Origin of the sequence: Paraburkholderia sp. GAS333 (assembly GCF_050435665.1) — a bacterium.
GTDB classification, from domain to species: Bacteria; Pseudomonadota; Gammaproteobacteria; order Burkholderiales; family Burkholderiaceae; genus Paraburkholderia; species Paraburkholderia fungorum_A.
The window spans coordinates 1092986-1148757 of sequence record NZ_JBNDKS010000003.1 but is presented as its reverse complement, the minus strand read 5'-3'; the positions used below and the strand labels follow the sequence as shown (position 1 = coordinate 1148757).

General features: G+C 62.6%; 58 protein-coding genes (2 of these 58 running past the window's edge). 37 read left to right on the top strand and 21 right to left on the bottom strand.

All coding sequences use genetic code 11. The annotated features are described in order from the left end of the window. The 4 genes from hpnE to ABH945_RS20930 all read left to right on the top strand — a co-directional run. On the top strand, nt 1–791 hold the 3' portion of the coding sequence (gene hpnE / locus ABH945_RS20945; RefSeq protein ID WP_074770898.1) for a hydroxysqualene dehydroxylase HpnE. Its footprint begins 478 nt before the window's first position; only the last 791 of its 1269 coding nucleotides appear in the window; its start codon lies off the left edge, out of view; it ends in the stop codon at nt 789–791. After that, nucleotides 788–2833 carry a squalene--hopene cyclase gene (shc, locus tag ABH945_RS20940; protein WP_429251782.1) on the top strand — a complete coding sequence of 682 codons (2046 nt, stop codon included), beginning with the start codon at nt 788–790 and terminating at the stop codon, nt 2831–2833. Before hpnE ends, shc begins: the two co-directional genes overlap by 4 nt. Before the next feature lie 3 nt (nt 2834–2836). Then, the gene (locus ABH945_RS20935) at nt 2837–3568 is read left to right on the top strand and encodes a phosphorylase (RefSeq protein WP_429251781.1); all 732 of its coding nucleotides are present in this window, start codon (nt 2837–2839) and stop codon (nt 3566–3568) included. Nucleotides 3569–3983: 415 nt separating this feature from the next. Then, the gene (locus ABH945_RS20930; RefSeq protein ID WP_201644688.1) at nt 3984–4469 is read left to right on the top strand and encodes an acyl-CoA thioesterase; all 486 of its coding nucleotides are present in this window, start codon (nt 3984–3986) and stop codon (nt 4467–4469) included. Between the two features lie 201 nt (nt 4470–4670). Here the strand turns inward: ABH945_RS20930 and ABH945_RS20925 are convergent, their stop codons facing one another. Next, complete coding sequence (locus ABH945_RS20925; protein ID WP_429251780.1) at nt 4671–5648, bottom strand: MlaA family lipoprotein; 978 nt, start codon at nt 5646–5648, stop codon at nt 4671–4673. A gap of 2 nt (nt 5649–5650) precedes the next feature. Further along, the gene (locus ABH945_RS20920) at nt 5651–8266 is read right to left on the bottom strand and encodes an MMPL family transporter (RefSeq protein ID WP_429251779.1); all 2616 of its coding nucleotides are present in this window, start codon (nt 8264–8266) and stop codon (nt 5651–5653) included. Between the two features lie 210 nt (nt 8267–8476). Here ABH945_RS20920 and ABH945_RS20915 point away from each other — a divergent pair, with 210 nt between their 5' ends. Continuing rightward, complete coding sequence (locus ABH945_RS20915; RefSeq protein ID WP_074770873.1) at nt 8477–9082, top strand: MlaC/ttg2D family ABC transporter substrate-binding protein; 606 nt, start codon at nt 8477–8479, stop codon at nt 9080–9082. A gap of 125 nt (nt 9083–9207) precedes the next feature. Here the strand turns inward: ABH945_RS20915 and ispH are convergent, their stop codons facing one another. After that, nucleotides 9208–10152, bottom strand: a complete 945-nt coding sequence (gene ispH / locus ABH945_RS20910; RefSeq protein WP_074770872.1) for a 4-hydroxy-3-methylbut-2-enyl diphosphate reductase — start codon at nt 10150–10152, stop codon at nt 9208–9210. Between the two features lie 332 nt (nt 10153–10484). On the opposite strand from ispH, the gene hpnC reads away from it, so the two are divergent. Both hpnC and ABH945_RS20900 read left to right on the top strand, forming a co-directional pair. Then, nucleotides 10485–11351, top strand: coding sequence for a squalene synthase HpnC (gene hpnC, locus ABH945_RS20905; RefSeq protein ID WP_429251778.1), 867 nt, complete (start codon nt 10485–10487; stop codon nt 11349–11351). Further along, nucleotides 11351–12523, top strand: coding sequence for a glycosyltransferase (locus ABH945_RS20900; RefSeq protein WP_429251777.1), 1173 nt, complete (start codon nt 11351–11353; stop codon nt 12521–12523). The genes hpnC and ABH945_RS20900 overlap by 1 nt, the downstream gene beginning before the upstream one ends. A gap of 66 nt (nt 12524–12589) precedes the next feature. On the opposite strand, the gene ABH945_RS20895 is transcribed toward ABH945_RS20900, so the two are convergent. Then, nucleotides 12590–13153 carry a hypothetical protein gene (locus tag ABH945_RS20895; RefSeq protein WP_074770869.1) on the bottom strand — a complete coding sequence of 188 codons (564 nt, stop codon included), beginning with the start codon at nt 13151–13153 and terminating at the stop codon, nt 12590–12592. Nucleotides 13154–13288: 135 nt separating this feature from the next. Continuing rightward, nucleotides 13289–14299, bottom strand: a complete 1011-nt coding sequence (gene hpnA, locus ABH945_RS20890; protein WP_429251776.1) for a hopanoid-associated sugar epimerase — start codon at nt 14297–14299, stop codon at nt 13289–13291. Between the two features lie 176 nt (nt 14300–14475). On the opposite strand from hpnA, the gene ABH945_RS20885 reads away from it, so the two are divergent. Continuing rightward, nucleotides 14476–14769 carry an acylphosphatase gene (locus ABH945_RS20885; RefSeq protein ID WP_074770867.1) on the top strand — a complete coding sequence of 98 codons (294 nt, stop codon included), beginning with the start codon at nt 14476–14478 and terminating at the stop codon, nt 14767–14769. Between the two features lie 108 nt (nt 14770–14877). Here ABH945_RS20885 and egtD read toward each other — a convergent pair whose 3' ends face one another. Next, nucleotides 14878–15858: an L-histidine N(alpha)-methyltransferase gene (egtD, locus tag ABH945_RS20880; protein ID WP_429251775.1), complete on the bottom strand. Its 981-nt coding sequence runs from the start codon at nt 15856–15858 to the stop codon at nt 14878–14880. Between the two features lie 604 nt (nt 15859–16462). On the opposite strand from egtD, the gene rarD reads away from it, so the two are divergent. Then, on the top strand, nt 16463–17359 hold the full coding sequence (gene rarD, locus ABH945_RS20875) for an EamA family transporter RarD (protein ID WP_429251774.1): 897 nt from the start codon (nt 16463–16465) through the stop codon (nt 17357–17359). 30 nt (nt 17360–17389) lie between these two features. Here rarD and ABH945_RS20870 read toward each other — a convergent pair whose 3' ends face one another. Beyond that, on the bottom strand, nt 17390–17929 hold the full coding sequence (locus ABH945_RS20870) for a DUF962 domain-containing protein (RefSeq protein ID WP_429251773.1): 540 nt from the start codon (nt 17927–17929) through the stop codon (nt 17390–17392). A 91-nt stretch (nt 17930–18020) separates the two neighbouring features. Between ABH945_RS20870 and ABH945_RS20865 the strand changes: the two genes are divergently transcribed. Continuing rightward, complete coding sequence (locus ABH945_RS20865) at nt 18021–18746, top strand: Crp/Fnr family transcriptional regulator (RefSeq protein WP_429251772.1); 726 nt, start codon at nt 18021–18023, stop codon at nt 18744–18746. A gap of 13 nt (nt 18747–18759) precedes the next feature. Here ABH945_RS20865 and ABH945_RS20860 read toward each other — a convergent pair whose 3' ends face one another. The 5 genes from ABH945_RS20860 to ABH945_RS20840 form a co-directional block, all read right to left on the bottom strand. Continuing rightward, nucleotides 18760–19110 (bottom strand): hypothetical protein, encoded by a 351-nt coding sequence (locus ABH945_RS20860; protein ID WP_429251771.1) that lies wholly within the window; start codon nt 19108–19110, stop codon nt 18760–18762. 212 nt (nt 19111–19322) lie between these two features. After that, complete coding sequence (locus tag ABH945_RS20855) at nt 19323–19700, bottom strand: hypothetical protein (RefSeq protein WP_429251770.1); 378 nt, start codon at nt 19698–19700, stop codon at nt 19323–19325. Between the two features lie 251 nt (nt 19701–19951). After that, on the bottom strand, nt 19952–20212 hold the full coding sequence (locus ABH945_RS20850) for a hypothetical protein (protein ID WP_074770860.1): 261 nt from the start codon (nt 20210–20212) through the stop codon (nt 19952–19954). After that, on the bottom strand, nt 20205–20954 hold the full coding sequence (locus ABH945_RS20845; RefSeq protein ID WP_074770859.1) for a DNA/RNA non-specific endonuclease: 750 nt from the start codon (nt 20952–20954) through the stop codon (nt 20205–20207). Before ABH945_RS20845 ends, ABH945_RS20850 begins: the two co-directional genes overlap by 8 nt. Nucleotides 20955–21325: 371 nt before the next feature. Then, the gene (locus ABH945_RS20840; RefSeq protein ID WP_074770858.1) at nt 21326–21685 is read right to left on the bottom strand and encodes a DUF3564 domain-containing protein; all 360 of its coding nucleotides are present in this window, start codon (nt 21683–21685) and stop codon (nt 21326–21328) included. A 222-nt stretch (nt 21686–21907) separates the two neighbouring features. Here ABH945_RS20840 and ABH945_RS20835 point away from each other — a divergent pair, with 222 nt between their 5' ends. Then, nucleotides 21908–22531 (top strand): DUF4410 domain-containing protein, encoded by a 624-nt coding sequence (locus ABH945_RS20835; protein ID WP_253189786.1) that lies wholly within the window; start codon nt 21908–21910, stop codon nt 22529–22531. A gap of 67 nt (nt 22532–22598) precedes the next feature. On the opposite strand, the gene ABH945_RS20830 is transcribed toward ABH945_RS20835, so the two are convergent. Beyond that, the gene (locus ABH945_RS20830; protein ID WP_429251769.1) at nt 22599–22886 is read right to left on the bottom strand and encodes a hypothetical protein; all 288 of its coding nucleotides are present in this window, start codon (nt 22884–22886) and stop codon (nt 22599–22601) included. 357 nt (nt 22887–23243) lie between these two features. Here ABH945_RS20830 and ABH945_RS20825 point away from each other — a divergent pair, with 357 nt between their 5' ends. Next, on the top strand, nt 23244–24212 hold the full coding sequence (locus ABH945_RS20825; RefSeq protein WP_074770855.1) for an IclR family transcriptional regulator: 969 nt from the start codon (nt 23244–23246) through the stop codon (nt 24210–24212). A 100-nt stretch (nt 24213–24312) separates the two neighbouring features. Here the strand turns inward: ABH945_RS20825 and ABH945_RS20820 are convergent, their stop codons facing one another. Continuing rightward, nucleotides 24313–25386, bottom strand: coding sequence for a porin (locus ABH945_RS20820; protein ID WP_429251768.1), 1074 nt, complete (start codon nt 25384–25386; stop codon nt 24313–24315). A 440-nt stretch (nt 25387–25826) separates the two neighbouring features. Here ABH945_RS20820 and ABH945_RS20815 point away from each other — a divergent pair, with 440 nt between their 5' ends. Genes ABH945_RS20815 through ABH945_RS20750 form a run of 14 tightly spaced genes read left to right on the top strand, consistent with a single transcriptional unit; the run spans nt 25827 to nt 39239 of the window. Beyond that, entirely contained in the window at nt 25827–26141 is a 315-nt protein-coding gene (locus ABH945_RS20815) for a non-heme iron oxygenase ferredoxin subunit (RefSeq protein WP_074770853.1), read from the top strand. 1 nt (nt 26142) lies between these two features. Next, the gene (locus ABH945_RS20810) at nt 26143–26454 is read left to right on the top strand and encodes a recombinase-like helix-turn-helix domain-containing protein (protein WP_429251767.1); all 312 of its coding nucleotides are present in this window, start codon (nt 26143–26145) and stop codon (nt 26452–26454) included. 59 nt (nt 26455–26513) lie between these two features. After that, complete coding sequence (locus ABH945_RS20805) at nt 26514–27611, top strand: aromatic ring-hydroxylating oxygenase subunit alpha (protein WP_074770851.1); 1098 nt, start codon at nt 26514–26516, stop codon at nt 27609–27611. Then, nucleotides 27604–28371 (top strand): SDR family oxidoreductase, encoded by a 768-nt coding sequence (locus ABH945_RS20800; RefSeq protein WP_429251766.1) that lies wholly within the window; start codon nt 27604–27606, stop codon nt 28369–28371. Before ABH945_RS20805 ends, ABH945_RS20800 begins: the two co-directional genes overlap by 8 nt. A gap of 26 nt (nt 28372–28397) precedes the next feature. Beyond that, nucleotides 28398–28925, top strand: coding sequence for a cupin domain-containing protein (locus ABH945_RS20795; protein ID WP_074770849.1), 528 nt, complete (start codon nt 28398–28400; stop codon nt 28923–28925). A gap of 52 nt (nt 28926–28977) precedes the next feature. After that, nucleotides 28978–29868 (top strand): alpha/beta fold hydrolase, encoded by an 891-nt coding sequence (locus ABH945_RS20790; protein WP_429251765.1) that lies wholly within the window; start codon nt 28978–28980, stop codon nt 29866–29868. Beyond that, the gene (locus ABH945_RS20785; RefSeq protein WP_074770847.1) at nt 29869–30753 is read left to right on the top strand and encodes an IclR family transcriptional regulator; all 885 of its coding nucleotides are present in this window, start codon (nt 29869–29871) and stop codon (nt 30751–30753) included. Continuing rightward, nucleotides 30753–31559 (top strand): SDR family oxidoreductase, encoded by an 807-nt coding sequence (locus tag ABH945_RS20780; RefSeq protein WP_429251764.1) that lies wholly within the window; start codon nt 30753–30755, stop codon nt 31557–31559. Before ABH945_RS20785 ends, ABH945_RS20780 begins: the two co-directional genes overlap by 1 nt. Further along, nucleotides 31552–33210, top strand: coding sequence for a thiamine pyrophosphate-binding protein (locus tag ABH945_RS20775; RefSeq protein WP_074771248.1), 1659 nt, complete (start codon nt 31552–31554; stop codon nt 33208–33210). Before ABH945_RS20780 ends, ABH945_RS20775 begins: the two co-directional genes overlap by 8 nt. Next, on the top strand, nt 33203–34033 hold the full coding sequence (locus ABH945_RS20770) for an aspartate dehydrogenase (protein ID WP_074770845.1): 831 nt from the start codon (nt 33203–33205) through the stop codon (nt 34031–34033). Before ABH945_RS20775 ends, ABH945_RS20770 begins: the two co-directional genes overlap by 8 nt. Nucleotides 34034–34077: 44 nt before the next feature. Further along, the gene (locus ABH945_RS20765) at nt 34078–35568 is read left to right on the top strand and encodes an aldehyde dehydrogenase (protein ID WP_074770844.1); all 1491 of its coding nucleotides are present in this window, start codon (nt 34078–34080) and stop codon (nt 35566–35568) included. 18 nt (nt 35569–35586) lie between these two features. Then, nucleotides 35587–36552, top strand: a complete 966-nt coding sequence (locus ABH945_RS20760; RefSeq protein WP_429251763.1) for a VOC family protein — start codon at nt 35587–35589, stop codon at nt 36550–36552. Beyond that, nucleotides 36545–37810, top strand: a complete 1266-nt coding sequence (locus ABH945_RS20755; RefSeq protein WP_429251762.1) for an NAD(P)/FAD-dependent oxidoreductase — start codon at nt 36545–36547, stop codon at nt 37808–37810. The genes ABH945_RS20760 and ABH945_RS20755 overlap by 8 nt, the downstream gene beginning before the upstream one ends. Nucleotides 37811–37835: 25 nt before the next feature. Further along, nucleotides 37836–39239 (top strand): MFS transporter, encoded by a 1404-nt coding sequence (locus tag ABH945_RS20750; protein ID WP_074770841.1) that lies wholly within the window; start codon nt 37836–37838, stop codon nt 39237–39239. Nucleotides 39240–39364: 125 nt separating this feature from the next. Here the strand turns inward: ABH945_RS20750 and ABH945_RS20745 are convergent, their stop codons facing one another. From ABH945_RS20745 to gcvA, 4 genes are all read right to left on the bottom strand, one after another. Continuing rightward, nucleotides 39365–39826: an N-acetyltransferase family protein gene (locus tag ABH945_RS20745; protein WP_429251761.1), complete on the bottom strand. Its 462-nt coding sequence runs from the start codon at nt 39824–39826 to the stop codon at nt 39365–39367. Nucleotides 39827–39853: 27 nt separating this feature from the next. Next, on the bottom strand, nt 39854–40957 hold the full coding sequence (locus ABH945_RS20740; protein WP_429251760.1) for an NAD(P)/FAD-dependent oxidoreductase: 1104 nt from the start codon (nt 40955–40957) through the stop codon (nt 39854–39856). Between the two features lie 155 nt (nt 40958–41112). Continuing rightward, nucleotides 41113–41316: a DUF3562 domain-containing protein gene (locus ABH945_RS20735; protein ID WP_429251759.1), complete on the bottom strand. Its 204-nt coding sequence runs from the start codon at nt 41314–41316 to the stop codon at nt 41113–41115. A 295-nt stretch (nt 41317–41611) separates the two neighbouring features. After that, nucleotides 41612–42532 carry a transcriptional regulator GcvA gene (gene gcvA, locus ABH945_RS20730; RefSeq protein ID WP_429251758.1) on the bottom strand — a complete coding sequence of 307 codons (921 nt, stop codon included), beginning with the start codon at nt 42530–42532 and terminating at the stop codon, nt 41612–41614. Nucleotides 42533–42635: 103 nt separating this feature from the next. On the opposite strand from gcvA, the gene ABH945_RS20725 reads away from it, so the two are divergent. Then, nucleotides 42636–43478, top strand: a complete 843-nt coding sequence (locus tag ABH945_RS20725) for a DMT family transporter (RefSeq protein WP_074770836.1) — start codon at nt 42636–42638, stop codon at nt 43476–43478. Nucleotides 43479–43506: 28 nt separating this feature from the next. Here ABH945_RS20725 and ABH945_RS20720 read toward each other — a convergent pair whose 3' ends face one another. Next, a complete protein-coding gene (locus ABH945_RS20720) occupies nt 43507–44400 on the bottom strand; it encodes a LysR family transcriptional regulator (RefSeq protein ID WP_429251757.1) in 894 nt (297 codons plus the stop codon). A 182-nt stretch (nt 44401–44582) separates the two neighbouring features. Here ABH945_RS20720 and ABH945_RS20715 point away from each other — a divergent pair, with 182 nt between their 5' ends. The 9 genes from ABH945_RS20715 (at nt 44583) to ABH945_RS20675 (ending at nt 53208) form a co-directional block, all read left to right on the top strand. Further along, nucleotides 44583–45200 (top strand): lipocalin family protein, encoded by a 618-nt coding sequence (locus ABH945_RS20715; protein WP_074770834.1) that lies wholly within the window; start codon nt 44583–44585, stop codon nt 45198–45200. A gap of 99 nt (nt 45201–45299) precedes the next feature. Beyond that, on the top strand, nt 45300–46076 hold the full coding sequence (locus ABH945_RS20710; RefSeq protein WP_429251756.1) for a DUF1295 domain-containing protein: 777 nt from the start codon (nt 45300–45302) through the stop codon (nt 46074–46076). A gap of 54 nt (nt 46077–46130) precedes the next feature. Beyond that, nucleotides 46131–47234: an SAM-dependent methyltransferase gene (locus ABH945_RS20705; protein ID WP_429251755.1), complete on the top strand. Its 1104-nt coding sequence runs from the start codon at nt 46131–46133 to the stop codon at nt 47232–47234. 351 nt (nt 47235–47585) lie between these two features. Then, complete coding sequence (locus ABH945_RS20700) at nt 47586–48185, top strand: cytochrome b (protein ID WP_429251754.1); 600 nt, start codon at nt 47586–47588, stop codon at nt 48183–48185. 61 nt (nt 48186–48246) lie between these two features. Continuing rightward, entirely contained in the window at nt 48247–49698 is a 1452-nt protein-coding gene (locus ABH945_RS20695; protein WP_429251753.1) for a glycosyltransferase family 2 protein, read from the top strand. A gap of 306 nt (nt 49699–50004) precedes the next feature. Beyond that, nucleotides 50005–51243 carry a Rieske 2Fe-2S domain-containing protein gene (locus ABH945_RS20690; protein ID WP_429251752.1) on the top strand — a complete coding sequence of 413 codons (1239 nt, stop codon included), beginning with the start codon at nt 50005–50007 and terminating at the stop codon, nt 51241–51243. A gap of 189 nt (nt 51244–51432) precedes the next feature. Continuing rightward, the gene (locus ABH945_RS20685) at nt 51433–52503 is read left to right on the top strand and encodes an alpha/beta hydrolase (protein WP_429251751.1); all 1071 of its coding nucleotides are present in this window, start codon (nt 51433–51435) and stop codon (nt 52501–52503) included. Next, the gene (locus ABH945_RS20680) at nt 52503–52712 is read left to right on the top strand and encodes a hypothetical protein (RefSeq protein WP_253189785.1); all 210 of its coding nucleotides are present in this window, start codon (nt 52503–52505) and stop codon (nt 52710–52712) included. Before ABH945_RS20685 ends, ABH945_RS20680 begins: the two co-directional genes overlap by 1 nt. Before the next feature lie 79 nt (nt 52713–52791). Beyond that, a complete protein-coding gene (locus ABH945_RS20675; RefSeq protein ID WP_429251932.1) occupies nt 52792–53208 on the top strand; it encodes a rubredoxin in 417 nt (138 codons plus the stop codon). Nucleotides 53209–53239: 31 nt separating this feature from the next. Here the strand turns inward: ABH945_RS20675 and ABH945_RS20670 are convergent, their stop codons facing one another. Then, entirely contained in the window at nt 53240–54094 is an 855-nt protein-coding gene (locus tag ABH945_RS20670) for an oxidoreductase (protein WP_429251750.1), read from the bottom strand. Between the two features lie 215 nt (nt 54095–54309). Then, nucleotides 54310–55245: a LysR family transcriptional regulator gene (locus tag ABH945_RS20665; protein WP_429251749.1), complete on the bottom strand. Its 936-nt coding sequence runs from the start codon at nt 55243–55245 to the stop codon at nt 54310–54312. 107 nt (nt 55246–55352) lie between these two features. Here ABH945_RS20665 and lysA point away from each other — a divergent pair, with 107 nt between their 5' ends. After that, nucleotides 55353–55772: the 5' end (the start) of a diaminopimelate decarboxylase gene (lysA, locus tag ABH945_RS20660; RefSeq protein WP_429251748.1), read on the top strand. Its footprint extends 822 nt past the window's final position; 420 of the gene's 1242 nt are visible here — the first part of the coding sequence; its start codon is at nt 55353–55355; the stop codon falls past the right edge of the window.

Here is a 55772-nt window from a genome sequence, read left to right as displayed (position 1 = left end):
TGTTTCATGCGCTGCTGAATATCGAGCCGCGTGACGCGTCGGCGGAACTGACTGGCGCGATGGTCCGCGAAACCCTGCTGGCCGGCGGTCTCGCGTGCCGGCCGCTGGTGGCGCGCAACGGCCTCGGCAGTGCTTTCGTCGATCCGGCGCTGCGGCTTTTGCAGCACGGCGGCGCGGTCATCAGGCTGGGTTCGCGTCTGCGGGAGGTCGTGTTTGCAGCCGGTGGCGGCCGCGTGCAGGCGCTGAATTTCGTCGACGAAAGCATCGCGCTGGATACGAATCACGCGGTGATTCTCGCGCTGCCGTCCGAAAGCGCGGCGACTCTGGTGCCGGGCCTGCGCGCGCCGACCCGCTTTGCGTCGACGGTCAACGTGCATTTTGCGGTCGAGACGCCGTTCGGTTTGCCGCCGGTCACCGGTCTGCTGAACTCGATGAGCGAATGGCTGTTTGCGTTCGACGAGCGTCTTTCGGTGACGCTCAACGGCGCCGAGCGTCTGCTCGACACGCCGCACGAGGCGCTCGCCGCCACCGCCTGGGCCGAAGTGGCTCAAGCGGCCAATCTGCCCGTCACGCCGATGCCGGCCTGGCAGGTCGTGATGGAAAAACGCGCGACGTTTGCCGCGCTGCCCGACCAGGAAACGCTGCGTCCGGGCACGCGCACTCGCTGGAACAATTTGATGCTCGCGGGCGACTGGACGGCCACCGGCCTGCCCGCGACGATTGAAGGCGCGATCCGCTCCGGCCAGAAGGCCGCGGATACGTTGCTGAATGAACCGATGGAACGCCGATGAACGACTTATCTCAAGCCCAGCCGCTGGACACCGTCCTGCCTGAATTCGCCGACGCCGATTCCGACGCCGTGCACGACGCAGCACCTGCGGAAGCGCAAGCGAGCGCGACGTCCGCCGTGTCGCTTGACGCCGCGATCACGCGCGCCACCGACGCGATTCTCGCCGCGCAGAAGCCCGACGGCCACTGGGTCTACGAACTCGAAGCCGACGCGACCATTCCCGCCGAATACGCGCTGCTGGTCCACTACCTCGGCGAAACGCCGAACGTGGAACTGGAGCAGAAGATCGCGAAGTATCTGCGCCGCATTCAGTTGCCCAACGGCGGCTGGCCGCTGTTCACCGACGGCGCGCTCGACATCAGCGCCAGCGTGAAGGCTTACTTCGCGCTGAAGATGATCGGCGATCCGGTCGATGCCGAGCACATGGTCCGCGCGCGCGAGGCGATTCTCGCTCACGGCGGCGCGGAAAACGTCAACGTGTTCACGCGGATTCTGCTCGCGCTGTTCGGCGTCGTGTCGTGGCGCGCAGTGCCGATGATGCCCGTCGAAATCATGCTGTTGCCCGAGTGGTTCCCGTTCCATCTGTCGAAGGTGTCGTACTGGGCGCGTACCGTGATCGTGCCGCTGCTGGTGCTCAACGCGAAGCGGCCGCTCGCGCGCAATCCGCGCGGCGTGCGTATCGACGAAGTGTTCCGCGGCGCGCCCGTCAACGTTGGCCTGAACGAGCGGGCGCCGCATCAGCACGAGGGTTGGTTCCGGCTGTTCCGTGGGGTGGACGTGTTGCTGCGCGCGGTCGACGGCCTGTTCCCGAAAGCCACGCGCGAGCGCGCGGTGCGTGCGGCGGTGGCGTTCGTCGATGAACGGCTGAACGGCGAAGACGGCCTCGGCGCGATTTTCCCGGCGATGGCCAACTCGGTGATGATGTACGACGTGCTCGGCTATCCGGCCGATCATCCGAATCGCGCGATTGCCCGTCAGTCGATCGACAAGCTGCTCGTGATCCACGACGACGAAGCGTACTGCCAGCCGTGTCTGTCGCCGGTCTGGGACACGTCGCTCGCGGCGCACGCGTTGCTCGAAACCGGCGAGGCGCATGCCGAACAGGCTGCCGAGCGCGGGCTGGCGTGGCTGCGTCCGTTGCAGATTCTCGACGTGCGGGGCGACTGGATTTCGCGTCGTCCGAATGTGCGTCCTGGCGGCTGGGCCTTCCAGTACAACAACGCGCACTACCCCGACGTCGACGATACGGCGGTGGTCGCGATGGCTATGCATCGCTCGGCCGCGCTCACGCAATCCAACGTGGACGACGAAGCCATTGCGCGCGCGCGCGAATGGGTGGTCGGCATGCAGAGCAGCGACGGCGGCTGGGGCGCGTTCGAGCCGGAAAACACCCAGTACTACCTGAACAACATTCCGTTCTCCGACCACGGCGCCCTCCTCGATCCGCCGACTGCGGACGTGTCGGGCCGCTGTCTGTCGATGCTCGCGCAGATCGGCGAATTCCCGCAGAACAGCGAACCGGCGCAGCGCGCGTTCGCCTACATGCTGCAAGAGCAGGAATCGGACGGAAGCTGGTATGGCCGCTGGGGTCTGAACTACATCTACGGGACGTGGACCGCGCTGTGCTCGCTGAACGCAGCGGGTATGTCGCACGACGATCCGCGCATGAAGCGCGCCGTGCAGTGGCTTCTGTCGATCCAGAACCCGGACGGCGGCTGGGGCGAAGGCGGCGAAAGCTACAAGCTCGACTATCGCGGCTACGAACGTGCACCGAGCACGGCCTCGCAAACCGCGTGGGCGCTGATGGCGCTGATGGCCGCAGGCGAAGTCAATCACGAAGCCGTGGCCCGTGGCGTCGAGTATCTGCAGCGCGAGCAGCAGGAGCATGGTCTGTGGGACGAGACGCGCTTTACGGCGACGGGTTTCCCGCGCGTGTTTTATCTGCGCTATCACGGTTATCGCAAGTTCTTCCCGTTGTGGGCGCTGGCGCGGTTCCGTCATCTGAAGCGCAATGGGCTCACGCGCGTCGCGGTCGGGATGTAACGCATGCCTCTTTCGATAACGCCGTTAGCCGGAAACGGCCGCAGCAGCTTGCCGGTGATCGTGGTGGCGGGCATGGCGTTCGAAGCGAAGATCGCGCGGGGCAACGGCGTCGAGGTCGTGTTCGCGGCGCGCTCCGATCTGTTGCAACGCGCGCTGGATGCGGCGGTCGCGCGCGGGTGTTCCGGCATCGTGAGTTTCGGCACGGCGGGCGGTTTGGCGCCGGATCTGGAGCCAGGATCGCTGATCGTCGCAGATGCCGTCGAAGGACCGTCCGGGCGCATCGATACCGACCGGTCCTGGTCGGACAGGCTCGCCGCTGCGATGGCTTCGGGGCCGCTGGCTGCGAGACTGCAGCGTGGCGCGATGGCGGCGGTCGCCGCCCCCCTGATCACCGCCGCGGACAAACACGCGCTGCATCGCTCGACCGGCGCGCTGGCTGTCGACATGGAATCGCACATTGCCGGCTCAACCGCCGCCGCGCACGGCGTGCCGTTCGCGGTGTGCCGCGCGATCGTCGATCCGTCGTGGCGCACGTTGCCGTCCGCCGCGACGGCCGGTTTGCGCGACGATGGCAGCACGGCGCTCGGCCCGATTCTGCGGGAACTGATACGTCAGCCGTCGCAACTGGGGGCACTGATCCAGCTTGCCGGCGACGCCCGCGCCGCGCGACTCTCGCTGGTTCAGGCGCGACAGGCGATGACAAAAGCAGGCGCGCTGGATCTGGCGATTGCCTGAGAAACGAAAACGGCCGGTAAAGGCCGTTTTTTTTCGTCTGTTAATTCGGCGATAGATGGGCGATTGCCAAAAAATCAGGAATGTCGCTGTTCGATGGATCAATCTGAATATCTGATTTCAGTCAGAAGAACGGCTTCTATTCCGGTGACGCATATCGCACCAAGCCATCCTAATAGCCCTTCAAACGCCAACCGACCCGCCCCAGCGCGGGTTTCTTACGCCCAAAAGCGCTTATGGACGGCAGATATCCGGCCCGACATAAGTCGCGATCCGCCGCCAAGACCTTCCTGCACTTTTTAATTCAGCAAGCATTGAAATACTAGGGAAAACCCTTATGTTTGGTACAATGTCAGTGTTAACCCTAGGTTCGTAGGCCAGAAGGCCCGAACCAGGCGCCTCGAACGCGGAGTACCAAATGAATTTCCATACCAGAAAGTGGGTCAAGCCCGAAGATCTGAACCCGAACGGCACGCTGTTCGGCGGCAGCCTGCTGCGTTGGATCGACGAAGAAGCGGCGATCTATGCGATCACCCAACTGGACAACCAGCGCGTCGTTACCAAGTTCATGTCCGAGATCAATTTTGTCAGCTCGGCGCGTCAGGGCGACATCATCGAACTCGGCATGACCGCCACTCAATTCGGCCGGACGTCGATCACGCTGCGCTGCGAAGTGCGCAACAAGATCACACGCAAAAGCATCCTGACCGTCGAGAAGATGGTGTTCGTGAATCTCGACGAGAAAGGCGAGCCGGCGCCGCACGGCCGCACGCAGATTCGTTATGCAGAGGAAGCGTTTGCTCAGTATCGCGAGAACTCGCGACCGGTACCGCAAGGGACCGCTGCGGTGGAAGAAGAGAGAGTGGCTGCAGCTTCGCGCAGCGAGGTAGACAGCCTGCATTGAGGCTAATGAGCGGCGCCGGTTTCTGCGCCCGCTCCTGCTTTTGCCGCTTCGGCGCATCAAGTGCCGAAGCGGTATTCCATCTGATTCCCTTCTACGAGTTCCAGCTCGTTTCGTGAGACGCCTTGCTTCGGCGTCCCCGTCTTCAGTTCAGGCGCGATGCGCGCCCTGCCTTCTTCGAATTGCTTCGAACTTCCTTGAGCCTTATTGCGTGGCCGGTGCGGCCTCGGGTTGAGGCGCGGGCGCTGTTGTCTCTGACGCCGCTGCGGGAGCCGTGGCCGGCGTCGCACCCGCGGCGCCGCTCGCCGGTGCGTCGCCCGGATCGGAATAGTTCGGCAGATCAGACGGAGCGGTCGTCGCCGCGCCCGATGCCGCGTTCGGCGCTTGCGCCGCATCGCCCGGGTCCGCGTAATTCGGCAGAGCGCCCGCAGCCGGGGCGCCTGCGGCAGGCGCCGCGTCGCTCGCGCCGCTTTGATCGTCGTAGTTCGGCAGCGGCGCATTGTTGTCGCTCGTACCACGCAGACGCGCCCGGCGCTGCTGCGTATAGGCGTCGCGCACGAACGAGTATTTGTCGAGCGCGGCTTGCTGCAGCAGATCGGTCGCGCCCAGCAGATCGGAGCGCACGCTCACGAACTGCAACACATACAACGGATTACGCACCGCCGGTTCCATGTAGTTCAGCGGATTGAACTTCACGTCGACGATCAGCCCCATGCTGTCGCGCACCGTGCTCGGCCCAAACAGCGGCAGCACGAGATACGGACCCGACGGGATGCCCCAATGCCCCAGCGTCAACCCAAAATCCTGATGATGCTTCGGCAGACCGGCTGGCGTCGCGAAGTCGAGCAGGCCGCCGAGGCCGAACACCGAGTTCATCGCGAAGCGCATGATGTCTTCGGTCGCGTCGGTGATCTTCAGCTGCAGCAGCGCGTTGGCCGCGTTGGTCAGATCGCCGAGGTTCGAGAAGAAGTTGCTGACGGCGGTGCGCAGCGGCTGCGGCGTCACCTTCTGATAACCCTTGGCGACCGGCACCGCGACGTACGTGTCCAGGCCATCGTTGAATTTGAATACGGCGCGATTTACCGGTTCGAACGGGTCGCCCGGTTTGCGGTCGGGACCGGTTGCACAACCTGAAATGAGGCCGGCGGCGGCCAGCGTCAGCGCGGCGTTACGGAGTTGCATGCTTATATTCCTTTATTCTTCGCGCGACGTTGGCGCGGCTTGCCCATCAACACCGGTTGGAACACCACCGCACCGATCAGCGTGCAGAACAGCGACAGCGCCAGCAGTCGGCCCATGCTCGACGTGCCCGGATGATGCGACAGCCAGAGGCTGCCGAACGCCGTCGCCGTGGTTGCCGCGCTGAACAGCACGGCGTGCGTCAGACTCGACTGCAACAGGCCAGTCTGGCCGTGGCGCCACGCCATCACGAAGTAGATCTTGAAGGCTACGCCGACGCCGAGCATCAGCGGCAGCGCAATGATATTGGCGAAATTCAGCGGCATGCCGAACGCCGCGCACAGTTCCAGCGTGACGAGCGCCGACACCAGCAACGGCACCAGCGTTCGCAGCACGTCGCCGACTCGCCGCAGCGCGATCCACAGCAGGATCGCGATGGAGATCAGCGCGTAAGCGGCGGCTTGCAGGAATGCCTTGATGATCAGGTCGGCCGAATGCAGGATCGAAATCGGGCCGCCGATCGCGTTCGGCTCCGCCTTCTGTACCGCGTGGACGAAGCGCGCGAGCATCGCGTCGTCGTTCGGATCGGTGCCGGGTTTGACCTTCGGCGCGATATCCACGAGGGCGCGGCCGTCTTTCGACAACCACGTCGACGAGATTTCCTTTGGCAAGTTGTCGCGGGTGATCTCGGTGGGTTGCAACAGGTTTTCCAGTTGCTTCAGCGCAATGCGCAGCGTGTCGGACATCGCGACTTCTGCGCGGTCGCGCGTGGCGGCGTCGGCGGTGGCGAGCTTTTGCAGCGTGGCCGACAGATGCTTCGCTTCGGCTGCGCCCGGGCCCGGGTGATCGTCAGCAGCCAGCGACAGCTGGTTCGACGCGCGCTTGAGCGCGTCGACGCGCACGGCGTCGGTGGCTTGCGGTGACGGTTGTTGCTGCAGCGCGGGCAACAACTGCTGCGCGGCGCTCGCGATCAACATCATCTTCTGCTGCTGATCAGCCGGAATGAACGTGTTGAGCGTCGTGACGCGCCCGACTTCCGGCAGCGCGCGCAGGCGCGTGGCAATCGCGTCGGCGTCAGTTAGCGAAGGTGCGAGCACATGCACGTTGTTGACCGCGGCTTCCGGCGAATCCTTCAGCGACAGCAGCGTCGCCATCGACTCCGTGTGCGGGTCCTTCAGATGCAGCGGATTGAAGTCGAAGCGCAGATGCGTGAGGATCGGCGTCGCGCCGATCACGACGATCAGCGTGCCGATCAGCACCGGCTTGCGGTGATGGTCGAGGAAGTCGTCGAGGGGAGCGAGTTGCTTGAAACCCGGCGAAGCGGCTTCGCCCGGCGGATTGAAGATTTTCAGCAGCGCCGGCAGCAAGGTCATGTTCGTGAAGTAAGCGACGAACATGCCGACGCCCGCGATCTGCCCCAACTCCGATACGCCGCGATAAGCGGTCGGCAGGAACGAGAAGAAGCTGAGCGCGACCGCGACCGCCGCGAGCGTCAGCGGCACGCCGATGCTGTGCGCGGTGTGCATCAGCGCGGCGGACAGGCGGTCGTCGCGATTGCGTTCCTCGCGATATTTGACGCCGAACTGCACGCCGAAATCGACTCCGAGCCCGATGAACAACACCATGAACGCGACCGAAATCATGTTCAGCGCGCCGACCATCATCAGGCCGAGCGCAGCGGTAATGACCAGCCCGACGAACAGCGTGATGAACACGGCGGCGATCATGCGTCCCGAGCGCAGCGCGAGCCACAGAATGACCAGCACGACAATGAAGGTACCGATGCCGTTGAGCACCGCGCCGTCTTTCACCGACGCGAACTCTTCGTCCGCGAGCGGCTGTTCGCCGGTCAGACGAATCGTGGCGCCGTAGCGCGCGTCGAGGTGCAGCGAGGCGGCGATATCGCGAATCGCTTTGGACGCGGTTGCGCCCGGCTCCAGCGCATCGTAGTTGACGACCGGCTGAACGGTGACGAACGCGCGCGCCGGGTCGGTGGCCGTGGTCTTGTCGACCAGCGCTCGCCAGGAGAACGCCGCCGGCTGGTTGGCCAGCACGCGGTCGAGCGTATTCGCGCTTTGCGACAGCAGGTGGCTCATGTCGGCGAGCTTCACCTGACCGAGCTGAAGCGGCAGCAGCAGGCTCGTGGTCAGCGTGCCGGCCAGGCCTGTCAGGCTCGGATCATGCGCGAGCGCATTGACCAGCGGACGCGACTGGACCAGTTGCGAGGTGGTGGACATCACCTCGTCGTTGGACGGAAACAGCAGGCCGTTGTGTTCGAAGAACGGGCCGCCGGCGGGCTGCGAGACCGTGACGAATTCTTTGGGATCGGCCTTGAGCGCGGCGGTCAGCGCGTTGGCGGCGGCGTCGGCGAATTCCGGGGCGCGCGCTTCGACCACCACCAGCACGGTGTCGCCGCGATCCGGGAAAGCCTGGCTCATCGCGTTTTCGAGGCCCGTCCAGTGCTTGTCGGTTTCGATGAGACGGCTGATGTCCGTGTTGATCTTGAAGTTATGCGCCACATAGATGCAGCTCAGGACGGCGAGCACGATCGAGGCGCCGACGACCCGCAGCGGGTGGCGCACCGAATAGGCGACGAGACGGACAATAGATGACTTCAGCATGTAGGCGGACGTGGCCTTATCACGAGTGTTTTAGACGAAAGTGCACAAGTATACAGAGCCGGAGCGCTGCAACCCGACTTCGGTAGCAAGTGCAGCGCCTGCCGGGACGAACCAGGGCGGGAACGCATTCTCGGTATACTGGTCTATCCAGCTTTCGCAATGGGCTTTATTGGCTCACTGGCGCTTACTTCTTTCGATCCTGGCGAACGTATGAAACGTTATCTGTCTGCTTTTCTGGCTGCTGCCGTGGTGTCCACAGCGGCTTACGCGCAAACCGCGCCCGACGCGGTTGTAAAAAGTGCCGTCGAAGGCACCGTTGCTGCAATGAAGGCCGATCCTCAGGCGCGCGGCGGCGACATGGCCAAGATCACCCAACTGGTCCAGACGCGCTTCGTTCCCGCCACCGACTTTCAGCGCACCACGCGCATCGCGGTCGGCAAGGCATGGTCGACCGCTACGCCTGAGCAGCAAAAACAGCTTTATGAGCAGTTTACGCTGCTCCTCGTTCGAACCTATGCTGCTTCGCTGTCGCAATTGCGCGATCAGGACGTGAAGTTCAAGTTCCTGCCGGTGAACGTACCGGCCGGCGCCAGCGACATCGTCGTGCAATCGCATGTGATCAGCAACGGTGGCGACGATGCGATCGACTACCGTCTTACCAAAGGTCCGTCGGGCTGGAAAATTTACGACATCAACATGATGGGCGCGTGGCTGATCCAGGTGTATCAGACGCAATTCGCCGATCAGATGTCGAAGGGCGGGATCGACGGGTTGATCAAGTTCCTGACCGCGCACAACGCGCGCGGCGCGGGTTAAAGCCAGGAGCGAGACGAAAGCGGTCTCGCGGCTTTTGCAGCAACGGCCAAAGAAAAAAGCGTGGTGTGCTCCAGCACACCACGCTTTTTTTCACGCGCCCGACTTCAGACGCGCGAGACCCCTTCTTAAACTTCGCGTGCCGCAAGCGGCTGCAGCAGCTTCGACGGCAATTTGAACTCCACCTTCTCTTCGCGGCCGTCCATGGTCGAGACGTCGACGGGACCCAGCGCGCTCAGCGCCGCGATCACGTTCTTCACCATCTCTTCGGGTGCCGACGCGCCCGCTGTGACGCCGACCGTCTGCACATTTGCAAACCATTCCGGCTTCACTTCCGAACCATCGGCGACGAGGTAGCTCGCCACGCCGCTTTCGCTGCCGATCTCGCGCAGCCGGTTCGAATTCGAGCTATTCGTTGCGCCCACCACCAGCAGCACTTCGACCTGCTTGCTCAGCTCGCGCACCGCCGCCTGACGATTTTGCGTCGCGTAGCAGATGTCGCGCGTATCGGGACCGACGATATTGGTGAACCGGCGCAGCAATGCGTCGATGATGCCGCGCGTGTCGTCCACCGACAGCGTGGTCTGCGTGACATACGCAAGCGGCGTGTCGAGCGGCAGGTCGAGATGCGCGACTTCGGCTTCGCTTTGCACCAGCAGCACCTTGCCCGGAATCTGGCCGATCGTGCCTTCCACTTCGGGGTGACCGGCGTGGCCGATCAGGATCAGCGTGCGGCCTGCGCCGACGTATTGACGCCCCTGCACATGCACTTTGGTGACGAGCGGACAGGTTGCATCGAGCACGTCGAGACCGCGCGCTTCCGCGTCGCGTTCGACTGTTTGCGCGACACCGTGCGCGCTGAAAATGGCTACCGCACCTTGGGGCACTTCATCGAGTTCTTCGACGAAGCGCGCGCCTTTCTGGCGCAGGTTATCCACCACGTGGCGATTGTGAACAATCTCGTGACGGACATACACGGGGGCGCCGTGTTGCTGTAACGCGCGATCGACGATTTCGATTGCACGAACAACACCCGCACAAAAGCCGCGGGGTTGAGCAAGGATGACTCGCATAAGTTGGCGAACTCCGACTGACGCGGGTTTCGAAGAAGTCGGTAAAACTGACTTTATCGCCGCGACCATCTGATTAGTTGACGTCTTGAGGCCCGGCGGGGCCGGTACAGCAAAACCAAAACGCGCATTCTAACGCTATCAGGCGAGCTTTGCTTTTTGGGCGCGTGGCCGGTGTTGGACGTTTGCCGCAATGGGGGCCAATGTCTGCGCGTAATGCCGATGGCGCATGCGGTAATGATTGCACGCTGCACCGGTTTAACGGAACCCTTAAACTACGCAGTCCGCGGCGCATATTCGCGCCTGCATTACAGAAAGGTTTCGAGGCTCGCTGGATGGACGTCGATCAGTACGAAAATTTTCCGGTCGCGAGCGTGTTGCTGCCCAAGGCGCTGCGCGCGCCTATCGGCATTATCTATCAGGTGGTTCGCACGGCGGCCGACATCGCCGATGAAGGCGACTGGAGCGCGGCTCAGCGTCATGCCCGCCTCGCCGATTTCCAGGCAGGCCTGGACGCGGTGGCCGAACGGCGCGCGGCGCCGGTGCATCCGCTGCTGTTCGGCAAACTGGCCGGGGTGGTCGCGCAATACAAGTTGCCGCTCGCGCCGTTTTACGATTTGCTGCGCGCGTGTGCGCAGGATATCGACACCAGCCGTTACGCCGACCGCGCGGCGCTGCTCGATTACTGCCGTCATTCGGCGAATCCGATCGGGCATCTGATGCTGCACCTGGTGGGCGCGGCCACGCCCGAAAATCTCGCCGACGCCGATGCGATCTGCACGGCGTCGCAGTTGATCAGCTTCTGGCTGGAGGTCGCGGCCGACTGGAAAAAGGGCCGCGTGTACTTGCCGCAAGCAGACCTGCAGCGTTTCGGCGTGACCGAAGCGTATATCGCCGAAGGCGTGTCCGACGAAAAGTGGCGCGCGCTGATGGAATACGAGGTGGCGTTTGTCCGCGAGACGCTGGTGCGCGGCGCGCCGCTCGCGTTGCGTATTCCGGGGCGGCTGGGTATCGAGCTATGCGGCGCGGTGCATGGCGGCTTGCGCTTTCTCGAACGGATCGAGCGAGCGGACTACAACGTGTTTCACGAGCATCCGGTGCTCAGCACATTTGACTGGTGCGTGGTCGCGGCGCGCACGCTGGTGATGTGGCTTTCGCGCCGCGTCGGCGTCGAGGCGCGTTCAATCGAGGGTAATGCTTAATGGCGGTGGTTCTGTTTGTTCTTTCGTGTGTTTCCCTGTTGATCTGGGGCGTGCTGCTGTTCGCGCGTGGCGGTTTCTGGCGCTCGCGTCCCGCCGCGCCGCTGACGGTCGCGCCGCGCGTCACGTGGCCGGCGGTGGTCGCCGTGGTGCCGGCGCGCAATGAAGTCGACGTGATCGCCGAAGCGGTCACCACGCTGCTCCAGCAGGACTATCGCGGCGATTTCCACGTGATCGTGGTGGACGACCACAGCACCGACGGCACCGCCGACGCCGCCCGCGCAGCCGCGTTGCAACTGCAATGTCCCGACCGTCTGACGGTGCTGAGCGCCAAGCCGTTGCCGCCGGGCTGGTCCGGCAAGGTGTGGGCGCAGTCGCAGGGTATCGAGGCCGTGCGCACGCACGGTTTGCCCGCCGACTATCTTTTGCTGACCGACGCCGACATCGGCCATCCCGCCGACGCGCTGGTGCAACTCGTCGCGCGTGCGGACGCGGAAAAGCGCGATCTCGTGTCGCTGATGGTTCGTCTGCGCTGCGATTCGTTCTGGGAAAAAGCGCTGATTCCGGCGTTCGTGTTCTTCTTCGCGAAGCTGTATCCGTTCGCGTGGGTCAACAATCCGCGCAATCGCACGGCTGCAGCTGCGGGCGGTTGCATGCTGGTGCGCCGTAGCGCGCTGGAAGAAGCGGGTGGTATCGAGTCGATCCGCGCCGAGTTGATCGACGATTGCAGTCTCGCCGCGCGGATCAAGCATCGCGGCACCGGACGTCATCCGATCCGGCTGGATGTGGCGGCGCGCAGCGTGTCGCTGCGTCCGTACGATAGCTGGCGTGAGATCTGGAACATGATCGCGCGCACGGCCTTCACGCAACTGCACTACTCGCCGTTGCTGCTGGCCGGCACGCTGGCCGGCATGACGATCATTTACCTGATGCCGCCGGTGGCCGCGCTGGTGTTGGGTCCGCTGGGCTGGCCCGCATGGCTGGCCTGGGCGGCCATGTGCTGCGCGTATGCGCCGATGCTCAGCTACTACCGCCGTTCGCCGCTGTGGGCACCGTTTCTGCCGCTGATCGCGCTGTTTTATGTCGGCGCGACGTTTGCGTCGGCGGTGCGTTATTGGCGCGGTAAAGGCGGTCAGTGGAAGGCGCGGGTTCAGGCGCCAGTGCAGGAGCGCTGAACTTGCGCGGCCGCAACTGATGGCAGCGATGCAATAAAAAACGGCGCCTCGGCGCCGTTTTTTGCATCACGCGTTGGTGAGCATCATGTACATCTGGATCACGATGTCGGGTGAGAACGTGAACGGCACCCAGCCGTGACCGGTGTGACGCATGATTAGCAGACGGTCGCCGTTCGACTGTTTCTGCACCGCCATGACCGGATTTTTCGTCGATACGAAACGCCAGCCGGGCGGAATGCCGGGCGGCGGTTCCGGCGTCATCGATGCGCGCGCGTTCGACAATTCCTCGATCAGCTTGCCGATCTGTTCCGGACGCAGCGCGACCGTCTGGTCGCCGATCGTCATCGTGATCTCGTTCTGCCCCGGACGATCGATTTCGAGCGTGGGCTGGAATTGCGCGGCCGGTTTTTCATCAGACTTCTGTTCCGCCGCTGCCGATGCCACGTCGCGATCAACCGCAACCGCTTCTGCCGACGATTCGGCCGCAGACGCTTGCGCCGCCACCTGCTGCTGCGCGATGGCGGGTTCTGCTGAAGTCTCGGAGATGTTTTCGGCCTGCTGGGCCACGACAGCGTGAATGAGCTGGTCGAGGCTCACTTCCAGCGCGCCGAGCTGTTCGTGAAGATTCATGCGAGTTTCTCTGATAAGACCCACGATTTTACCTGCTGCGCGTAGGCTTTGACCCCTCGCGACCACGGGACTTGTAACAAAATGCTTACGGTCGCGCCAGAGGTTGTGTCCGGCGACGTTCTGTGTTCATGCGCGTCACGCCTTGAGATAACCCGCCTGCCTGAACCAGTCGAGCGCGTCGCTCAAACCCTCGCGATAAGGCCGCGCGCGATAACCCAATTCGCGCTCCGCCTTCGCCGACGTGAAATACATCTTGTTCTTCGACATTTTCAGACCGTCGACGGTAACGAACGGTTCGCGTTTCGTGATCTTCGCGATGGCTTCCGCGCCCATCGCCAGTGGATACAGCGGCCAGCGCGGCAGGCTGAGCGTTGGCGCCTTGCGGCCGGTCAGCGCGGCGATATCCGCGAGCATTTGCTGAAGCGGCAGATTTTCGCCGCCGAGAATGTAGCGCTCGCCGATCTTGCCGCGTTCGAGCGCGAGAAAATGGCCGGCCGCGACGTCGTCCACGTGCACGAGGTTCAGGCCCGTATCGACGAACGCGGGGATCTTGCCGGTCGCTGCCTCGACGATGATCCGCCCGGTCGGCGTCGGCTTCACGTCGCGCGGACCAATCGGTGTGGACGGATTGACGATCACCGCCGGCAGTCCATCTTCGGCGATCATCCGCTCGACCGCGCGCTCGGCCAGCACCTTGCTGCGCTTGTACACGCCGATCGCCTGATCGGCCTTGAGCGGCGAGGTTTCGTCGGCGGACTGACCGGAACTCGTCACCTTGAGCGTCGCGACGCTGCTCGTGTAGACGATGCGCTCCACGCCTTCCTTCAGCGCTGCGCGCATGGTCGCCTCGGTGCCTTCCAGGTTCGAGCGCTCGATCTCGCCCGGGTCCGGCGCCCACAGCCGGTAGTCGGCGGCGACGTGCAGCAGGTAGCGCACGCCGCGCAGCGCCTTGCGCATCGACGCCTCGTCGCGCATGTCGCCGACGACGATTTCCGCGTTCAGCGACTCGACGTTCTGCCGCGGACTGGTGGCGCGCACCAGCACGCGTACGTTGAAACCCTTCTGCTGCGCGATGCGCGCCACCGACGAGCCCACGAAGCCGGAAGCCCCGGTGACGAGTACGAGATCGCGATTCTGTTCGGTCATTCTGTATCCATTTTCCTGCGTGACAGTCGACGGATTGTACGTGGCGGGCTTGTCCTATGTCGCGTGAACGCTACTGGCGACGCGTGCCGAACCCGCAGCGGACTCGCGCGCGGCCGAGCAGGCTCGCCGCGACTTGACTAGAATGCCCGCTTGAAAGACTGTGAGGAGAGGACGGCATGGCCCCGGATCTGGATCAGCGGATCGAAACGTATTACGTGCGAGTGCGCGGCCACGTGCAGGGCGTCGGCTTTCGCCACGCCACCGTGCGGCAGGCGCACGCGCTCGGCATCAAGGGATGGGTGGCGAATCTCGACGACGGTTCGGTTGAAGCGATGTTGCAAGGCTCGGCCAATCAGGTCGACCGGATGCTGTCTTGGCTGCGTCACGGGCCGCCGGCGGCGCGCGTGACCGAAGTGGCCGGTGAGGAACGCGCGACCGAAAAGCGTTACGAGCGTTTCGAGCAGCACTGAGCGACGCGAATCCCCGTTAATGAAAAAGGCGGCGCGCCATCATCACGATGGCGCGCCGCCTTTTTGTCTTTTTACCCGCGTCTGCGAGCGAAAGTGAAGCCGTAGCGCTTACTTCGCGAGCAGCAGACTCTCCGCGAATCCCCACTCCTTTTCGATCCACTGATGGCTGCACGCGAAGCCCGCATCGTCGGCGATCGCGCCCATTTCTTCGGCGCGATATTTGTGGCTGCTCTCAGTCCAGATCGTTTCGCCTTCCTTCAGCGACACCGTCAGTTGCGCCGCGCGCACGTGCGCGGTGATGTCGCGTTTCGCACGCAGATGCATCTCGATACTGCGCGCGTCCGGGTTGAAGCGCGCGACATGCTCGAACGCATCGAGCGGAAAATCGCCGTCGAGTTCGCGATTGATCCGCGCCAGCAGATTCAGATTGAACGATGCGGTGACGCCGACCGAGTCGTCGTACGCGGCAACCAGCACCGGCGTCGGCTTGATCAGATCGGTGCCGAGCAGCAGGGCGTCGCCGGGCGCGAGCATGTTGCGGATATCACGCAGAAAACGCGTCGCCGCGAGCCGGCCGAAATTGCCGATCGTGCTGCCGAGGAACAGCACCAGCAACCGTTCGTCCGGCGCGCGCTTCTTGCTGACTTCGGCGAGACCGGCGAGGTAATCGCGTTCGTACCCGACAATCGAAATCCGTTCGATATCGCCGAGCTCGCGTCTGCATAGCTGCAGCGCACTGCGCGAAATTTCAATCGGGCAGTAAGAAGTGGGGCGCTTTTTACACAGCGCTTCCAGAATGCGCCGCGTTTTACGGCCGCTGCCGCTGCCGAGTTCCGCCACCACCACGTCGTGCGGAAGATGCTCGACGATGTCCACCGCGTGCTTCGCGAGCAGCCGTTCTTCGGCCCGCGTCACGCCGTATTCCGGCAATACGGTGATCACTTCGAACAGCGCCGAACCGACTTCGTCGTACAGATATTTCGACGGCAGTTCTTTTTGCGGCGTGTGACTGAGGCCCGCACGCACGTCGGCGGCGAAGGCGGAGTGGAAATCGGGTGAAACGTCGAGCGAGAGGGCTGGCTGGGTCATGCTGGCTCCAGTAGTCACATTCGATGAGCGGGATTGCCGGCCGGGCGGCGACATGCGTGGCCTGAACTATTTGACGCATGTCGTGGGAAGAAGGGCGGCGAGTCGGTTGGACTGCCCGGTGCCGGCCCGGCTAGTTGATGCTTTCTCTGCTATTACCGCCAATGCGGCAACCAGCGTTGCGAGACTGAGTAGCAAGATTCGCGCTTGAGCGGCTTCGTCGAAGCTTCCAAATGAATTGCGCGAGATTTGCCGCTGAAAATACGGGGTTTTGTCTCCGCACATGAAGTTACGTTCTAGTGCATCGACGCGCGATGCGCACGAAATAATTACGGCCTGGCGATCGCTGCGCTCTTCAGCCTTCGACGGATAACCCGTCTAGAATGCCGGCTTGCGTCGCTTGTTCCCGACGGCATGCTTACTTCAGCGCGAGACCTTGGTGGAACGACAGCGTACTTCAGTGGGACATCAGTGAGACTTCACGGCCAATGACAACAACGAATGCGTCGCCAGCCCATGCTGCGCTGCGAAAAAACACCGGCACACTCGTGTTCGCGTTTTCCTTCAGATCGCCGCCTGTCGACACCATCGCGACCAGGATTGCGCAATGAACCAGTATGACCCAAAGCGCGGAATCGCGTTGTCTGCGAGCGCGTCGGCGATGTTCGCGTTGCTGTCCGCTTACGCCACCTTGCTCGCGCCGCTGAGCGGCCTCGATATTTTCGCGTGGCGCGTGATCTGGACCGTGCCTGGCGCGCTGTTACTCGTCGCATTGCGCAAGCGCCTGCCTATTCTCCGGCAACTTCTTTACCGCATGGTGACCGAGCCGATGCTCGGCATGGCAATGATCGCGAGCGCGGTGTTACTCGGGCTTCAATTGTGGGTATTCCTGTGGGCGCCGCTGCATGGCCGGATGCTCGAGGTGTCGCTCGGCTACTTTCTGCTCCCGCTGACGATGGTGCTGGTCGGCCGCTTTTACTATCGCGAGCGGCTCGACGGATTGCAGTGGCTCGCCGTGTTCTGCGCGGCGCTTGGCGTCGCCCATGAATTGTGGGCGACGGGCGCATTTTCGTGGCCGACCTTGCTGGTGGCGCTCGGTTATCCGCCGTATTTCGTGCTTCGTCGCAAGATCAATCAGGATTCGCTCGCGATGTTCACCGTGGAAATGGCGCTGCTGTTACCGCCGGCGATCTTCTTCGCGATCAGCGGCGGCTCGCTGACGAAGATCGCCGGGCGTGTCGACATGTGGTGTCTGCTGCTGCCGGGTCTTGGTGCGTTGAGCACGCTCGCGCTCGCTTCGTATCTGAAGGCGAGCCGCTTATTGCCGGTCGCACTGTTCGGCATTCTCGGTTATGTCGAGCCAGCGTTGCTCGTGCTGGTGTCGATCACGTTGCTCGGTGAAGCGCTGAGCGCGTCGCAGTTGGTGACTTACATTCCGATCTGGATCGCGGTCGCATTGACGGCGCTGCATAGCGTGCGGCTCGTTCGGCTTGCGCCGAACTGATGGCTGACTCACTGCACCGCGCGACGTCAATCAGCGCTGCGCCGTTGCGTGATCCTGACTGATGCGCGTCGGGCCCACATCCGCCTCGATCGCTTCGCGCAGCGCGGGACGCCAGCCGAAACCGAACAACGCTTCCGCGAGCACGAACAGCGGTCCGATCAACAGGCCGATTACATCGTCGACAAAAGCGGGCTTGCGATGTTCGTAAGCGACGTGCCCGATGAACTGGAACACCCAGCCGACCACAAAAAGGCCGACGCCCGTCGCGAGCCACACCACCGTGGATTGCGCCGCGGTCCACTGGCCGAACGCGACACACAGTGCCGACACGCACACCATCATCAGCCCGAGCGGCAAGTCGAGCACCAGGTAGTAGACGGTTGCCGCCACGAACAGCACCCACGCCGGGGACAACGTGAACGGCAGCGAGCCGGCCGCGAAGGCAGGGCGGCTCAACAGAACCGCCAACGCAAGCACGATCATTGGAATGCCGACGAAATGCGTGGCGATGTTGCGGCGGTCGCGATGGTAGGCCGCGTATTGCGTCAATTGCTGCGTCAGCGTTCTCATGGATGCCGCTCCTCGGTCAAAGTCAGCATAATCGCGGGCAGCGGAATTTCAAACCATCGGGTAGCCGACAATCGTGCACGGATGCCGTCCTATGACTGCGAGTTTTTCATCGAATGAGCTTGCCGGGCTGCTTGAGCGCAGCGCTTGGTTTCGCTCGGCGCCGGCCGCGCTGCGGGCCGAGTTGATTGAAATGGGGCGTGTCGAACACCTCGCCGCGGGCCAGCGTCTTTTCACGCGCGGCGATTCCGACGACGGCCTCTATTGCGTGCTCGACGGGCTGATGCGAATCGGTGCTGCCAGTTCGGCGGGGAAGGAAGCGCTGCTCGCTGTCATCGAACCGGTCAACTGGTTCGGCGAGATTGCGTTGTTCGACAATCGGCCGCGAACCCACAATGCGTATGCCGAACGCGATTCCGAACTGTTTCACGTGCCGCGCGCGGCGCTCGCCGCGCTGCTCGAACGCACGCCTGCGTACTGGCATGTATTCGGTTTGCTGTTGACGCAAAAACTGCGTCTAGCTTTCGATGCGATCGAGGAAGCCGCGCTATTACCTGCTGCACAACGAGTGGCGCGTCGATTGTTATTGATGGCGGGCGGTTACGGCGAACCCGGCGCATTGCGTCGCGTGCTCAAGGTCCCGCAGGAAGATCTAGCGATGATGCTGGCATTGTCGCGGCAGACGATCAATCAGGTACTCAAGCAATTCGAAATGCAGGGTGCGTTGAAACTCGGCTATGCCGAAATCGAAATTACGGACCCGCACAAGCTCGGCGAATTGGCGGATCTGGAACCCGGCTTGCCGACATCACGCGATTAATGCGCTTTTTCGACTACGCCATGTCGTTGCAGCGGCCGATCAATGCGACAGGCAGTGTTGAGATTAGCGTGTGCAGAGTGAAGTCCAGGTCTTCAATCGCGATGTCGAGTTGCACGCGAACTTCTTCCCGGACGTGGTGCGTGCCGACGACATAGACGCCGAGCGGCGAATGAAGCAATGCGCGTAACGACGACGCGCCAGCAGGATCGTTCGATGGATGAGGCAACGTGACTTGCAGCAGCGCGCGGGTCGACGGAAAGGGAATGACGTTGTTGCGTTGAACCCGTGAATTGCCGGGCGCTTGAGATTGCGTTTGCGTTTGCACTGCTTCGGCAAGGTTATCGATTGATTGCGTGAGAGCCATGTTATGAGGCGTTCGTCGACGCCATGGTTAATCAGGACAATGAGAGGTTAGACGTTCCTGAGTAAACGTAGTGCAAAAATTAACGCGCATTTCTGCCATACGAAAACAATAAAAAAAGGCGAGTCATTCAAGACTCGCCCTCCCTGAACGGCACGACCTGGCTTCGATTAATACCCCATAGATGGCTGGTGCGTGCCGAATCCGATCACGTGTTATTGCGTCTTCGTCGTGTCGGTTTGTGCGCCGTCGGCTTTAGCCGGGGCATTGCTGGCCTCTTTCGCGCTCTCCGTTTTCGTCTTCACGGCGCTCGTTTTGACAGCGGCTTTCTTGACGCTTTTGTGGGTCGCCGAATGAGTGGTGGACGTCTTCTTGATGTGCGCTTTCGTTGCGGCTTTCGCCGGCGCCTTGGTCGCGGCAGCGCCCTGGTCTGCGGAACCGGTTTGCGCGGCGGTGCTCGCCTTCAGATTCGCCTGACCGGCGGGTCGCATCTGCATCGGCTGCGCGGATTGCGTGGCGGACGGTGCGGCCGTTTGAGCAAAGGCGGCCGACACGAACAGAGCGGAAGCGAGAGCGGCGAAAAGCGTCTTCATGGTGTAACTCCCTTTGGGAATCGGTTGATTCTTTTGTCGCGACTGAATTGTTTCAGCGCTGCCGGTTTAACGCGGACGAGACGACAGGAGTTGACGACGCGATGGTGACAAAACGTAACCGCCGATACATATCGGGGTGCTGAATCAGCGAGGAGAGATTGCGGGTGAGGCGAGGGCGTATGACGGCGAGAGAATCTCTCGCCGTCATACGAAAGCTACTGCGTTTAAGGCTTGATCGAACCGCTCAAGCGTTACTGAAACGGATTCGCGATGACGCCTGGTTTTGCGTCCGGTTCGTCTTTCACTTTTGCCGGCAACGACGGTTGCGCCTGCAAGCTCGCGACGATCGCATCGACCGCTTCCTTCAATGCAAGCGCCGCCTTCAGTCCGCGCTGATCCTGCGTCAACTCCAGCGTGCCGTTCAGTACGACGCGCGTGGTGCCGTTGGTCAGCGTGAGCGCATCGCCCTGAATGTTCAGCACGTCGTCATCGTTCGAATAGGGTTTAAACACCTTTCAGTCCTCCCGGTCGCTGGTCTTTGAGGTTTTCCGGAATGCCCGGAAAGCGGATGCCCGATGCTGCTTCGAGTTCGTGAATCGTCCTGATGTCGTAACGGTTAGTCGATACATTGTCCACCACGACGGCAAACGCCAACTGCCGCGACGGCACGTAGACGACTTTGAACAGTTGCGTCGGCACGAACACGCGGGTCGGCCCGATGGTCTGCAACTGCTGGCCGTTGAAGATCGGTCCGGTGACGACATAAGTATCGTCGTACGACATCGCGATCTTGCGCACCGACGATTCGATCCGTGCCCACAGCCGCTGATTGTTCTCGCGGTTTTGCGGAACGATATTGGCCAGCGAGAACGATTGTGCCATCGCCTCCTGATTCCAGCGATTACCCGCCGGGCTCATATGCCCGCGATCGAAGCCACTGCGTTTGTAGTCCGCGAGCGTTGCGCCTTCACCGTCGGGCAAACGCGTGTCTTCGAAGAACTTGTTGGTGCGCACCATCTCTTTCGCGGCTTCGATATGGTCGCGCGTCAGATGTTCGGCGGACCAAAGCGGACCGTGCGTAATGCCCGAATGTAGAACCGCGAAATCGCTATAGCAAAGCATGCGCGTTTTCGGCGCCATCTTCTGATTGGTCAGAGTGGGCCATTGCGCATTCGGAGTGAACTGGGTGCAGGAGGGCGCCGCGCTGGCGTGAGCCGCAACGGCAAAAAGCAGACAGGCAAACCACTTCTTCATGTGTCGGTCAGTCGAGGGGTAGGGCGCAAGAGTATAGCGTCGTGAACCCTGTTAGGGCGACCGGAACACGTACAACAGAAGCAAGCGGAGAAATGCAGATGGCGCGTCGCGATCAAATCGGATTAGATGAACGAGCCGTGTCGCGCGGACAAAAAAATGGGCCGCTTTGCAGCGACCCTAATGCGTGGAATTCAAACTCTACGATCACAAACTTAAGGTTGTCTTAAATCCGTCGATCAGAGAATAGTTATGTGAGTCGGCGCACGCTTGTGCGGCGTCACGCGAATACGCGTGCACATCCGCATGAGCGCATTAACAACGCGCATGGAATTTTCGACCGATAAAAACGCTAAAGAAATAGCGCAAGGAACCTAATTACCGAACACGCTATTTTCAGCACGAACCGTTTGACGGTCGACGGCTTGCAGCCGCCAGAAACCGCTGGCCGGTGCGCGCGTGGGCAATGCAGTCCACGCGGCGGCGCCTTGCGCGGCGCTCACGCGCTGCTTGCGGTCGACGTGCAAACCGCGCAGCGTACATAGCGGCGCATCTGTGCTGGGCGCGCAAAGCGTGGTCACGCCATTGTCGTCGTGCAACTCGCCCCACGGGGGCAGATCGATCCCTTGATGCGCTTCTCTCGACCACCGGTGTTCGTCGGTGTCGAGCCATAAGACCGCATAGTCGTGGCTGACGGTGGGATCGGAACCGTTGATCAGAATAGTCAGTCGCATGTCAGTTCCGTACAGATTGCGAATTGATGCTTTATCAGTCTATGCCGTGATGCGTGTTATTCAAGGCAAACGTCTGATGATCCGGTACGAAAAAACGGACTCGCGATGCGTTTTAGTGGCACACGCGGCGTTACGATAATCGTCCTCGTGACGACGTTTTGCGGAGGAGCGATGCGGCTCCGATTTTTGCAAATCACTTTGCTGACGGGATCGTTTTGCGCGATGACGTCCGCCGTTTTTGCTGCGGACAGCACGCCCTTTTCTGCGCCCGCGCCGATCGTCTACATCACCGATTTCGATCTCGACGTGGCGAACGTTTCGCCGGATAGCGGACCCGGCCAGCGGGTGCGTCGTCTGCGTGGCTTGCTGCCGGATGGACCCGGGCCGCTCGCACAGGACAGGAATCCGCAAGACCACGCAAAGCACATCGTGAACGAGATGGCCGACGCGCTGACCGACGACCTGAAAAGCGGCGGCGTAGACGCGCGCCGTATCGCGCGCGATCAACCGTTGCCCACCGAAGGATGGCAAGTGCGCGGCGTGTTTCTGAATGTCGATGACGGCAATCGTCTGCGTCGCGCAATCGTCGGTCTCGGCGCGGGGCAGAACGACATTCAGGTGGCGGTGTCGTGCGACCGGCTCGGCGCGGCGGATTTGCCGCCGCTTTATCAGGCGGTCGAAGAGGCGGACAGCAGGAACATGCCTGGCGCGGTCGTCAGACTGAACCCGTATGTGATCGCGGCGAAGTTCGTCATGGCGAGCGGCGACGAAAAAAAGACCATCAAAAAGACCGCGCAGCAGATTTCAGATGCGGTAATCGCGAGGCTGCATGCTGACGCAAAGTAGAGCGTTGCAATACTGCGCGTGACGCATCGCAGCAGTGTCGGCATGTTTGAATCGCGAGCGGATAAAACTACGGCAATCGACGCTTCACGCGCCAGCTGCTGTGCGTGGAATCGACGGCCAGTAGCAGCCAATGCCTTGCATCGACGGGATGACGTTTTCGGGTCGCATAACCGTCGACGGTCAACTCAAGCTCGTCAAACGCGCGCCGGTGGCAGGTGGCGTGTGCGCCGGAGCCGTCCGCGAATTCGACGATCGCAGCGGCCGCGCCGGCCGGTTCGGGCAAATGCGCGATGCTTACCGCGCAGCCCGGGTAAAGATGCGAGTCGGCAACCTGGATCTGAACGGATTCGGACATGAGCGAGCCCTCCGGACGCTGGGGCGAAGCGGGCGTGCAAGGCCGTTTCGCGCGATAAACCGGATCAAAGCATAGCACCGCATGAAACGGTGGCAGTGCAGCAAAATCAGCCCGGCATTTGCATTAACCAACCCGTACGTGTGCGTCATTTTTCGACATGTATTGGCCCAACATCGGCACGAGCCGCGCAGCCGTCGACACTTTCCGCTTCATGCCGACGATGGGCGGTACCAGCAGCGCGCTTTTTTTGCGCCCCCTCGAGCATTGCTTACGCCGTACGCCCCAATAAATATTCGCTGCATGCTTCGCGCTATCATGCTGATCTGACCACGACGAACAGCGGAAACGGCAGCCAAGATGGCCAAAGAAGAACAGACCGGAGCGGGACGCAAACAGGCGAAATCACGAGGCGCGGCGCAGGACGACACCGCGTTGTCCCTGGCGCCTGCTGCCGACATTCCCGACACCCCCGATCCCGCCGATGACGAGAGCAGCGGCGGCTCGACCTATCTAGTACCAGGCCTCGAGCGCGGCTTGCGGATTCTCGCTGAGTTCAGCGCGCGCGAGCCGGTACTCGGCGCACCCGAGTTGTCCAAGCGGATCGGCATTCCGCGCACGACCACCTTCCGTTTGCTGCAAACCCTCGAAGCGCTCGGCTTTCTGGAGCGCGTGAACGGCGACCGTCATTTCCGGCTGAGCGTCGCGGTGTTGCGGCTCGGCTTCGAATATCTGAGTTCGCTCGAATTGACCGACGTCGGCACGCCGATCCTCGAACAATTGCGCGATGCAACCGGCCTCAGTTCGCATCTGCTGATCCGCGATCAGCGCGACGTGGTGTTTGTTGCCAAGGCGCAAACCCACGAGCCCATGTTCAGTTCGGTGAAGGTGCATGTCGGCACGCGCCTGCCCGCTCACGCCACCGTGCATGGCCAGGTGCTGATGGGCGATCTGAGTTTCGATGAATTGCGTCAGTTGTATCCCGAGCCGCAACTCGAACGATTCACCGAGCGCACGCCCGCTACCGTCGATGAACTGTCTGAACGGGTGCGCGAAAGTGCGCTGCTCGGCTACGCGTTGAGCGAGGCGTCGTTCGAACGGGGCATTTCGGTGGTGAGCGCGCCCGTGCGTGATCAGAGCGGCAAGATCGTCGCGGCGTTGACGGTGACGATTCCGCGTTCGGATATCGGCGAGGCGGAGGAGCGCGAACCGCTCATCGTGCAGGTATGCCAGGCGGCGCTCGATTTGTCCGAGCGTCTGAGCTATCGCCCGAGGCCGGACGATCCGACGGTGGTTCAGGCTCGCAGCAAACCGGTGTCGGCGAACTGATTGGGTTTGCGGTTTGTGCGCTTGCAGGTCCGGCTGAGAAATTCCGGCACGGACCTGCGTCAATCACATCACATCACGATTGCGTCACATCACAACGTGTTCAGAACGAGTGATGAATCCCGGCCAGCAGAATCGTCTGGTTGCGTCCGCTCGACACCCCTGCGGTAAAGAAAGCAGCGTCCGTGTTCGATCCTGCGCGCATGTACAGCGCGTTCGCATACAACTGCGTCGACTTCGACAGCGAATACACGTCGCCGATCATGAGCTGCGTCCAGCGGTGCCCCGCGAGCGTCGTCGTTGCAGCGCCGCCGGCCACGGTGTTGAACGGCGTGAACTGATAGTTCGCGCCCGCATCGTAGCTTTGATACGTGTCCGAATGCCCCGCCGATTCCAGCTTCACGCGAGTGTACAGACCATGCACCAGCAGCTTGCCGAACTGGTATGACGCGCCCGCGCCCATGTTCTGCACCTTGTCCGCGACATAGTTCGCCGACGCCACGCCCTGGAACGTGGCGAGACCGGTCGTGACGAGCGATGGCGTGCGGTCGTTCTCCGCTGCATACGTGGCACCGGCCTTGAACGGGCCATTCGCATAGGTCAGCGCGAAGCTCAGGTTTTTGCCGGTCGCGAAGTTCGTCGTGTTGCCGAGACCCATCATCGCGCCGACGGTGAAGCCGCCGAAATTCGTCGAGCGGAATTTCATCGAGTTGTCGTAGGGCACGACGCCCGTGTCGGCGAGCGAGTCGATGTTGCCCGGGTGGAACGCGTACCAGCTGGCGGCCAGATAAGCGGTGCTCAGCGGGCCGAGCACGTCGAAGCTGAACGGCGTCTGATGACCGAGCGTGACCGTGCCGACCTTGTCCGAACTCAACCCCACGAAAGCCTGGCGATTAAACAGCGTGCCCGATTTCGCGAATGCGCCCGTGTTCGTATAGAAGCCGTTTTCAAGCTGGAAAATCGTCTTCAGCCCGCCGCCCAGATCTTCGACACCCTTCAGGCCCCAGCGATCAGGCTGCGTGTTGCCCTGCTCCATCATCCATTTCGAACTGCCTGCTACGTTGCTGACATACGCGATACCGGCATCCAGGCTGCCGTATAGCGTCACACTGCTCTGCGCCCACGCGCCCGTCGTTGCGCAGATTGCCGTCAAGCCGGCTGCAATGATGTGCTTCACCGTTTGGTTCTCCTGATCATACGACCCTGGATCTCGCCAATGGGCCGTCCCTGATCCTTGCATTGGGGTTGATTGCCGTTCTGGTTTTAATGCGCCAAAACCGCACCGCTTTATGTTCCACCTATGGGCTTCTGTATCGCCTATGGAAAAGTATAGAGAGTCTTAAAGTGGTCAAAATAAATTTTCGGACCCCGTACAAACCCGCATGTGGGGTGGTCGATCTGGCTGCGAACGGGCTTGGAGCCAATCCCCAAAGGCTTTGAAACGCATAAGCGGATTCCCGCCACACCGCGCAATGCTGTGTTGCGGACACGACAGTCGGTGTTTTCCCCTACAGCTCCAGATTTTTATTTTTTTCCTCATCAAGCCAATCCTATAATTATCCATACACGAACTGATGTTCCTTAGGTGGAACATAGAGATTCAGGAGAAGGCGAGAAATGACTGATCAATGGCGCTGCGCCGGCCATGCCGGCGACCTGTCCGAAGACGCGCCGCTCGAGTTCAAACTCGACGGCACGGAAATCGGCATCTACAAAGTGGGCGACGAGCTGTACGCACTCGAAAACGTCTGCCCCCACGCATACGCGTTGCTGACGCAGGGCTTCGTCGACGGCGACACCGTCGAATGTCCGCTGCACGAAGCCGTGTTCCATATCCCCACCGGCAAATGTCTGAAAGAGCCCGGCGGCCGCGACCTGAAGATGTACTCGGTACGTCTTGCGGGCGAAGAAATCCAGATCAAGGTGGCATGACATGCGAGAGGTAGCCGTGAACTTCAATCCTTTCCTGAAGCCGTGGCTCGCGCCGCAGCCGAACAACGTCGCCGGCAAGGGCGTGATCGAGAAACCGGGCCAGCAGGAAAACATGGTCTGGCAGAACCGCAAGGCCGAACCGACCCAGTACGAAAACGACTTCGGCGATGCGCTCGAAAAAGTTTTCGAAGCCGGCGCGATGGAGTTGCAGGAAGTCGTCGACGGTCTGAACCACGTCGGCTTCCGCACCCCGGAAGGCCAGCCGTGGGACGCCGAGCGCCTCGCCGCCGAATTCCGCCTGCTCGCCGACTAGGCGCGCCCTTTCGAACACCCGCGAACACGTTTCATCGCTTTCGTACCCGGAGTCTCCTTATGACGTCCCCCACTACAACTCAAGGCTCGGCCGACCCGATCCAGTCCTACCTGGACAAAGGCCTGCGTAACTACTGGTATCCCGTTGCACCGAGCTGGCAAGTCGGCGACGCGCCGGTCGGCATCACGCGGCTCGGCGACCAGATCGTGCTGTGGCGCGACAAGGAAGGCCAGGTCCGCGCACTCGAAGACCGCTGCCCGCATCGCGGCGCGCGCCTGTCGCTCGGCTGGAACCTCGGCGGCAGCGTCGCGTGCTGGTATCACGGCATCGAAGTCGACGGCACCGGCACCGTGCAGCGCGTGCCGGCCGTGTCGGCGTGCCCGCTCGAAGGCACCAAGTGCGTGAAGTCGTATCCGGTCGAAGAACACGCCGGCGCGATCTTCCTGTGGTTCGGCGACGAAGCGCATAAGGAACCCGCGCCGCTCAAGCTGCCGGAAGAGCTGGTCGGCGAGGAATACGCGAGCTTCCTGTGCATGTCGAACTGGAAGTGCAACTATCAGTACGCCATCGACAACGTGATGGACCCGATGCACGGCGCGTATCTGCACGCGACGTCGCACTCGATGGCCGAAGGCGACAAGCAGGCCGACATGCGCGTGCGCAAGACCGAAACCGGTCTGATGTTCGAAAAGGTCGGCCAGCGCGACGTGAACTTCGACTGGGTGGAACTCGGCGAAACCGGCGCGCTGTGGATGCGCCTCGCGATTCCGTACAAGAAGAAGTTCGGCCCGGGCGGCAGCTTCGGGATCATCGGCTTCGCAGTTCCGACCGACGGCGACAACTGCCAGGTGTATTTCTGGCGTACCCGCAAGGTGCAGGGCTGGCAGCGCGACGCATGGCGCTTCCTGTATCGCAATCGTCTGGAAGGTCTGCATTGGGACGTGCTGGAGCAAGACCGCTACGTGCTGGAAAGCCTCGCGCCGAATGCACGCGAACACGAGTTCCTTTATCAGCACGACGTCGGCATGACGCGCGTGCGCCGCATGCTGCGTCAGCGCGCGCAACAGCATTTCGCCGATCTCGACGCGCATCGCGCGCAAGTTCAGGCGCAAGCGGGAGCCGGTCAAACCGCCGAAGCGGGCCACAGCCATGCATAACGACGCGCTCGCAGCGCTCAACGGCCGACGCGTCCTCGTGACGGGCGGCGCGCGCGGTCTCGGCGCGGCGTTTGTCCGCGCGCTGGTGCAGGTCGGCGCGAAGGTGGTGCTCGGCGACGTGCTGCATGAAGAAGGTCAGGCACTCGCGGCATCGCTCGCAGCGCAAGGACATGCGGCGACGTATCTGCCGCTCGATCTGGCGAATCCGCAAAGCATCCAGCAATTCGCGGAGCAGGGCGCGGCGCAACTCGGCGGCCTCGACGCGCTGATCAACAACGCGGCGATCACCAACTCCGGCGGCAAGTTCGCGGACGAATTGTCGGTCGACACGTGGGACGCCGTGATGAACGTGAACGTGCGCGGTGTCTGGTTGATGAGCACAGCCGCGCTGCCGTTTCTGCGCGAGTCGGGCCGCGGCAGCATCGTCAATATCGCTTCGGATACGGCGATGTGGGGCGCGCCGAAACTGCTCGCGTATGTCGCGAGCAAGGGCGCCGTGATTTCGATGACCCGCTCGCTGGCGCGTGAATTCGGCGCGCATCAGGTGACCGTCAACGCGATCGCGCCAGGCCTGACCGAAGTCGAAGCGACCGCTTACGTGCCCGCCGAGCGTCATCAGTATTACCTGCAAGGCCGCGCTTTGACGCGCGCTCAGGTGCCCGACGATGTGACCGGGCCCGTGTTGTTCCTGTTGTCCGATGCCGCGCGCTTCGTAACCGGCCAGTTGCTGCCGGTGAACGGCGGCTTCGTGATGAATTGATCTTGTCGAATCGAAAGGAGAAAGAGATGGCGGATGCCGATATCGAACGCAAATCGTGGGAACAACCCGCGGAAGCGAGCTTTGGACAATGGCTGGACAGCCGCGTCGCGCGCCTGGAAACGCGTCGCTACGACTGGGACGCGCTGAAGTTCCAGGCGGACTACGACCCGAAATATCGCCGTGCGCAAATGCGCTATGTCGGCACGGGCGGCACGGGCGTCGCGAAGGACATGAACACGGTGCCCGCAGGCGGCTTCACGTTTTCGACGATGGTGATCCCGGCCGGCAACATCGGCCCGAGCCATATTCATATGGATGTCGAAGAAATTTTCTTCGTGCTGCGCGGCAAGATGAAAGTGATCTGCGAGAAAGACGGCGAAACGTGGGAAGCCGTGCTCGGCGAGCGTGACCTGATCTCGGTGCCGCCTGGCGTGTATCGCACGGAAATCAACATCGGCGAAGAAGACGCGCTGATGTGCGTGATGCTCGGTTCGCCGAAGCCGGTCACGCCGACGTATCCGCCGGATTCGCCGCTGGCGAAGCTCAAGCGCTAAGCCTTTTCGAAGTCTGATTCGCAGCAGTAGAAAAACACCCGCGAAGGAAATCATGTCCGCAGTCCCGTCCGTTACCGCCGATCAACACGCGTCGCTCGAAACGCGCCTCGCGCGCTTTCCGGCGCAGCAGGTCGAGTTGGCGTCGCAACGTGTGCTGAGCTATCGCGAAACCGCGAGCGCCAACACCGGCGCGTTGCCGCTCGTGCTGTTGCACGGTATCGGGTCGGGCGCGGCGTCGTGGGTGCAGCAGTTCGAAGTATTGGCCGCGAACCGTCGCGTGCTGGCATGGGATGCGCCGGGTTATGGCGCGTCCACGCCGGTTGACGCAGAGTCGCCCGTGGCCGCTCACTACGCCTCGGTATTGAAGGACTGGCTCGACGCACTCGGCATCGAACGATGCGTGCTGGTCGGGCACTCGCTCGGCGCGATCATCGCCGGTGCGTTTGCTGCGGCGAATCCGCAGCGCGTGGCCGGTTTGCTGCTGTTGTCGCCGGCTGGCGGCTACGGCGCGGCATCTGCGGAAGTGCGCGAAACGAAACGCGACCAGCGCCTCGCGATGCTGAACGAACTCGGCCCGCAAGGTCTCGTCGAAAAACGCAGCACCAATATGTTGTCCGCGAATGCAAACGACGAAGCCCGCGCATGGGTGCGCTGGAACATGTCGCGCGTGATCCCGCACGGCTATGCGCAGGCGACGCATCTGCTCGCCAACGCCGACCTCGCCAGCGACCTCGCGCGCTTCACTGGCCGCATCAACGTGGCAGTCGGCGCGGACGACACCATCACGCCTCCCGCCGCCTGCGAGCGAATCGCCCTTGCCGCAGGCACCCAATTGCAGGTCGTGCCGCGCGCGGGGCACGCCGGTTATATCGAAGCACCCGCCGCGTACACCGCGATCATCGACACGTTCTGCCGCACGAGCGGTGGACAACGGAGCCAATGAATGACGCCCGACACACTCAACGCCGAGCGCAACGCGGACGACGACCGCAACGACACCGGTAGCGACAGCAGCTACCGCGTGCCGGGTCTCGAACGTGGTTTGAAGATTCTCACGGAGTTCTCGCCGCGCGAGCCCGTCCTCGGCGCGCCGGAATTGTCCCGCCGCCTGAAGATTCCGCGCACGACGGTGTTTCGTCTGCTGCAAACGCTCGAATCGCTCGGCTTTCTCGAACGCGCCGACAAAGACCGGAACTATCGGCTCGGCGTCGCCGTGCTGCGGCTCGGCTTCGAATATCTGAGTTCGCTCGAATTGACCGACCTCGGTCTGCCGATCATCGAAGCATTGCGCACCGAAACCGGCCTGACGACGCACATCGTGATTCGCGACGGACGTGATGTCGTCTTCGTCGCCAAAGCACAAAGCCATGCGCCGATTTTCAGTTCGGTGAAGGTCAACGTCGGCACCCGTCTGCCCGCTTATGCAACGACACACGGCCAGGTGCTGATGGGCGACATGACGCTCGACGATCTAAAGAAGCTCTATCCCGAGCCGGAACTGGAGCGTTTCACGAAGCAGACGCCCGCCACCGTCGAAGACTTGTATGAGCGTGTGCGCGACGACGCACTGCGTGGTTTCGCGATCAGCGAGTCGTCGTTCGAACGCGGCATTTCGGTGGTCAGCGTGCCGGTTCGCAACGACACGGGGCGCATCGTCGCGGTCATCACGACGACGATTCCGCGCCACGAGATCGACGCGTCGCTGCTCGACAGCGGCCTGATCGACAAGGTCCGCCGCGCGGCCGATGAACTTTCGCAGCGGCTCAACTATCGGCCGAAGAACGCGCCGAATGCGGGCAGCCAATACATGAAGGCACTGGGGCTCTGATGATTCAAATCGATTTGACCGGACAGGTGGCGGTGGTGACGGGCGGTTCGTCCGGCATCGGCCTCGCGACTGCCGAACTCTTTTTGCGGGCGGGTGCATCGGTTGCGATTTGCGGCCGTAACACCGAGCGTCTCGCGCACGCGGAAGCCGCGCTGAAAGCAAAGTTTCCCGAAGCACAATTGCTCGCGCAAGCCTGCGACGTACTCGACGCCGACGACGTCAACGTCTTCGCGCAAGCCGTGCAAACGCGCTTCGGCCGCACCGACATGCTGGTGAACAACGCCGGCCAGGGTCGCGTCTCGACGTTCGCCAACACGACCGACGACGCCTGGCGCGAAGAACTCGACCTGAAGTATTTCAGCGTGATCCGCCCGACCCGCGCGTTTCTGCCGATGCTGCGCGATGCGGCTGGCGGCGGCAACGCGGCGATCGTCTGCGTGAACTCGCTGCTCGCGCTGCAACCGGAGCCGCACATGGTCGCGACTTCGTCGGCGCGCGCGGGCGTGCAGAACCTCATCAAGTCGCTCGCCGTAGAACTCGCGCCGCAGCATATTCGCGTCAACTCGATTCTGATCGGCATCGTCGAATCGGGTCAGTGGCGCCGCCGTCACGCTGCGGAAGCGCAGCCGGGCCAGAGCTGGGAAGACTGGACCGCCGAACTGGCGAAAAAGAAAAACATTCCGCTGGGTCGCTTCGGCAAACCCGAAGAGGCCGCTCAAGCGCTCTTTTATCTGGCTACCACGCTGTCGTCGTACACGACGGGCAGTCACATCGATGTTTCTGGAGGCGTTGCACGACATGTCTAACAAAACCACCGTTGGCGAACTGATCGCCGCTTTCCTCGAGCAATGCGGCGTTCAAACCGCATTCGGCGTGATCTCGATTCACAACATGCCGATCCTCGACGCGATTCATAACCGCGGCAAGATCCGCTACGTCGGCGCGCGCGGCGAAGCCGGCGCGGTCAATATGGCCGACGGCCTCGCGCGTGTCTCGGGCGGCCTCGGTGTGGCGTTCACCAGCACTGGCACCGCAGCGGGCAACGCAGCGGGCGCGATGGTCGAAGCGCTGACGGCAGGCACGGCGCTGCTGCACGTCACCGGTCAGATCGAAACCGAATATCTGGATCAGGACCTCGCGTATATCCACGAAGCACCGGATCAACTGTCGATGCTGTCGTCGATTTCGAAGGCTGCGTTCCGTGTGCGCTCGGTCGAAACCGCGCTGCCGACGATCCGCGAAGCCGTGCGCGTAGCGCAAACCGCACCGAGCGGTCCGGTCAGCGTCGAAATTCCAATCGACATTCAGGCTGCGGAAGTGGAGTGGCCCGCCGATCTGGCCGCCCCGCACGTCACGACGCTCACGCATTGCAGCCAGCGCGTCGCGCAACTGGCCGAGCAACTGGTCAACGCGAAGCGTCCGCTGTTGTGGCTCGGCGGCGGCACGCGCCATGCTGCGAAGGCGGTCGAGCGTCTGGTGGCGTTGGGCTTCGGCGTGGTGACCAGCGTGCAGGGCCGCGGCGTGCTGCCGGAAGATCATCCGGCGACGCTCGGCGCGTTCAACGTGCATGCAGCGGTCGAGAGCTTCTACAAGACGTGTGACGCGCTGGTGGTGGTCGGTTCGCGTCTGCGTGGCAATGAGACGCTGAAGTACAAGCTGGCGCTGCCGCAGCCGCTGTATCGGATCGACGCCGACGCGCTCGCCGATAACCGCGGTTATCGCAACGAGATGTTCATTCACGGCGATGCATCGGCCGTGCTCGAAGAACTCGCGACGCTGCTCGAAGGCCGCATCAAGGTCGATCCGAAGTTCGCGCAGGATCTGGCGGCAGCACGCGAAAGCGCGGTCGCCGACGTGGGCAAGGGTCTCGGCCCGTACAAGCGCCTCGTCGACGCGCTGCAAGCCGCAGTGGGCCGCGACTACAACTGGGTGCGCGACGTCACGATCTCGAACAGCACGTGGGGCAACCGCATGCTGAAGATTTTCTCGCCGCGCGCGGGCGTCCACGCACTCGGCGGCGGTATCGGCCAGGGCATGCAGATGGGCATCGGCGCGGCGCTCGCGGGCAACGCGGCGAAGACGGTGTGTTTGGTCGGCGACGGCGGCCTGATGGTCAACGTCGGCGAACTGGCGACGGCCGTGCAGGAAAACGCCAACGTGATGATCGTGCTGATGAACGACCAGTGCTACGGCGTGATCCGCAACATTCAGGACGCGCAATACGGCGGCCGTCGTTGCTACGTCGATCTGCATCAGCCGGATTTCGCGCAGTTCTGCGAGAGCCTGAAGCTCACGCATTACCGCATCAAGTCGCTCGATCAGGCCGACGCGATCATTCGCGAAGGCATCGCGAAGGCGGGTCCGGTGCTGGTCGAAGTGGACATGCTGTCGGTCGGCTCGTTCGCTACCGCGTTCGCAGGCCCGCCGGTCAAGGAACAGGAGCCGGAACATGCGTGACGCCGGCTACGCGGGTCACCACGCTCCCGTCGATGTCGCGATGATCGGCTTCGGCGCGATCGGCCAGGCGGTGTATCGCTCGGTTGCCGCCGATCCGACCGTGCGCGTATCGCACGTGATCGTGTCGGAGCGTCATATGGCGTCGGTGCGCGAAGTGGTAGGCGACTCGGTGGACGTGGTCACGTCGGTGTCCGCGTTGAGCAGCCAGCCGCATTTCGCGCTGGAATGCGCGGGCCATAGCGCGCTGGTCGATCACGTGGTGCCGTTGCTGAAGGGCGGCACGGATTGCGCGGTGGCATCGATCGGTGCGTTGTCCGACATGATGCTGCTCGACGCACTGTCCGCTGCCGCCGACGAAGGCGACGCGACGCTCACGCTGTTGTCCGGCGCGATTGGCGGCGTGGACGCGCTGGCCGCCGCGAAGCTCGGCGGTCTCGATGAAGTGCTGTACACGGGACGCAAGCCGCCCACGGGCTGGCTCGGCTCGCCCGCCGAACTGGTGTGCGATCTGAACGCGCTCACCGAAGAAACGGTGATCTTCGAAGGCAGCGCGCGCGAAGCGGCGCGACTCTATCCGAAGAACGCCAATGTGGCGGCGACGATCGCGCTCGCGGGTCTGGGCCTCGACCACACCACGGTCCGCCTGATCGCCGATCCGAACGTGACGCGCAACGTGCATCGCGTCGTGGCGCGCGGCGTGTTCGGCGAGATGTCGCTGGAAATGTGCGGCAAGCCTTTGCCGGACAACCCGAAGACGTCCGCGTTGACCGCGTACAGCGCGATTCGCGCGTTGCGCAATCGTGCAGCCCGCTGCGTGATTTGAGACCCGAGTTAAGACATTAGCTGAAGCAAACCGGAACGACCGACATGACTCACTTCGATACCAGCCTCGTGCCCAACGGCGATATTTTTATCGGCGGCGAATGGCGGCAAGGGCGTGGCAACCCGTACAAAAGCCTGTATCCGGCGGATCAGTCGGTCAACATGGAAATCTCGACGGCGAATGCCGACGACGCCCGCGACGCCATTGAAGCCGCCGATATCGCGTGGCGTAAAGCGGACTGGTCAGGTCTGAAGCCGCATCAACGCGCGCTGATTCTGTACCGCATCGCCGATCTGATCATGGCGCGTCACGAAGCGCTCGCGCAATTGCAGCGCCGCGACAACGGCAAGCCGATCGGCGAGACGCGCGTGCTGGTGGCGAGCGCGGCGAACACGTTCCGCTATTTCGCAGCCTGCCTCGAAACACTGGACGAAGAAGTCACGCCGTCGCGCGGCGACTATCTGACGATGAGCATCTACGAGCCGATCGGTGTGATCGCGGCCATCGTGCCGTGGAATTCGCCGATCGCGTCCGACGCGCAGAAGCTCGCTCCCGCACTCGCTGGCGGCAACGCGGTGGTGTTGAAGCCCGCTGAAGTCACGCCGTTGATCTCGCTGGCGCTGGCGCGCATCTGCGAAGAGGCGGGTGTGCCGAAGGGTGTCGTGAGCGTGGTGCCGGGCAAAGGTTCGGTGATCGGCGACGTACTGGTGCGTCATCCGCTGGTGAAGAAGGTGTCGTTCACGGGGGGCACCGAAGTGGGCCGCGGCATTGCGCGCATCGCGGCTGACAAGCTGATGCCGGTGTCGCTCGAACTCGGCGGCAAGTCGCCGACCATCGTGTTCGACGACGCCGATATCGACCACGCCGTGAACGGCGTGCTGTACGGCATCTTCAGTTCGTCGGGCGAGGCGTGCATCGCGGGTTCGCGTCTGTTCGTGCAGCGCTCGATTTACGACACGTTCATGAAGCGCCTCGCTGAAGGCGCACGCAAGCTGCGCGTCGGCGATCCGTCGCGTGCAGAGACGCAAATGGGTCCGCTGATTACCGCAGCGCATCGCGAAACGGTCGAGCGTTACGTCGCCCTTGGTCTCGAAGAGGGTGGCCGTCTGCTGTGCGGCGGCGAGCGTCCGGTCGGCGACGGCCGCGAGCAGGGCACGTATTTCCAGCCGACGATTCTCGAAGGCCTGACCAACGACGCGCGCATCTGCCAGGAAGAAATCTTCGGACCGGTGCTGGTCGCGATGCCGTTCGACGACGAAGCATCGCTGCTGAAAGACGCGAACAACAGCGTGTTCGGCCTCGCCGCCGGCATCTGGACTCGCGACTACAAGCGCGCTTACCGGATCGCCCGCGCGCTAGAAGCCGGCACCATCTGGATCAATACGTACAAGCTGTTCTCGATCTCGACGCCGTTCAGCGGCTGGAAAGAGAGCGGCATGGGACGCGAGAAAGGCCGGCTCGGCATCCGCGAATACATGCAACAAAAGAGCCTCTACTGGGGCTTGAACGACGCGCCGCTGGCGTGGGCGAACTGAATACGCAAGAGGCACGTTATGACGATTCTCGGCATTGAACAGATTATTTACGGCGTGACGGATCTCGCCACCTGCCGCCGCTTTTTCGCGGACTGGGGCTTGAAAGAAACCGCGCACGACGAAACCCACGCGCGCTTCGAAACGCTGAACGGCTGCACGATTCTCGCCGTCGAGGCGAACGATCCGTCGCTGCCGCCCGCGTTCGAAGAAGGTCCGACGCTGCGTGAAGTGACCTGGGGCGTCGCGACGAAGGCCGAACTCGACGAACTGCGCGGCCGCTTCGCCGGTCAGCCGGGCCATTTCGAAACCGACGACGCGGTCGGCTGCATCGACCCGAACGGTATGGCGATTCGCGTCGAAGTGACCCGCAAGCGGGCGCTCGACGTGCACGGTTCGCCGTCGAACGTGTGGGGTCAAACGCTGCGTGTCGATCAGCCTTCGCCGATCTACGAACGCGCGGAGCCGGTCGAAGTGGGACACGTCGTGTTCTTCACGAACAAGCTCGCCGAACAGGAAAAGTTCTACCAGGAACTGCTCGGCTTCGAAATGTCGGACCGCTATCCGGGTCGTGGCGCATTCATGCGCTGCGCGCCGCACGGCGGCCATCACGACATTTTCCTGCTGGCATTGCCCAACGGAAAGCGCGGTCTCAATCACGTCGCGTTCACCGTGCGCGATATCCACGAAGTGTTTGGCGGCGGCATGCATATCAGCCGCTGCGGCTGGGATACGCAACTCGGGCCGGGACGTCATCCGGTGTCGTCGGCGTACTTCTGGTACTTCCAGAATCCGGCTGGCGGTTTGATCGAGTACTACGCCGATGAAGACCAGCTCACGCCCGACTGGCAACCGCGCGATTTCGAACCGGGTCCGACGGTGTTCGCCGAATGGGCGATCGACGGCGGCATCGACGGCAATACGCGTCGGCAGAAAAATGCGAAGGCGCCGGAAGGCAAGTTCATGACGGAGCGCAAAAATGACTGACGCTGCCACTGAAAAGGCGCAAGCCGCGCATGCCGGACTCGAAGCACCGCGCACGATCGTCGTGATCGGCGGCGGCCAGGCGGCGGGTTGGGTCGTGAAGACATTGCGCAAGGAAGGCTTCGACGGCCGTCTCGTGATGATCGCCGACGAAGTGCATCTGCCGTACGAACGGCCGCCGCTGTCGAAAGCGGTGCTCGCCGGTGAAGCGGATATCGACACCGTGCGGCTCGTGAAGCCGGACGATTTCGACGCGCTGAACGTCGAAGCGTGGCAGCCGGACTGCGCGAGTTCGATCGATCGTGAGCGGCGCATCGTGCGCACGCAGTCGGGTCGTGAAGTGCAATACGACCGTCTGGTGATCGCCACGGGCGGCGCGGCGCGCAAGCTGCCGGAGTCGCTCGTGAAGACCTCGCATATCGCCTATCTGCGTACGCTCGATGAAGCGGTCGCACTTGGCGAACGTCTGCGTTCGAGCCAGCGCGTGCTGGTGGTCGGCGGCGGCTGGATCGGTCTCGAAGTGGCGGCGACCGCGCGCAAGCTCGGCGTCGACGCAACGGTGGTGGAAGGCGCACCGCGTCTGTGCGCACGTTCGTTGCCGCCGATGGTCTCCGATTTCCTGCTGGAGTTGCATCGCGCCAATGGCGTGGATGTGCGGTTGAACGCATCGCTCGTCAAGCTCGAAGATCACCCGAACGACGCCGGCCGCATTCGCGCCACCTTCGCCGACGGCTCGACGCTGGACGCCGATTTCGCCGTGGCCGGCATCGGCCTCACGCCGCATACGGCGCTGGCTGAAGCGGCGGGCGTGAAGGTGGACGACGGCATCGTCGTCGATCACTTCGGCGCCACCGACGACCCGCGCATTTTCGCGTGCGGCGACGTCGCGAATCATCCGAGCGCGTGGTTGAAGCGCCGCGTGCGGCTCGAATCGTGGGCCAACGCGCAGAACCAGGCGATTGCAGCAGCGAAGGCATTGCTCGGCACCTTCGAACCGTATGCGGATATTCCGTGGTTCTGGTCCGATCAATACGACGTCAATCTGCAGATTCTCGGCGACATTCCGGGCGACGCGCAACTCGCCGTACGCGGCGACCTGCCCGGCAAACGCGCAACGCTGTTCCATCTGGAAGACGGCGCGATTCGCGGCGTGATCGCCATCAACACGCCGCGCGAACTGAAACTGTCGCGCAAGTGGATGAACCAGGGCCGCACGATCGACCTTGCCACCCTGACCGACGCCTCGACGGCACTGGCCTAACCACATCTACGGACGGCACCACGGCATGAGAACCATCGACAACACATTGGGGGACCGCAGCAGCGCCGGTGTCTCAGGTCCCGTGACCCGGGGCTCGATCATCGCGCGTCTCGAGCGGATGCCGGCGAATGCGATGCAGGTGCGCGCGCGTATCCTGATCGGTCTCGCGACGTTCTTCGACGGCTTCGACGTGATCGCGATCGCGGCCACGCTGCCGATCCTGATCGCGAAGTGGCATCTGACGCCGTGGGAAATCGGCTTTCTGATCGGCTCCGGCTCGGTCGGCCAGTTGATCGGCGCGTTCGTGTTCCCCTGGTACGCGGAACGCAAGGGCCGTGTGCGCGCGATTGCGTTGAGCTCGGGGATTATCGGCATTACGAGTATTGCGTGCGGTTTTGCGCCGACCTTCGCCGTATTCGTCGCGCTGCGCGTGATTCAGGGTTTGGGGCTCGGCGGCGAATTGCCGGTGGCCGCGACGTATATCAACGAAATCAGCCGCGCGCATGGGCGTGGGCGTTTCGTGCTGCTGTATGAAATCGTGTTCCCGGTTGGACTGCTGGCGTCGAATGCGCTGGGTGCGTGGATCGTGCCGCGCTTCGGCTGGCAGGCGATGTATTTCATCGGCGGCATGCCGTTGATTCTGTTCTTCGTGCTGCGCAAGCTCGTGCCGGAATCGCCGCGCTGGCTCGCCGAACGTGAGCGGATGGTCGAAGCCGATGCAGCGGTTCAGGCATTCGAACGTGCAGCCAAAGGTCCGTTGCCGCCGGTCACGAATTCCGCTGAATTCGACGCGATGGCGAATCGTCATCCGAAGCGCCGGATGGCCGATCTGTTCGGTCCCGCGTATCTGAAGCGCACGCTGGCCGTCGCGATGCTGTGGATCACGTGCGGCTTCATTCAGTACGGGCTGTCGACGTGGCTGCCGACCATCTATCGCACGATTTATCACGCGCCGCTGCAACTCGCGCTGAATCTGGCGGTGGCCGCTTCGGTGCTCGGCGTGCTCGGTTCGCTGACCTGCGCGTTGCTGGTCGACAAGGTGGGACGCAAGCCGATCATCAACGTGTCGTTCGTGGCGTGCGCGGTTTCGTTGCTGCTGGCTGGGGTGTTCCACGAATCGTCGGTGTACGTGGTCGCGACGTTCTGCGCGTTCGCGCTCGGCTTCCTCGCTTGCGGCTTCATCACGGCTTATGTGTACACGCCGGAGCTGTACCCAACCAGCATCCGCGCGATGGGTTGCGGAGTCGGCGGCGCGTGGCTCAAGGTGGCGGCGATTTTCGCACCGGCCATCGTGTCGAAGACGATGATCGGCGGGAATCTGCAGGTGGCGTTTTATATTCTTGCAGCGGTGCCGTTTGTCGCTGCGCTTGCGGTGCATTTCCTGGGGATCGAAACCAAGGGCAAGGTGCTGGAGCAACTGGAGGCTTGAAGGTTCAGGTGGGCGGTCGATGTTGAAGTGCCGCAATAGCAGGAAGACGAAGGGCGCACTGGGTGGTGCGCCCTTTGTTTTTGCGTCGCCGCTTTCTGGAAGACGCGATGAAAATGTTCAGCGCGTCACAACGCCTTCCGGTACACGACGAAACCCGATCGATCGGCCACGTTGTCGTAAAGCTTCATCGCGGTTTGATTGGTCTCGTGAGTCTGCCAATAGACACGTTGCGAACCATCGGCTTTGGCCCGCGCGTACACCGCTTCGATCAACGCGCGGCCCACGCCTTTGCCGCGTTCGGTGTCGAGCGTGTACAGGTCTTGCAGATAGCAGATCGGCCCGGCCATCGTTGTATGACGGTGATACAGGAAGTGCACCAGGCCAAGCAACTGGCCGTCGCGTTCGGCGACCATTGCATGCATCGGCTCGTAGCCGTCGAAGAATCGTTCCCACGTTATATGCGTAATCTCGCGCGGCAAAGCCGTTTCGCCGGAGCGGCCATAGAACGCGTTATAGGCGTCCCACAGCGGCAGCCACGCATCGAAGTCTTCTGGGGTAGCGGCGCGGATCACGATCGATTCCGACATGTTCTGGATTCCTTGGTAAATGTAATATCAAACGGTCTCGGCTCTAAGCCAGCGCGCGAGCGTCAGATGGTCGTCGGTATCAAGCGATTGTGCGATACGCCGGCCGACCGCCGCGCCGAATTTATAACCGTGCCCCGAGCAGGCGGACACCACCAGCGTGTTGCCGATACGTTCCGAGAAGAAGCGCCGGTCGGCGGTGAAGGTGTACGCGCACGTTTTGACTTCCGTCACCCGATATTCGTCGATTCGGCCAAACGGCGGCGAAAACAGCCTGCGCAGCGAGTCGCCTTCGCCGGATGCGGCAATGCGATCGGCGTCGGGGTCCGGTGCGCGCACCTTTTGTGTTCCCGAGCCGAACTTCAGGCCGATGCCGTCGAGAGGCGGTAACACGTAGCCGTCGCTCGGTCCGCCGATATCGACAATCGCGGGAGCGCTCGACCATGCGTCTTCGAGATCGACGGGCGGTTCCATATACGCGACGGCGTTGCGATACGTCGTCAATTTCCCGGCGAGCGCGGGAAACAGCCGCAGCGTCCACGCACCGGCGGTGACGACGAGCCGGTCGCCGCGCACGATCGTGTCGTCGTCGAGTTGCGCGGTGGCTGCGTGCGGATCGACCGCGAGCGCTTTAGTGTTCATGCGAATGTCGGCGCCGCGCATTTTGAGCCACGCCTTGACGTCGCGTGCAATGCGCTCGCTGAACAGCGCGCCGCCGTCCTGGTCGAGATAAGCGTAGCGAAACGTGCCGGGATCGAGGAACGGGTAACGCGCGGCTGCTTCGCGTGCGTCGAGCCGCTCGTAGTCGAAGCCCATCCGGTCGAGGCCGATGCGGAATTGCTCCGCGCCGTCGCCCGGATATTGCGAAATGCCTAGCACGCCGCAATTCGCATAGTGGGAAACGCCGAGGTCGTTCCACAGCAGATCCCAACTATCGAACGCTTCGGCGATGGTGCGCGCGTAACCGTCGGCGTCGCCATAAGCACGGCGAATCATTCGATGACGGTCGCCCGACGCCGCGAGCGGATTCGGTATCGAGCCCTGCTCGATCAACGTGATGTGGTGTCCCAGCTTGATGAGCGACCATGCGGTACTCAAACCGGCGATGCCCGCGCCTACGATTGTCACCCGCATTCGATCCCCCCGGCCGATGGCTCAGGGTCAAAGTCTAGCAGCGAGGAAAATAACGGGTACGCGTTTGCGCGCGGGTGAGTACGTCGCGGCGCGCGAATGGGCCGCGGCGTAAGAAGTGGTGTCGGGCAGCGAGTGGTCTCCGGGCGCCGCTGCGTTCAGTGCTTGCGATTCACCGTATGACGAAGTTGGTCGCGAACTTTTTTCGCCGCGAACAGCGGCACGTAATCGAATACGCGCGCTTCGTGCCGATAGGTGGCCAATGTGTCCGCATACATGCGCGACACCGTTTCCGCGGGCGTATCCGTTTCTTCAGCGATGCTTCTGACGACTTCGTCTATATCGGGTTCAGGCTGCGACATGAATATCTCCGGATGAGCCGGGTTGGGCGGGATGGAACGCGGGCAACAGGTGTCCATTACAGGATGCGAACCGGCGGCATACCAATTGAATTGACCTATCGCGCGATCTGATTCACAGAGATTATTTTCTTGCGCTGCGGCAGGGCCGCGCGCTGCGGGCCGGTACGGGAAATCAATGCGTGCGGCTTTGATCGAAGGCAGAAAAACGGACGTTAAAGCGCGCGGTTGATGCACAAGGGTGCGACGATTTATTCCCTCTTATCGAAGACCACCACGGCGGTGGCCCCGTCGCCGACTACAAGTCTTCAGGAAGCGCCGCATTGATTTGCGAGCGCATGCCTTCGTGTTCGAGCCATGAACGGAACTGTGCGACTAATTCATCAGCGGATTTTCCGTCTGGAACATAAGTGCAGTAACTCCGCGTCTGCAAACGGGGCCCGGCGAACGGTGCGACGAGCCGGCCAGAGGCGAGATCGTCGGCGGCAAGCGCGGTCGGTCCCATCGCAACGCCGATCCCGTCGATCGCGGCTTGCAGCGTCAGATAAAAGTGATCGAAGGTCAACGTGGCAGCAGGCCTGAGTGCGGGGATCGAGACGCTCGTCAGCCAGTCCGGCCAAAGTCGCGGCAGGCTCGCCGTATGCAGCAACGTGTGGTGCCGCAGATCGTCCGGTGTGCGCAACGGCAATCGCTGCAGGAGCGCGGGGCTGCAGACCGGCAGCCTTTCTTCGGACAGAAACGGCCGCATCGAGTAGCCATAAAACGTATCCGGGCCACCGCGGACGATCAGGTCGTAGCTCCCTTTCAAACTTTCCAGATGCTGGTTCGACGTCTCCACGTGGATGTCCACATCGGCATGCTCTGCGCGGAAATTCGCCAGTCGCGGGATCAGCCAGCGCAACGTGAAGCTGGCAGGCGCATTCACCGAGAGCGTGCGCGAAACCGCGTCCGGGGAGCCGTATCTGCCGGTTGCCTGCGAGAGCCGCTCGAAAAGCGGCCCGATTTCCGCCAGATACGCCCGCGCTGCCGGCGTCAGCGCCACCCGCCGGTTATGGCGCTCGAACAGCGGCGCGCCGAGCCAATCTTCCAGCAGACGCACATGCTGGCTCACCGCGCCGTGAGTCACGTGCAATTCGGCGGCGGCTTCCTTGAAGCTGCCGAGCCGGCCCGCGGCCTCGAAGGCGCGCAACGCATTGAGCGGGGGTAAAGTCCGTTTCATTCGGGTGAGGTTATCTAACGCGAAAGACGAATTTATCTGGTTTGTTGGGCTGTCACAAGATAGTTATTCTTCTCGCTTTACAACCCCTTTCGCTAGGATCTGCATGCTTAGCTATACCGGCGGTCTTGTCCTCGTGGCCGCTGTGCTTCACGCAAGCTGGAACGCGATGCTGCACGGCAACCGCGACCGCTTTCTGTCGATGACGTGGATGAGCGTCGCCATCGCGACAGTTGCCACGCTCGTCATCGTCTTCGTGCCGCTTCCGGCGCGCGCGGCCTGGCCGTACATCATCGCGTCGGGACTCGTGCATATCGTCTACAACGTGAGTCTCGTGCGCTCGTATCGACGCAATGACCTGGCGCTCGCGTATCCGATCGCGCGCGGCTCGTCGCCGCTGCTGGTCACGCTCGGCGCGGCGTTTTTCGCGCACGAGTCGATTGGTGCGTTGCACGCGTTGGGCATCGCGATGATTTCGGGCGGCATTATCGCGATCGCGTTGCAAGGCAGCCACGTGTCGCGCGCGGGTGCGCTCGCCGCGTTGACGACCGGCGCGACGATCGCGCTTTATACGGTGATCGACGGGATCGGCGTGCGCTTGTCGGATGGCCAGGCGCTTGCCTACACCGCGTGGATGTTCCTGTTCTACTGGCTGATGCCGTTGCTGTTCATCGCGTCGCGTGGACTCGCCGCCTTGTGGACGCCGGTGCGAACCGCGCCGTTCGCGGTGGCGTCGTCGCTGGCCGGCGGGCTCGTGTCGATTGGCGCGTACGGCATCGTGATCTGGGCGATGCAGTCGGGCGCGATGGGCACGGTGTCGGCGTTACGCGAGACGAGCGTGGTGTTCGCGGTGCTGATCGGGCGGGTGTTTTTGCGGGAAGCCGTGAGCGCGAGGCGCTGGATGGCGTGCGTGGTCGTGGCGGCGGGCGCGGTGTGTCTGGGGCTTTAATTCCGCCGGATGTTGCGCCCGCGCTTGCCTACGCTTCGCTGAACAATCGCTCCGACAAAAAATCGACGAACGCGCGCAGCTTCGGCGACAGTTGACGGCTCGACGGCCACAGCACCGAAAACTGCCCCGCGTGCAGCAGATGCTCGCTGAGAATGCTTTGCAACGTGCCCGCCCGAATCGCGTCGCGCGCGAGGAAATCGGGCATATAGCCGATACCGAGTCCGAGTTCGGCCGCTGCCCGCAACGCTTCCATGTTGTTGCACGTCAACGCTGTCGGGAAGCGCGCGGCGGCCTCTTCCGGCAATCCGCGAAACGCCCAGTGCTGCAACTTTCCCGAAGTCGGAAAGCGGAACCGCAGGCAGGCGTGTTGCGCGAGATCGGCGGGCGCGAGCGGCACGCCATGCTTTCGCAGATAAACCGGCGCCGCGCACAACACGAAGCGGAACGGGCCGAGCCGCCTTGCCATCAACTGCGAATCGGGCAGGTCGCCGCTGCGGATCGCCGCGTCGAATCCGCCTTCGATCACATCGACGATACGGTCGTTGAAATCCAGTTCGAGATCGATTTCCGGGTAACGCTCGGCGAATTCCGGCAAGATCGGCAGCAGAAAACGGTAGCCGATGGTCGGCAGGCTCACGCGCAGGCGGCCGCGCGGCGCGGCATTGGCCTGCAGCATCATCGTTTCGGCTTCGCTCAGCGCGTCGAGAATCTGCCGGCAACGCTCGTAGAAGCGCTCGCCGTCGTCGGTCAGGCTGACGCGCCGGGTGCTCCGCTGCAACAGCCGCACGCCGAGATGCTGTTCGAGCCGCGCGACGCTTTTGCCTACAGCCGAAGACGACAATCCCAGCCGCTGCGAAGCGCCAACGAAGCTGGCCGCCTCTGCCGTGTGGACGAAGGCGACAATTCCGCTCAGATTTTCCATGCTGTCGATTCGGGAATCAAAGTCCAGAGTGAGGGCAATGTAGCATCATTCGCGGCTTTGATTCCTCTATGGGCGATGGGTTTGCGGATGCCTTCGCACACCGTGTTTCATATCGCCGGCGCATCCATCTGGCTAAGCCGAACGTAATACCTGTTAATACCGCTACGTTCGAGGCCATCGTCATGCGCCGTATTGTTTATGCCGTTGCCGTCACAGCTGCCGCCACCGCGGCGGCTGCATTGCTGCTGTCGATGACCGGTTGCTCCAACGATCCGCCGAATCCGAATCCTCGTGCGAGCCAGCCGCTTGCCACGGTGCCGGTCGATTTGCCGCGCTATATGGGACGCTGGTACATCATCGCGAACATTCCGTATTTCGCCGAGCGCGACATGGTGGGCAGCCGCGCGGAATGGAAATTGCGCGACGACGGCAAGATCGACGATTCGTATTACGCCCGCAAAAAGAGCTTCGATGCGCCGGAAAAGCACTATCAGTTCCTCGATACGCCCGTGCCGGGTAAGGACGGCGGCGAGTGGAGCGTGCAGTTGTTCTGGCCGGTGCACGTTACGCAACTGACGCTGTATGTGGACCCCGATTACCAGTACACGATCCTCGGTTATCCGGGGAAAAACCTCGGCTGGATTTTTGCGCGCGCGCCCGATATCAGCGACGACATGTACCGCTCGCTACTCGCCAGGCTCGACGCGATGGGCTACGACACGTCGCGTTTCAGGCGCGTGCCGCAGCGGCCGGATCAGTTGGGTAAGGAAGGCTTTGCATCGCCGGGAGATAAGGATTAGCCGGGGAACTGGAAGCAAACCGCAGCGCATCCGCCGCATCCGATTCCGGCGTTATCGCGTATAACCCGCATCGCCCCTGAGTGAGAAAGTGAGAGCCGCATGTCGCCACTTGCCGCCGTCGTGATTGCCCTGGTCGCGCTGGTCGTGATTTTCAGCGCCACGTGGGCATGGCAATTGAAAACCGAAAACGCCGGCATGGTCGATCCCATCTGGGCGTATTCGCTCGGCTTGGTCGCGGTGCTCTATGCGGTGCTCGGCACAGGCGATCCATCGAGCCGCGCGCTGACCGCGATCGGCGGCCTCGTATGGGGGATGCGGCTCGGCACGCATCTGTGGAAGCGCAACTTCGGCAAACCGGAAGACGCACGTTATCACCGCTTCCGCGAACAATGGGGCGCTCAGGCGGCCAGCAAGATGTTCTGGTTCTTCCAGTTGCAGGTCGTGATATCGATGCTGCTGTCGATTGCGTTCCTCGTGCCGTCGTACCGCACGACGCCGGTGTCCGGCAGCTGGATGGTGCTGGCGGTTGCGCTGTGGACCGCGTCGGTGGCGGGCGAAGCGATCGCCGACCGGCAACTGCGGCGCTTCAAGTTTGATCCCGCCAATCGCGAAACGGTGTGCCGCGCTGGCTTGTGGCGCTACTCGCGGCATCCGAATTATTTCTTCGAGTGCGTGCATTGGCTCGCGTATATCGCGCTGTCGGTCGGCACGCCGTGGGGATGGTTCACGCTGCTGCCGCCACTGCTGATGGCGTTTTTGTTGCTGAAGCTATCCGGTATTCCGCTGCTCGAAGAAAGCATGGCGAAACGGCGTCCGGGTTACGCCGATTACATGCGCACCACCAGCGCGCTGATTCCATGGCCACCGCGGCATTGAAACGCGAGCGCGTTCACGAATAAACCGACAACAACGATAACGGGAGTCAGCCACATGAGCCTTTCCACGACCGATCGCACGATGCCGCCGCCATCGCCCGACAAAACCCGCGACGGCTGGCTGATCCACAGTTGCGAACGCGGCTGGCTGCCGGATGGCGTGATCCGCTTCGGTATGCGGCAGTTGATGCGGCAGCGCCTACGCGACGAAGCGATCGACAACGGCGAGTTGCGCGCGCAGCGGCTCAACCGTCTTCTGGACGATCTGCGCGCGAGTCCCATTGCAATCGAAACGCAAGCCGCCAATACGCAACACTACGAGGTGCCCGCTGCGTTTTTTCATGCGCATCTCGGACCGCATCTGAAGTACTCGTGCTGTCTTTATCCGACCGGTAACGAGACGCTTGCGCAAGCCGAAACGGCGATGCTCGAACGCTATGCCGAGCGCGCGGAACTGGCCGACGGTCAGTGCATTCTCGATCTCGGTTGCGGTTGGGGATCGCTGTCGTTGTGGCTGGCGGCGCGCTATCCGCGCTCGCGCATTGTCGCGTTGTCGAATTCGCATGGGCAGCGCGCGTTTATCGAAGCACGCGCGGCGGAGTCAGGTCTGCACAATCTGACGGTCGTGACAGGCAATATCGTCGATTTCGAATTCGACGACGCGCAGCTTCAAGGCGGCTTCGATCGCGTGGTGTCGATTGAAATGTTCGAGCATATGAAGAACTACGGCCTGCTGCTTGCGAAAATTTCACGCTGGATGCGCGATGACGCAAAGCTGTTCGTGCATATCTTCGTGCATCGCACGCTCGCGTATCACTTCGAAGTGCAGGACGGCGGCGACTGGATGTCGAAGTATTTTTTCACCGGCGGCACGATGCCGTCCGAAGCGTTGCTGCTGAACTTTCAGGACGATATGCGCATGGAGCGGCAGTGGTGGGTGAGCGGCACGCATTACGAGCGGACCGCGAATCACTGGCTTGCCGCGCTCGACGCCGCGCGTGATCGGGTCATGCCGATGCTCATCGACACCTACGGCGCGCGCGAGGCCGCCGTGTGGTTGCAACGCTGGCGCATGTTCTATATGGCGGTCGCCGAACTGTTCGGTTACGCGAACGGCAACGAGTGGGGCGTCGGGCATTACCGGTTTGTGAAGCGGTGACCCGATAAAGAGCATTGCCGGAAGACAGCCGCGAGCGGCTGTCTTTCAATGAGGTTTCGATTGCGCGTTTCTCGCGCCGTCCCGAACATAGCCGCGCCAAAGCAACGACAATAGCGGTCTATTTCCTGCTGCTTCCTGCGGTTGGATGCGCAACAATCCACCGCGCCACATACACCGCACAAGCCTTCAAACGCGCAATCGAAATAAACTGAAACATACATTTAAGCGCGTAGCGGAATAAAACGGCAAACTTGGGCGTTAGCCTGATACCGGCGGTGCATCCGGACCTGCTCCTCAGGAGCCGTATTTTCAAACAGCTTTCGCAGCATTGAATTCGCGGACGAAACCATCATGAACTCTCACGCCGACTCTCTGGCCGATTCAACCGGCGCACCCGTGCCGACGCGCTATACCCGCACGGCCATGACGCTGCACTGGCTGATCGCGCTGCTGATGATCGGCAACATCGTACTCGGCCTGAGCGCCGATTCGTTGCCGGACGACTGGGTGCGGCCGGTGGTGGATACGCACAAGTCGATCGGCATCACGGTGCTCGGTCTCGCGCTACTGCGCATTTTGTGGCGCGTGTCGCACAAGCCGCCGCCGTTGCCGCGCGAGTTTCCATCGTGGGAAAAAATTGCCGCGCATGTCGCGCACTTTCTGCTGTATCTGCTGATGATTGCGCTGCCGCTTTCAGGCTGGCTGCACGATTCCGCGTGGAAAGATGCGGCTACGCACCCTATGCGTCTGTTCAATCTGTTTCCGTGGCCGCGTATCGGCTATGTGATGAACCTCGATCCGACGCTGAAGGAGAGCCTGCACGACCGCTTCGGTGCGTTGCATACGTGGCTCGGTTACGCGCTCTATGCATTGCTGGCCATGCATATCGGCGGCGCGCTGAAGCATCAGTGGATCGACCGCAAGTCGGTTCTGAAGCGCATGGTGCCGTGAGCGGCGTGTTCCTTTTTCAGTCAGTTCTCCCGTTGCACTATCAACGAAACCGGCAGCCACTTTGAAGAAAACCCTTGAACAGGCGCTCGCTCTCGCATCGCCGCGCATCCTGCCGCGTCGCACGACACTGTCGAGCACGCTGATTCACTTCAGCGTCGTCGCGTTGTGGCTGCTGCTGTTCGCACGCGCGTTTTTTCTGCAGGGCGCTCTGGCCTGGTCGACCGGGATTGCGTATGTGGTGTACGACACGCTGCTGCTCGCGTTCGTCACGTGGAAATCGCTGCCGTTGATGCGCCGCACGCCGCCGCTCGATGCCGATACCGATCAGCGCCGCTTGCCGGAGATGGGCGTGATCGTCGCGTCGCATAACGAAGCGGCCGTGTTGCCGGTCACGCTCGCGGCGTTGCTGCGGCAAACGTACGGCCCCGCGCAGATCGTGATTGCCGACGACGGCTCCACCGATGCCACCCGCGAACTTCTCACCGCACGCTTCGGCCTCACGCCCGCCGCCGACGGCGTGCTGAGCGCGGCCAGTTCGCTGTATCCGAACCTGTTCTGGCTGCGCGTGCCGCATGGCGGCAAGGCCCGCGCACTGAACGCGGCGATCACGGTGATGACCACGGAAACCGTGATGACCGTCGACGCCGACACGCTGCTCGACGACGACGCCACCTATGCGATGCGCGCGGCTTTCGCGAGCGAGCCGAAGCTGGTGGCCGCGGCGGGCATTCTGGTGCCGGTCTGCGGCAAAACGGTGTCGGGGCGCGTGTTCCAGTGGTTCCAGACTTACGAATACATGCGCAATTTCATCGCCCGTTTTGCGTGGATGCGCGCCGATAGTCTGCTGCTGATCTCGGGCGCGTTTGCGTCGTTCCGGCGCGATGCGCTGGTCGACGTGGGTGGCTTCGATCCGCAATGCCTGGTCGAAGATTACGAACTGATTCACCGCTTGCGCCGCTATTCGGTCGACCACGGTTTGGGCTGGGACGTGCGCGTGGTCGGGGAAGCGCATGCGCACACCGACGCGCCGGATAACCTCGGCAGCTTCCTGCGGCAACGCCGTCGCTGGTTTGCGGGTTTCCTGCAAACGCAATACTGGAATCGCGACATGACTGGCAATCCGCGCTACGGCACGCTCGGCATGCTGATGCTGCCGGTCAAGGCGGTCGACACCATGCAGCCCATCTACGGCCTGACCGCGTTCGTGTTGCTGCTCGGCTTTCTGTTCGGCGGACACGGCGCAATCGTGGTGTCGATCTTCAGCGTCATCGGCCTGAAAACGGCGATCGACCTCGCGTTTTACCTGTGGAGCATCCATCTGTATCGACGCTGGACGGGCGAGCGCAGCGGCAACAGCCTGGGCATGGCGATGCTCGCGGCCGTGGCCGAGCCTTTCACTTTCCAGTTGGTACGCCATGTCGGCGCGGCACTCGGCTGGTTGCAGTTCCTGCGCGGCGGCCGGGTGTGGGGCGTGCAACGGCGCTCCGGCCTGGTCGCGCCCGACGAGCAGTAACGGCGCGTGGCGGTTTTTTAAAGCGCGTAACGACATTCGCCGCAGTATTCGAATCACGCCTGGGCATCACGTGAGTCCACTCAGGTGATGCTCAGGCTTGACGTCAGTCATCTCTAAAGCATTTCGCGGACGTCTCCGCGACCCACAGGCACGGCGCGTGCACAGTCTCCAGGAAGCGTCGCCGGACCGGCTTGCCATGCCGCCATCGGACCCGTGCGACAGCGGCTTCTAGTAGACTGGCGACGATGCCGCCCTCCATTTGCAGGGCGGCGACCTTCTATCCGCCCGTGCACGGAGACTTCACGTATGCATGCTGTTCCACCGCTCGAACAAGACACGGTCGATGTAACCGTCGATGCGTCGCCTGCCGAGACCGCTCCGCAAAACACCGCTCACGCCACGGCCCATGCCCATGCGCCAGACGTGGCCGCTAACGACGCGCCGGTCCGCGATCTGCGCCGCGTCGGCATTCATCCTGATTACTGGTATCCGCTCGCGTGGTCGCATGAAGTCAAGGCGGGCAAGACCCACGGTGTCACGTTCGCGGGCGATCCGATCGTGCTGGCGCGTACGGAGTCCGGCAAGGTGTTCGCGCTCGAAGATCGCTGCGCGCATCGCCAGGTACCGTTGCATCAGGGTGTCGTCGATGGCGAGTCGATTCGTTGCGGCTACCACGGCTGGACCTACGACTGCTCGGGCAAATGTATCGACGTGCCGTATCTGGGCCGCGAGCGTCTGCCGAACGGCGTGCGCTCTTACCCGTGCCAGGAACTCGAAGGCCTGATCTTCGTATTCCCCGGCGATGCCGCATTGGCCGAACAGCGCCCGCTCCCGAACCTCGGCTCCGTCGCGGACAAGAAGTACAAGACGCGCCGCTTCGGCCGTCCTGTGAATTGCCACTACTCGTTCATGCACGAGAACCTGATGGACATGAACCATCAGTTCCTGCACCGCAAGCAGATGGGGCAGATGCGCGCGCGCTCGCTGGGTCGGCGGCACGGCGAAGGCTGGGTCGAAGTCGATTACACGTTTGCGCGTATGGCCGGGCAGCAGCCGATTGGCGAAGCGATCGTGTTCGGTCAAAGCCGTAAAACCGGCGGCGACAACGACAAGGACGTGATGACGATCCGCACTGAGTATCCGTATCAGACGCTGAAAATCCGCACGTCGGAGCAGACACTGGTGATGGACCTGTGGATCGTCTACGTGCCGCTCGACCGCGAGCAGCGTACCAACCGTACGTTCGGCTTGCTGTCGATCCGCAAGCCAGGCATTCCCGGTGTGCTGAATCTCGCGTGGCCGTTGCTTGTGTGGTTCACGGAACGGATCTTCAAGGAAGATCGCGAGATCGTCGAAGCCGAACAGCGCGCGCACGATTCGCAGGGCGCGGACTGGAATCACGAGGTGTTTCCGGTGATCAACCAGCTGCGTGCATTGTTGCGCGAGGGCGGCGCGCCGGACCTCGTAGTCGGTGCAGGAACCGGCGACACGTCGGTGATCCGTTTCTGGGATTCGCGCCAGGGCAACCCGTTGGCGAAAACCTGACATTTGGGTTTGTCGAAGCCGCGAAGGACCGTACAATCATCGGCGACGATGAGCGGCGTGCCCAAGCGGCGACCCGAGATCACTCAGTGGTTTTCGGGTCTGAAGTCCGAAAACAATAAGCGCCACGCGCAGACTCATCGAGCGGAACATCCGCGAAAATAATTAACGCCTGAGAGAGAGGCCCATTCGATGAGTACCGAACTGCTTGCAGTCGTGCCTGTTGTCGCGTTTCTTGTGGGTCTGGTCATCGTGGCGCTTGCCGTCGCGCTCGTGAAGGGCGGCCCGAAGCAGCCGCCACCGCTCGCGTCGATCAACGAGCCTTTCAAATCCGTCGATACCTCCGATTTACCCCCCACCAAACACTTCACCGCGCGCGATAACACGGCGCTCGCGTACCGTCGCTATGCAGGGCGTTCTCCGGCAAAGCCGCGCGGCAGCGCGGTACTGATTCACGGCTCGTCGGCGAGCGGTGTCAGCATGCACACGCTGGCGAAAGCGCTCGCGGCTTCCGGCTATGACGTCTACGTGCCCGACATGCGCGGCCACGGCGAATCGGGCAAAAAAGGCACGATCGCGTACATCGGCCAGCTCGAAGACGACCTCGGCGATTTCCTCGACGCGGTTCAGCCGGCAGGCCCGCGCACGCTGGTGGGCTTCTCAGCCGGCGGCGGCTTCGCACTGCGCTTCGCGGGCGATGCACGGCAACTCGCATTCGACCGCTACGTGCTGCTCGCACCGTTCATCCACCAGAACGCGCCGACCACACCGCCTTCGGTCGGCGGATGGGTGAACGTGGGCATCGCGCGAACGGTTGTGCTGACGATCCTCAACACGATGCGCATCAGGTTCTTCAACCATCTGCCGGTCATTGCGTATGCGCTGGCTCCCGAGGCTGCCGCGCGACTCACGCCGCGATATTCGTACAGCCTCGCGCAGAATTTCAGACCGCACAATAACTATCGCGCCGACATTCGCGCGACGCGCCGGCCGCTCGAAGTGCTGGTCGGCGCAAACGACGAAGCGTTTCACTCCGATGCGTTCGCCGGAGTCTTCGAGGAAGCCGGGCGGGTGGTGCCGGTCACAATCGTGCCGGGAGTCGGACACATTGGCCTGACGCTGGAGCCGGTCGCGGTGGCGACCATCGTGGCGGTGGTGTCCGAACGCGCGAGCGAGGCCGTGTTCATCGACGATCGATCCCCCCGGCGGAGAATTAGATCATCTCCGCAGGGTAGGCAATCCGGCGCGCTCGAGCGGCGATAATGGCAACGAATGCACGCGGGTTTGCGCCAATCGGGATGCGCGACCCTCACACCCGTGTACCATTTCGTTTTTTTCCATTTCCAAGAACGCCCGTGAACACGCAACAAATCGCCACCGCACCGAAAAAATCGCTGACTTTGCTTCAATTGCTGGGCCTTATCGGCGCTGCAGGTCTGATCGCCGCCATCGTGCTGAATCAGTTCGTCTAATTACGCCGCCGGGCCGTCGTATCGCGCTCGGGGCCTTATGCCGGCAGATGTTGCCGGCTTCATCGATATTCCGATTGCCATGTACAAGAAGGGCGTAGCCGTAGAACTCCAGTTTTCTCCCGAGCGACTCAACGACGGCGCGGGCGATCCTTACTGGATCGATCTGACGCAGGCCGAGGCGCAACGCCTGCTGGAAAGCCTGCAAGCCCGTCTTGCGGGCGGCGCAGGCGGCAACGACGCGCCGCTGGTGGTGAGTCTCGACGAGACGCCGCCGTCGCAGGACGTCAGCCCGGCCGGCCCGGCGGCCCCCAGCACCGTTTCCGCGGACGACTTCAAGCAGTGGGTCTGTGTGATCTGCGGCTGGGTGTACGACGAAGCCACCGGACTGCCGGACGAAGGTATCGCGCCGGGCACGCGCTGGGCAGACGTCCCGGCCGACTGGCGCTGCCCGCTTTGCGACGTGGGCAAGGAAGACTTCGCGCTAGTCGAGTTTTAACGGCCTGCGCCGGGGTTCGCCGCGGGTTTCGTCAGGCTGACCCTTCCGGATAGTCCGCGCCCTCTGTCGCGGCTTTCCACGTATCGAAGTCGCCGCGCATGAAGTCCAGCTTTTTGTGCGCGAGATCGAGCGCCATCTTGCCGAGCAGCAGACGCAATGGCGGCTGGTCCGACAGCGCAGCGTCGATGATCGCCTGCGCCGCGCGCACCGGATCGCCCGCCTGCTTGCCGCTACGTTCGCCGGTCTGCTTGCGGCGCACGCCGGCGGTGTCCGCGTAATCGTCGATCACCGTCGACGACTGCTTGATCGACGGCCCCGCCCAGTTCGTGCGGAACGGGCCGGGTTCGACGATCAGCACGCCGATGCCGAGCGGCTTCACCTCTTGAGCGAGCGATTCCGACAAACCTTCCACCGCGTACTTGGTCGCGTGGTAGTAGCCGGTTGCGGCAAAACTCGTAATGCCGCCAATCGACGACACGTTGACGATCAGCCCGCTGTGCTGCTCGCGCATGACTGGCAGAACGGCCTTGGTCATGTCGACTAGACCGAACACATTGGTCTCGAACATCGCGCGCACTGCGTCGTCCTCGCCTTCCTCGATCGCGGCCAGATAGCCGTAGCCCGCATTGTTGACGAGCGCGTCGATTCGGCCGAAATGCTGTTTGGCCTGCGCGACCGTCTGCTCGATCTGCGCGCGGTTCGTGACGTCGAGCGGTAGAACCAGCGCACGGTCGCCGTGGCCCTCGGCGATATCTTTCACTTTCGACGGGTCGCGCGCGGTCACGACGGCGCGCCAGCCACGCTCCAGCACCAGCTTTGCCAGTTCACGGCCGAAGCCGGTGGAGCAACCTGTAATCAGCCAGACGGGATTGTCTCGATTCATCATTTGGGAAAACTCCTGTTGATGGTCTACGACGTGTGAGGACGCGTGGCATCGCTCGCGTCCGCGAATCAATTGCCTGTGTGCTGGTTTAGCTCGAAGCGTGCCCGCTCCTGGTAGCGCGGCGCGTGTGCGGATGTTCGCGCCGCGCGAAAACCGAATTGGCGTCGGCAGGAGCGTGTTGCGCAGGGCGTGTGTGAATGACCGATATGAACGGGGCGTTATCGCTGTTTGCGCCCTGTTCCAACGTGAATTTTTAATTGTAGTCGCAGCGCCGCCGCTTCGCTTTGCAGCGCTTTGACAAACGCACCGGCCAGCGGATGCCCCGGACGATGCTCGGGATGAACCACGCTCACGCGAAACGGCAACGACACCGCGAGCGGCCGGATATGCAGATGGCGTCCGGCGAAATCGACAGCGGTAAGCGGATTGACGATCGCGATGCCGAGCCCATGCCGCACGAAACTGCATACGGAAACCGCAGTCGGCGTTTCGATGAGCTGGCGGCGCGCGATGCCCGCCTGCGCAAATGCTTCGTCGATCTGCAACCGGTAAGGATCGCTCGACGAGAGGCTGATGAAGGCCTGATCCGCGAAATCTTTCAACTCGATCGTGCGCCTCGCGAGCAACGGATGCCCGTCCGGCAACACGCACACTTCGTCCACTTCGAGCAACGGCGTCAGACGCGTGCCCGGCGGCGGCGCGTCGTGTTCGGTCAGGCCGAGATCGTAGCGTTGCGCGGTCAGCCATTCTTCGAGAAACGGAGACTCCTGCGTGGCGATCGACACGCTTACGCCAGGCTGTGCATCGTGAAAGCGCTTTGACGCGCCTGGCAAGATCGAATGAGAGAACGCGGGCAGCGCGATGATGGAAAGCTGGCCGCCCTGAAATTCACGCAGGCTGGCTGCGGTCGAGGCGACCCGTTCGAGCCCGACATACGCGCGCTTGATTTCGTCGAACAAAGTGAGCGCGGACATCGTGGGACGCAGCCGTCCATGCGCACGCTCGAACAGCGCAAAGCCGATGCTCTGCTCCATGCGCGAGAGTTCGCGACTGACAGTGGGCTGCGACGTGAACAGCATTTCGGCTGCTTTGGTGACGCTGCCCGCCGTCATCAACGCGCGAAAGACTTCGATGTGCCGGTGAGTGAGCGCCATAGTGGGTATATCAGAAGTGAATGGACAGTCGAACAATTGGTATTTTACTGAATGCGCCGTTTTCATCATGATGTCGATCACATTTCCGCTTCGACATCGAGAGAACCGTGACGCCATTCAATTCGCAGCAACTCGTGGAACTTGCCCGGCAGCACGGCACGCCGCTTTGGGTCTATGACGCCGACACGATTCGTGAACGTATCGCAGAGCTACGCAGTTTCGACGTGATCCGCTACGCGCAGAAAGCGTGTTCGAACGTGCACCTTCTGAAGTTGATGCGTGACGAAGGCGTATTGGTCGACGCGGTTTCGCTCGGGGAAATCGCGCGGAGTCTTGTTGCGGGTTTCGTGCCGGGTGGCGAGCGCGATGAAGTGGTTTTCACCGCCGATCTGATCGACCACGCGACGCTATCCACCGTGCTCGACAGGCACATCACCGTCAACGCAGGATCGCTCGATATGCTCGAACGGATAGCACGGCACGCCCCCGAAGGTCATCGCGTGTGGCTGCGGATCAATCCGGGTTTC

Coding starts and splice junctions, on each gene's coding strand:
- ABH945_RS20765 (WP_074770844.1), top strand. CDS start 34,078: ATGACTCACTTCGATACCAGCCTCGTGCCCAACGGCGATATTTTTATC.
- ABH945_RS20825 (WP_074770855.1), top strand. CDS start 23,244: ATGGCCAAAGAAGAACAGACCGGAGCGGGACGCAAACAGGCGAAATCA.
- ABH945_RS20915 (WP_074770873.1), top strand. CDS start 8,477: ATGAAACGTTATCTGTCTGCTTTTCTGGCTGCTGCCGTGGTGTCCACA.
- ABH945_RS20815 (WP_074770853.1), top strand. CDS start 25,827: ATGACTGATCAATGGCGCTGCGCCGGCCATGCCGGCGACCTGTCCGAA.
- ABH945_RS20935 (WP_429251781.1), top strand. CDS start 2,837: ATGCCTCTTTCGATAACGCCGTTAGCCGGAAACGGCCGCAGCAGCTTG.
- ABH945_RS20710 (WP_429251756.1), top strand. CDS start 45,300: ATGTCGCCACTTGCCGCCGTCGTGATTGCCCTGGTCGCGCTGGTCGTG.
- ABH945_RS20670 (WP_429251750.1), bottom strand. CDS start 54,094: ATGATGAATCGAGACAATCCCGTCTGGCTGATTACAGGTTGCTCCACC.
- ABH945_RS20760 (WP_429251763.1), top strand. CDS start 35,587: ATGACGATTCTCGGCATTGAACAGATTATTTACGGCGTGACGGATCTC.
- ABH945_RS20755 (WP_429251762.1), top strand. CDS start 36,545: ATGACTGACGCTGCCACTGAAAAGGCGCAAGCCGCGCATGCCGGACTC.
- ABH945_RS20830 (WP_429251769.1), bottom strand. CDS start 22,886: ATGTCCGAATCCGTTCAGATCCAGGTTGCCGACTCGCATCTTTACCCG.
- ABH945_RS20690 (WP_429251752.1), top strand. CDS start 50,005: ATGCATGCTGTTCCACCGCTCGAACAAGACACGGTCGATGTAACCGTC.
- ABH945_RS20740 (WP_429251760.1), bottom strand. CDS start 40,957: ATGCGGGTGACAATCGTAGGCGCGGGCATCGCCGGTTTGAGTACCGCA.
- ABH945_RS20885 (WP_074770867.1), top strand. CDS start 14,476: ATGGCCCCGGATCTGGATCAGCGGATCGAAACGTATTACGTGCGAGTG.
- ABH945_RS20705 (WP_429251755.1), top strand. CDS start 46,131: ATGAGCCTTTCCACGACCGATCGCACGATGCCGCCGCCATCGCCCGAC.
- ABH945_RS20920 (WP_429251779.1), bottom strand. CDS start 8,266: ATGCTGAAGTCATCTATTGTCCGTCTCGTCGCCTATTCGGTGCGCCAC.
- egtD (WP_429251775.1), bottom strand. CDS start 15,858: ATGACCCAGCCAGCCCTCTCGCTCGACGTTTCACCCGATTTCCACTCC.
- ABH945_RS20770 (WP_074770845.1), top strand. CDS start 33,203: ATGCGTGACGCCGGCTACGCGGGTCACCACGCTCCCGTCGATGTCGCG.
- ABH945_RS20810 (WP_429251767.1), top strand. CDS start 26,143: ATGCGAGAGGTAGCCGTGAACTTCAATCCTTTCCTGAAGCCGTGGCTC.
- ABH945_RS20735 (WP_429251759.1), bottom strand. CDS start 41,316: ATGTCGCAGCCTGAACCCGATATAGACGAAGTCGTCAGAAGCATCGCT.
- ABH945_RS20775 (WP_074771248.1), top strand. CDS start 31,552: ATGTCTAACAAAACCACCGTTGGCGAACTGATCGCCGCTTTCCTCGAG.
- ABH945_RS20840 (WP_074770858.1), bottom strand. CDS start 21,685: ATGCGACTGACTATTCTGATCAACGGTTCCGATCCCACCGTCAGCCAC.
- ABH945_RS20865 (WP_429251772.1), top strand. CDS start 18,021: ATGACTGCGAGTTTTTCATCGAATGAGCTTGCCGGGCTGCTTGAGCGC.
- ABH945_RS20805 (WP_074770851.1), top strand. CDS start 26,514: ATGACGTCCCCCACTACAACTCAAGGCTCGGCCGACCCGATCCAGTCC.
- ABH945_RS20785 (WP_074770847.1), top strand. CDS start 29,869: ATGACGCCCGACACACTCAACGCCGAGCGCAACGCGGACGACGACCGC.
- rarD (WP_429251774.1), top strand. CDS start 16,463: ATGAACCAGTATGACCCAAAGCGCGGAATCGCGTTGTCTGCGAGCGCG.
- ABH945_RS20895 (WP_074770869.1), bottom strand. CDS start 13,153: ATGAATCTTCACGAACAGCTCGGCGCGCTGGAAGTGAGCCTCGACCAG.
- ABH945_RS20665 (WP_429251749.1), bottom strand. CDS start 55,245: ATGGCGCTCACTCACCGGCACATCGAAGTCTTTCGCGCGTTGATGACG.
- ABH945_RS20725 (WP_074770836.1), top strand. CDS start 42,636: ATGCTTAGCTATACCGGCGGTCTTGTCCTCGTGGCCGCTGTGCTTCAC.
- ABH945_RS20800 (WP_429251766.1), top strand. CDS start 27,604: ATGCATAACGACGCGCTCGCAGCGCTCAACGGCCGACGCGTCCTCGTG.
- ABH945_RS20700 (WP_429251754.1), top strand. CDS start 47,586: ATGAACTCTCACGCCGACTCTCTGGCCGATTCAACCGGCGCACCCGTG.
- ABH945_RS20715 (WP_074770834.1), top strand. CDS start 44,583: ATGCGCCGTATTGTTTATGCCGTTGCCGTCACAGCTGCCGCCACCGCG.
- ABH945_RS20860 (WP_429251771.1), bottom strand. CDS start 19,110: ATGGCTCTCACGCAATCAATCGATAACCTTGCCGAAGCAGTGCAAACG.
- ABH945_RS20675 (WP_429251932.1), top strand. CDS start 52,792: ATGTACAAGAAGGGCGTAGCCGTAGAACTCCAGTTTTCTCCCGAGCGA.
- gcvA (WP_429251758.1), bottom strand. CDS start 42,532: ATGAAACGGACTTTACCCCCGCTCAATGCGTTGCGCGCCTTCGAGGCC.
- ABH945_RS20845 (WP_074770859.1), bottom strand. CDS start 20,954: ATGAAGAAGTGGTTTGCCTGTCTGCTTTTTGCCGTTGCGGCTCACGCC.
- ABH945_RS20680 (WP_253189785.1), top strand. CDS start 52,503: ATGGCAACGAATGCACGCGGGTTTGCGCCAATCGGGATGCGCGACCCT.
- hpnC (WP_429251778.1), top strand. CDS start 10,485: ATGGACGTCGATCAGTACGAAAATTTTCCGGTCGCGAGCGTGTTGCTG.
- ABH945_RS20925 (WP_429251780.1), bottom strand. CDS start 5,648: ATGCAACTCCGTAACGCCGCGCTGACGCTGGCCGCCGCCGGCCTCATT.
- ABH945_RS20870 (WP_429251773.1), bottom strand. CDS start 17,929: ATGAGAACGCTGACGCAGCAATTGACGCAATACGCGGCCTACCATCGC.
- ABH945_RS20790 (WP_429251765.1), top strand. CDS start 28,978: ATGTCCGCAGTCCCGTCCGTTACCGCCGATCAACACGCGTCGCTCGAA.
- ABH945_RS20685 (WP_429251751.1), top strand. CDS start 51,433: ATGAGTACCGAACTGCTTGCAGTCGTGCCTGTTGTCGCGTTTCTTGTG.
- ispH (WP_074770872.1), bottom strand. CDS start 10,152: ATGCGAGTCATCCTTGCTCAACCCCGCGGCTTTTGTGCGGGTGTTGTT.
- ABH945_RS20745 (WP_429251761.1), bottom strand. CDS start 39,826: ATGTCGGAATCGATCGTGATCCGCGCCGCTACCCCAGAAGACTTCGAT.
- ABH945_RS20780 (WP_429251764.1), top strand. CDS start 30,753: ATGATTCAAATCGATTTGACCGGACAGGTGGCGGTGGTGACGGGCGGT.
- ABH945_RS20835 (WP_253189786.1), top strand. CDS start 21,908: ATGACGTCCGCCGTTTTTGCTGCGGACAGCACGCCCTTTTCTGCGCCC.
- ABH945_RS20795 (WP_074770849.1), top strand. CDS start 28,398: ATGGCGGATGCCGATATCGAACGCAAATCGTGGGAACAACCCGCGGAA.
- ABH945_RS20750 (WP_074770841.1), top strand. CDS start 37,836: ATGAGAACCATCGACAACACATTGGGGGACCGCAGCAGCGCCGGTGTC.
- ABH945_RS20900 (WP_429251777.1), top strand. CDS start 11,351: ATGGCGGTGGTTCTGTTTGTTCTTTCGTGTGTTTCCCTGTTGATCTGG.
- ABH945_RS20930 (WP_201644688.1), top strand. CDS start 3,984: ATGAATTTCCATACCAGAAAGTGGGTCAAGCCCGAAGATCTGAACCCG.
- hpnA (WP_429251776.1), bottom strand. CDS start 14,299: ATGACCGAACAGAATCGCGATCTCGTACTCGTCACCGGGGCTTCCGGC.
- shc (WP_429251782.1), top strand. CDS start 788: ATGAACGACTTATCTCAAGCCCAGCCGCTGGACACCGTCCTGCCTGAA.
- ABH945_RS20855 (WP_429251770.1), bottom strand. CDS start 19,700: ATGAAGACGCTTTTCGCCGCTCTCGCTTCCGCTCTGTTCGTGTCGGCC.
- ABH945_RS20720 (WP_429251757.1), bottom strand. CDS start 44,400: ATGGAAAATCTGAGCGGAATTGTCGCCTTCGTCCACACGGCAGAGGCG.